Origin of the sequence: Bacillus timonensis, assembly GCF_000285535.1 — a bacterium.
Classification (GTDB): domain Bacteria; phylum Bacillota; class Bacilli; order Bacillales; family Bacillaceae_L; genus Ferdinandcohnia; species Ferdinandcohnia timonensis.
On record NZ_HE610985.1, the window covers coordinates 1,039,807 to 1,097,477 of the forward strand.

Consider the following 57,671-nt stretch of genomic DNA (forward strand, 5'->3'; position numbering starts at 1 on the left):
CCTTTTGAGAAACAGGCTTCCTTTTTAAATTGCCTTTACCATACCACCATCCACCAAATAGGCTTGCCCAGTCATATAGGTATTTGCGTCTGATACTAAAAATGTAACAAAATTTGCGAATTCTTCAGGTGTGCCATAGCGTTTTAACGGGATTGTTTCCTTAAACATTTCTTCAATTTCTTTAATCGGCTTACCAAGTTTGTCTGCATTTACGTTATCCAAGTGTGTCACCCGATCTGTAGCAATCCGACCAGGTGCAACTGTGTTTATTAGGATGTTATGTGGTGCCAATTCGTCGGCTAATGTTTTCGATAAACCGACAATGCCTAGACGAAATGTATTAGATAAGATTAATCCAGGAATCGGCACTTTGATTGAGGAAGAAGCAATATTGATGATTTTTCCACCGTTTTTTTGCATATATGGTAAAACACCACGAATCATTCGAATATAACTTAATAGATTTAATTCAAATGCATCCTGCCACGCTTCATCATCTAGCTGATTAAATGTACCCGCGGGAGGGCCCCCCGCATTGTTAACGAGAATATCAACGGTTCCAAACGTTTCGACTGTATGCTTGATTAAAGCCTCAATATCTTCTTTTTTGGTAATGTCCGTTTGCTGGTAAGAGACTCTCCCCTTGCCCTCTGCCTCAAGTTCTGTTTGAACTGCTTTTAATTTGTCTTCACTTCGGCTTGCGAGCATAACATTAGTACCTTCTTTTACAAGCTGAGTCGCAATTGCTTTTCCGAGGCCCTGACTCGACGCCACAACAATGGCTGTTTTTCCATTTAAATTTAAATCCATATGTACTCCACTCCTTATGATTAGGTTTATTCTTCGATTTTAACGTACTTTACTTTTCTATTTCGACACCGAAACCTCGACTTGCTTATCGACCCGAGGTTTTCGTACAAATAGTTCTGTACCTAGTAAAACTCCAATGACAATTAAAATGAAGCCAACTAACTGAATAAATTTGAATGCTTCATTTAAAAACAATACTGATCCCACTAATGAAAAGAATGGAGATAGGTTTAGGAAAATCGCCGTTTCACCAGCTCCAAGTTGCGAAATCGCAAAATTATAGCACAGGTTCCCGATTCCAGTTGAAATAATGGCAGATGCGGCGAAAATCAGCCAAATGTAGGGAGGAACTGCTCCGAATGTACCGATTGCTTGCCCCTCTATCGCAAAGCTTAACACAACCAAAAAACCTGCCCCCATTAACAGCGCGTAACAAGTGATTGTTTTCGTGTTAAGGGTATAAGAAGCTTTACGGATAAATATGAAGCTTAACGCTTGTGCGATTACTGACAAAAACACAAAAAAGTCACCGCTTGAAAGTTTCGTAAACGAGCCCCCGCCTAGGACCAAAATAAAGTAAATGCCAACCATCCCAAATAACACGCCACAAATTTTTAAAATCGTCATTTTCGCTTTTAGAAAAAGTACGGCTAAAATATTGGTTACTAGCGGTATTAAAGCTAAGATGGATGCCCCATTTGTGGCGCTTGTGTTAACCAAGCCGATGGAAAGTAGCGCTTGGTGGCCCAAGATTCCCGTTAACGCACTTAATGAAACGTACCCGAACTCATGCAGATTCATTTTTTGAAGATCCTTTTTCATATACAAAAAAACAAAGATCACAAGCCCTGCTGCAAGAATTCGTAAACCGGTAATGGTAAGAGGTGGAAAGTTTTGAACCAAAATTTTTATGGCAACGATATTTAACCCCCACGCAATCATTACAAACAATAATAAACTATATAAGTAAAGTTTCCGCACAATCACCCATCCATTCATTGTTGATGGATTCTATTATACTTTATTTCTTTTGAAAATAGGGTCGAAAAAAAGTCCGGCGGATAACACAGTGTGTCTCCTACCGGACAAGTCCTTTTTTCAAAAGTTCCATTTCTATTTTTAAGTTTTTCAATGCAACATCGCGTGGCATGTCATAGGCAAATGCTTGAATTAAATTACGAAGCATGACCGAAGTAACGATTTGTAGTGCGTGAAACAATTCCTCCTCATCAGAGACATTCAATTTACTGTTATCGATCCGCGAGCAAAACACTATAAAATTTTCATTCATCTCATGCTCACTTGTCATTCTGTCAAATGTCCGTTCAATTTTATGAGTCATATTTAGCAATGCATTTTTTACAAAAGTCATGTTCTCATCTTCATTTAAAAACAGCTCAAAAAAGTCAATAAATGTTCTAAACAAATCACCCTCATACTTTTCAAGCATGGATAGAAACGCTGCATTTTTTTCTTTGGCAAATTCACCCAATAAAAAGAAAAAAGCATCCTCTTTGTCTTCGAAATACTGATAAAAACTTCCACGTGAAATTCCTGCAGATTTTATAATATTTGAAATCGAGGCGTCAAATAATGGGACACTGGAAAATTCCTTTTTGGCTGCTTTAATTAGTGTTTGTTTTTTATCCTCAGGTAAATTAAAAAATGTAAGCTTTGGCATTTCCACATGCCCCCCTTTCACCTACTGTTTGACAAACGATAATAACTCGGCTGGAAGACGGAATGGTTCCTCATTTCTATAGAGATTTTCCGCTTTTGCTGATTCTTTCAGTTTGTTCATTTCGGTCTGAAGACTTTCCATTTTTTTATCTAATTGGGATGCTGTTACGGCTGCTTCTTTTAATTCGTCCTTCATATGCTGAGGAATCTCTTTATTGTATTTATAGTAAATTTTGTGCTCCAAACTCGCCCAGAAATCCATAGCAATCGTTCGAATCTGAATTTCAACAAAAACATGATCTTCACGGTCCGACATAAAGATTGGAATTTGTAGGATTAAATGCAAGCTTTGATATCCATTTGGCTTTGGATTTTTAATATAATCCTTACATTCAATTAGTGTCACATCTTTTTGTTGTTGTAACATTTCACTGATTTTATAAATATCGGAAATGTATGAACAAACGATGCGAATACCCGCAATATCACGGACATTTTTTTTGATTGATCCAATTGAAAAATCATATCCTTTGCGGTTGACTTTATTTAAGATACTTTCAGGTGACTTTAATCTCGATGATACATGTTCAATTGGGTTATAGTCGTGTATATAGTGGAACTCCTGCTTTAAGATATTAATTTTAGTCATCATTTCTTCTAGCGCAAACTTATAAGACATCATAAAACGAATAAGTTCCACCTTCATATCTTTTATCTGATCCATTCTAGTTCCTACAGACATCATACGTCTCCTTAATGTGAAATTAGTGGTTTCTTGATGATTGAAGCGTTGACACCTAGTTGTTGCAGTCTTTTTGCAAGCTTTCGTAATTTTAGTTTGTTTAGCTCATTTTTTGATTCAACTTCTAACATAACATTGTGTCACCTCACTATTTAAATTTTACATGACACGTTGTCACAAATCAACCAGAAATGACATATTGTCACATTGTGTTCACACAAAAGCCTTTCCCGAGTGAGAAAGGCCCTACCCATTTTTATAAAGCCGTGCTTGCTTTTTCCACAACAGACTTTTTCTCGTTTAATTCTGGGTGTGCTTTTCGGACAACACTTGGCCTAGCTAAGACTAACACTACTCCGATTAAAACTACAGCCGAAGTAATCAGAATGTATTGACCTGGTAGGACATCGTACAAATATCCGAATATAATCATCCCAAGTGGCATCAAGGCGACTGCCATTGATTCTAAAATTGAGAACACTCTTCCCTTGAAATCATCATCAATCATTTTTTGCATCATTACTTGAATTGGAGTATTTACAACAATAATCATGGAGCCAAATATAAACATGGCTATAAAGTAATACGTAAACACTGACCAATAGGATAAGGAAATTATTAACGGAACTGCCATACAGCCTAGAATTACCCCTAACCCTATGATTCCGCGTTTTGATACAAGGAATGGAAACTTCACTTCTTTTCGAATCGAAAAATAAATCGAGAATAATAGCATTCCTACCGCGAAAGCTCCCTGTGTGAATCCAAAATGCTGTGAAGCAAGCTTTAATTTTTCAATTAAAATGAAGGAGTAACCAACCTCAAATGAACCAAATAGGAAATTAATGATTAATGAAATCCAAATCATTGTCATAAGAACATGTTTTGTTTTTAAATAGTTTATACCTGCTTTCATACTTTGCCACATTGTTTCTGATTGTCCCTGTTCTTCTGCTGCCTTTCGTTTTGAAAAGAGGTTGAAATTCATGGTTGATTCAAGGAGTACAGCAATGACAGAAGCTACGATATACATTGCTAGAAACACTTCCATCGACACCGTCCCATATAATAGCCCACCAACTGCTGGACTTCCAATGGCTGCAAACGACATTGAAATTTGATTAAGAGACATCGCTCTTTGAATACGATTTTCATCAACCAACCCTGTTACAGATGACGTAAAGGTTACACCGGTAAAGGAAGTGGCGATGGAAAGTACAACTGTTGTTGTGTAAATCGCAATGAGAGACAATCCATACGTCATGCTCACAACTAATAGCCCGATAATTGCAAGCGTCGTCACAAGCTGTGATATGATGACGATTTTTTTACGTGAGTATTTATCAGCTGCATATCCGGCAAGTGGTGCTACAAGGGCTCTCGGCAATAGATTACAAATCAGATTTGTTGCAAAGCTTGTTGCAGATCCTGTTAGTTGAAGTATATAAAAGCTAATTGCAAATGCGTAAACTTGTGCGCCGAATGAGGAAATAATTTTACTAATTGTAAACGTAAATAAATGGTAAGTTGCTTTTTTAAGCTTTTGTTGTTCATTCATGTAAATTCCTCCAATAACGGAAAAGTTTAATTTAATTAAACAAATCATAACACCATTAAACTTTCTTTTCAACAAAAAGTTTAATATAATTAAACAAAATAACAAAAATAGGAGAGTGCCTATTTCACATGCTTGGTGAACGCATACGTAAATTACGCAAACAAAAGAAATTAACACTAGAAGAGCTCGCAGGAACAAAACTAACAAAAGGCATGCTCAGCCTTATTGAAAATAATAAAGCAAATCCCTCAATGGAGAGCTTAACCTATATTGCAGAGAGACTTGAAATTGACATGTCCCAGCTTTTAAATGAAATAAATTTCGATGAAATAAGAGAAGTATTGGATGAAGCCGAAAAATTATTTACGCTGGACTCTGATGAACACCCTAAAAAATACAATAAATTGTTTACTCTTATTGACCCATATGTTTCCCAATTAAATCAGGGCTACGAAGCTGCAAGATTGCTGGAGTTTTATGGATACAGTCTTTACTTTGAAAAGAAAGGTGACTGGAAACATCACCTTGATAAAGCAGCTAATTTGTACGACCAAATGAATATCACAACAAAAAGAGTGAGTATTGCTTCTTTTCGCTGCCTCTCTTATTTTATGGACCATGATTATGAAAAAGCATTGGAAACAATCTTACAGGAACGAAAAGAAATTGAGAAAAAATATGTATATATCGATCCCATTTCAAGATTAGACCTTGATTATAATGAAGCGATTATGTACTTTGCAGTCGGCGACATCGAGGCTGCAAAGCTTGTCATGGAGAATGCTATATCTTTTTCGCAAAAAAATAAAACATTTTATCGTATTGACGATTTATATCGGCTTGCTGCTGCTTATTCGATGATGGCCGAGGAATGGGAACAATATGATTATTACTTAACTAAATTGAATCAGTATGCGGAGTTTTCAGATGACCTAATGTCAAAAATCACTGCAAAGCTTTTTCAAATTGAATCACTAAATACTGTGAAACATGATTATCAAAAAGCCCTTTCGAAGGTTGATCAGTTTTTAGCTGACCCTGACTTTAATCAACAACAATTAAGGGAATGGTTTTATCTTGAAAAAGGAAAAGCTCTACAAGGATTAAAGCGATACGAGGAAGCCAATGGTTATTATGAAAAAGTGGTGATTCCTTCCTACCATCACCATCCTTTTGACTTATCACAATTTTATTTAAAGGAAACGTATCGAGCGCAATGTCTGGTTGAACTTGGCAAAATCGATAAAGCTTTATTGGCAGCGAAAAAAGCAGTTGAGTTGTTTGATCATTTGCCAGATTCTCCTTTTAAAAGATTTTGTTTCGATACCTATCAAAAAATCAGCTTAATAAAACGTGAAAATCTTGATTGATGTTCTTGTCCATCTTGAGCAATCAGATGAAAAAAGCTATCAGGAAATAAAAAGTACTTTAACACAAACCTCTATTTTTGATATTATACTTAGAGAAAAAAGCATTAATGAAATAGGTGAATAAATTGGAATTTCAAGTTTTACTTTATTACAAATATATTGAAATTGATGACCCAGAAGCTTTTAGAGCTGCGCATTTTGAATTATGTTCTTCCCTTGGGTTGAAAGGTAGAATTCTTGTCGCGTCTGAGGGTATCAATGGTACAGTTTCAGGTACTGTTGTGCAAACGGAAAAATATATGGAGTTCATGCGAAGTGACACACGTTTTTCGGACATGGTATTCAAAATTGAGAAAAACGAAGGACATGCTTTTAAAAAGCTAAAAGTAAAGGTGAAGCCAGAGATTGTCAATTTAAGTCTAGATGAGGACTTAAATCCGAATCAAATTACTGGGAAGCATTTAACTCCGAAAGAATTTTTTGAAACAATGAAGAGTGAGGATGTCATTATTCTTGACGCCCGTAATACGTACGAATACGATCTTGGCCATTTTAGAGGGGCGATTCGACCAGATATCGAAACCTTCCGTGAACTACCAAAATGGGTTGAGGAAAACTTAAGTGAGTATAAAGATAAGAAAATCCTAACTTATTGTACTGGTGGCATTCGTTGTGAAAAATTCTCAGGTTTCCTTGTGAAAGAAGGGTTCCAGGATGTTTCTCAGCTTGAAGGCGGCATTATCACATACGGATACGATCCTGAGGCCAAAGGAGCATTTTGGGACGGAAAATGCTATGTATTTGACGAACGAATTTCTGTACCAGTTAACCGAACTGGTGAGGAAACAGTCGTTGGAAAATGTTATCACTGTGGAAAACCAGAGGAACGCTATGTAAAATGCGGAAATCCCGAGTGTAATAAGCATTTGTTACTTTGTGAGGATTGTGAGCATGAGCATTATAGATCATGTAGTCAAGAATGCAAAGACCACCCTCACAATCGTTATGTAAAGGAACATCAGTTGATCTAAATAAAAACCTGCTCAGTAATTTCTGAGCAGGTTTTTCGTGCTATTGGACGCACTTATGTCTATGTGCGATATTTTCTGTTCTAGTACTTTTTCTCGACAAAAAGAGATAGTTTATTAGTGGAACTCATGATAAAATAGGAAATAAGTACCAATTTATTTTGGATTTTGCAGTTTTTTTCCAAAATTTTCACTTAAAATAAGCAAAGTAGTTTTATCTGTATTATAATAGAATCATATATTGTCGAACTATTTGATATATTTAAAAACATCACTACTAAATCATCGAAGGTGAAATATGGAAATTACACAGCACATTTTATTTAATCTGTCATTATTAATCATTCTTTCATTTATCGGTTTAATTTGGTTCGAACGAAAACGAAATCTCACCGTTTCAAAATGGGAAGCATACATAGGACTAGTTTTGCTTATTTTGGTTACCTTTTTATTCTCATATCAACCCACCCCTACTCATTATTTTGACCTTCGTCTTATACCGGTCTTAATAGGAGGTCTTTATCTTGGGATTGGTCCAATATTATGTCTGACTGTTATCATAATAAGGGGATTTTACGGTATCAACTTTGGTTTTTATGCGACATTCGTCCTGTATCTTCCACTTGCTCTACTTTTGTGGAAACTATATCCTTGGTTTTGGAAACAGATCTCGAATAAGCGTATATACATATCAGTACTTGTGACCTTTATCTTATCATTCTTTACAGCGGTTGCCCTGCAGATTTCAAACCCACCTATCAATACTTTTGATGCTTGGTTTGCATATCTTACCATTCCAGCGACTGGTTTAGGAATCATTTCGTATTTGACTGAATTTGTTCGAAATAATATCCAAATGCGTCAAACGATAGTAAAATCCGAGAAGCTTCATGCGGTTGAACAAATGGGTGCGGCAATTTCGCATGAAATAAGGAATCCATTAACAGCTGCAATGGGATTTGTCCAATTGTTGATGTCTAACAATCTACCTCGACATAAACAAAAAGAGTATTTAACAATCATTAAAGAAGAACTGAGTTCCGCCGAACAAGTCATTCGAGATTATCTAACATTCTCAAAGCCTGCATTAGAAACGGTCGAGATCCTTCAAATCAAACGCGAATTGCAGCAGGTTATTTCGATATTGAGGCCAACTGCGAATCAAAATTCTGTCGAAGTCATAACAAATTTTGCATTGATTGGCTCCATTGAAGGTGACCGACAGAAGTTTCACCAATGCTTTATTAACGTTATGAAAAATGCAATTGAGGCCATGCCTGGCGGTGGGAGATTATATGTTGAAACAGGTTTTGAACGTTCTAATGTAAGCATTATCATAAGGGACACAGGTATGGGTATGACGAAAGAGCAGATTGAACGGCTTGGAGAGCCCTATTACTCCACAAAAGGACCAAAAGGCACTGGTCTTGGCATGATGGTTGTCTATAGTATTGTAAAAGCAATGAATGGTACAATTCGGGTTACAAGTACAGTTGGAGATGGAACAGAATTCACCTTCCAATTTCCTTCCGTCCTCTCCATAGACGACCCCAACACCTAAACGTGGGGTCTTTTTTATGCAAATTCTAAAAACGCTTTTCCTCGTTTTTTCGCACGAATATTCCGTTTTATCGCTTCATAAATCTCGTTTTTCGTCCCTTTTATTTCTTGCTTATCCTCGGTAAGTAAGCAATATAGAAGCTTTAAATCTAATGCGGAAGCATCCTTCATCACCTTTGTTTTCGAGGCATCTTCAATATAGCCAATGATTTTCTCCACTGTTGTCAGTTTGGTATAATTTAATTTTGTTCCTTCCAACTCACTGTAGTTTCCCAGAAATAAAGAATCAACAAGATTTGAAAACGAGGGCTTTGCTCTTTTGCTTGAACGTTTTTCTGTACTAGTTTTTATCCCCATTTCCTCAACCAAGACATCACCATAACTTTGAAAAATCTCAATTACCTTTTCAATTTCTTTTATTTCTTTTTTTGGTAGTCCAAGTGTTTCATAGATTGTTTTCAATTTTTCTAAATAACTTGCAACATTTTGATAGGTTACTTTACTCATCTATTTCTTCCTCCACTTATAAAAGACTATTAAAGATATTTGGTTCGATACAAAATAAAATTTCATCTGTTAAGTCTGCATATTCCGAACGTTTTTTACCATCAGCTGTATCACGTGCAATCCCTTCAATATGTTTAATGACCGTCTTGAAAAAATAATTACCTTGTTCCAAATCTGATAAGATTGATTGAATTCCGGCGTCTTTTAAATCTGATTTTAGATTTTTAACAGCCTCAACATTATTGACATTTGCCTTTTTTAAGGTTTCAAAAATACCGATTAACTTTGGTTTAGGGCCAAATAATAATGTAGCAAGCTGCGCTTTTTCATGTTCCTTACAAATCGTCTTGTAGGTTTTTTCAACTGTTTTAATATAATGAACGACCCCACGAATGCTTATCGTTTGAATAATAGATGGAATTAAATAATAGTCTGAAAGAAGAAATGCGCCTTGCGTAATCACATTATTGCTTGGCGGACAATCAAATAATATATAATCATATTTACTTTCAAGTTCCGTTCTTTGGAAAAATTGTTGGAGCACAGTCAAGTCTTCGAAATTATCTCTTAATCTTGATGCAATTTGATCGAGCCCACCATTTGGATAAAAAATATTAGAAGGTATAAAGTGGATATGTTCTGGAGTTTGTTTGATTAAACTTGTAGTATCAATGGTATAGGTTAAATATGGGTATTGTTTCAATTGTTCCCACAAATCGTAGACATAATTGAGACTTTCATTGTCTTCAAGCTGTTCAAGATTTCTATCCATTCTCGTAAGACAAATTTCACTCAATGAACACTGTGGATCTAAATCAATTAAAAGCACCTTTTTTCGTGCATCTGCCAGGTGCAGGGCGATTTGATAAATGCTCGTTGTCTTGCCGACTCCCCCTTTGTAATTCCCAACAAAAATCTTTTTCCCTTCATCCACTTGCTGACCCCCTCAGAAGTATTCAATTAAATATATTAGGGGTATGGGAAAATATTCTTGTTTTGCTTGTTATAACCTTTCCTTATATCATTTTATAATTTATTCATAATTTTCTTATACTAAATATTACTATATGATAAAAGTAAACTATCGAAAACGGAGGATTTAAAATGGACATCAAATCAGACGTTAAAAAGCAGTTTGGTCGTAGTGCTGATTCCTATGTAACCAGTGAAGGACACAGAAAAGGTGGAGATTTACAAACATTGATTGCAATGGCAGACGCCACAGGAACAGAGATAGCTCTTGACATAGCTACAGGTGGCGGTCATACTGCAAACGCACTTGCTCCTCGTGTAGGAAAAGTTACAGCATTGGATTTAACTCCAGAAATGTTAGCGGTTGCGGAAAAATTTATTAAAGGAAATGGCCACGAGAACATAGAATTTGTTGAAGGTGATGCTGAGAATCTTCCATTCTCAGATAAATTATTCGATATCGTTTCGTGTCGCATTGCTCCTCATCATTTTCCAAACATTAAAAGCTTCGTAAGTGAAGTATCCCGAGTTTTAAAAACTGGCGGACAGTTCTTGTTAGATGATAATGTTGCACCAGAGAACAAAGAATTCGACGAGTTTTATAACACAGTCGAGAAGAAAAGAGATTATAGCCATTTCCGTGCTTGGACAAAGACAGAATGGTTCCAAATGCTAGAAGATGAAGGATTTGAAATCCAAGAACTCTATCGTTTTGATAAGACATTCGATTTTGAAAGTTGGTGTGACCGCATGCATGTGTCTGCTCAGGAGAAGTCTGAATTAAATGAGTATATGGTAAACTCCTCCGATAAAGTTAAACAAAAGTTTAGGATTCTAATCGAAAATAATAAAGTCATTGCCTTCCAAGGGGAAGCGGTTGTGTTAAAAGCTACAAAACTATAGGATAAAAGTGGGGATTCCTCCACTTTCTTTTCATTAGGAGGTGCTAGTTTTGTTTAATAATAAAGTTACCGAAATGTTAAAGATTGAACACCCAATTATTCAAGCTCCGATGGCTGGTGGTGTTACAACATCAGACTTAGTTGCTGCTGTTTCAAATTCTGGAGGTTTAGGAATGATTGGAGCAGGCTATATGACTCCTATCCAATTACGAGAACAAATCAGAGAGATTAAGCAACTAACCCAAAAGTCTTTTGGAATCAATCTATTTGTGCCGACCGAATTTAATGCTAGAGAAGATGAGGTTCAATCTGCTAATCAATTGCTTAATCCGATTCGTGAAAAATTGAATATACCTCCAAAAAGTGATGTTGAAATTCCTACATTTCACCATGCTCTTGAAAAATATACGAATCAAATCAAAGTTGTTATTGAAGAGAAAATCCCTATCTGTTCCTTTACATTTGGGCTTCCTTCCAATGAAGTAATAACGGAATTAAAACAACACTGTATCACCCTTATCGGAACAGCCACAACTGTTCAAGAAGCATTAGAAGTTGAAAAATCTGGTATGGACATTGTAGTGGTTCAAGGGAGCGAAGCTGGGGGACACCGGGGAAGCTTTATAAATACGAGCCACGAAAGTCCTGTTGGCCTAATGTCACTAATCCCACAGGTTGCTGACAATATAAGAATTCCGATAATAGCTGCTGGTGGAATCATGGACGCTAGAGGATTAATGGCCTCTATTTGCTTAGGTGCACAGGCTGTTCAGATGGGTACGGCCTTTTTAACCTGCTTTGAAAGTGGAGCAAATCAAGTACATAAAGACGCTATCCTGAATGCTTCTGAGGATGAAACGATAATAACCCGTTCATTTTCTGGAAAGTGGGCACGAGGACTAATCAACCCCTTTATTTTAAACATGCAGGTACACGAAAAAAATCTGCCAGACTTCCCGATTCAAAACACACTAACTCAGGATATTCGAAAAGCTTCAAGTTCTCAAAAAAATAAAGACTTCATGTCCCTTTGGTCTGGACAAAGTCCAAGGTTAGCTAAGAATCAAAGTGTTAAAACTTTAATAGATTCGATAATATCCGATGTAAAAAAACAGTGAATTTCCATTGAAATCCACTGTTTTTTTTTCATTTGATTTCTAAGGCATAACAATGATTGAGTGGTCCGCTTCCCTTCCCAAGGTCAAGGTCCGCTTCTAACGCTCCCGTAATATATCGTTTTGCTTCTTGTATACTAGATTTAATATCGAGCCCTTCTGCTAAATTACAAGCGATTGCTGATGAAAGTGTGCAGCCTGTACCATGAGTATTCGGATTATTGATACGCGCACCTGGGAACCATGTAAACTCCCCATCACTGTATAACAGATCATCCGCCGTATCCTCTAAATGACCTCCTTTGATTAAAATTGCACCCTTATACGTATCTGATAATTTTTTGGCAGCCACTTTCATGTCTTTTTTCGTATGAATCTCCATCTCACAAAGTGCCTCAGCCTCATGAATATTAGGAGTAATAATGGTAGCAAGTGGTATTAATCTCGTTATCAAAGCATCCATCGCCGTCTCACTCAAAAGTCTACTACCGCTTGTTGAAATCATAACCGGATCTACAACAATGTTAGAAGGCTGATATTCTTCTAGTTTCTCAACGATTTTATGAATAATTTCAGGTGAGGACACCATCCCTATTTTTACACTATCCGGAAAAATATCAGTCATGATGCTATCCAACTGCTTACCTACAAATTCGGGAGTAGAATCAAGAACCCCAAACACTCCAGTTGTATTTTGAGCAGTAAGAGCCGTGATTGCACTCATTGCATACATTTTATGGGCAGTGATTGTCTTAATATCTGCTTGTATTCCCGCTCCTCCACTACAATCAGAGCCAGCAATTGTCAATACTTTTTTCATGACCTATCACTCCTTACCATCTCCGTTGCAAGCTGTCGTAATTCTTTTGAGGCTGCCATGATATCAGACTGTGCGAAAATCGCTGATACGACAGCAACTCCGTCAACTCCACTTCCAGCTAACTCTATAATATTTTCTTTTTTATTCCACCAATTGCCACAATCGGAATTGAAACGCTTCTACAAATTTCCTGAACGGTTTCGAATGTCATCGGTTTTGCATCCTGCTTCGTGCTCGTTGGAAATACAGAACCAATACCAAGATAATCAGCTCCTGCTTTTTCTGCAGCAATCGCTTGCTCCACATTTTGAGCTGACACCCCAAGAATTTTATCAGGTCCAATCAACTCGCGGACTTTTTCAACCGGCATATCCTCTTGCCCAACATGCACGCCATCTGCATCACATGCAAGTGCAATTTCGACATTGTCGTTAATCACATAGGGAACTTGATAGAAAGTAGTTAACATCTTTAGTTCGATTGCTTCTTGTAAAAAGTCATCATACCCAAGCTTTTTTTCTCTCAGTTGTAGGAATGTAATTCCACCCTTTAGTGCTTGTTCCACTTGTTCAATTAAAGTTTGATTGCCTGTCCAGGCACGATCCGTAACAGCGTATAAAAGCATATCCTTTTTATCGACTTTCAATGTTCATCCCACCTTGTAGTTGTGTATAGTCTAGCTTGCTCATTGAATCAATCAAATACATTCGAAATGATGAAGTTCCACCGTTTAATTCCTCTATTTTTTGATAAGCCAATTCACCGCAATACCCCATCGCGCTCACTGCAGCAGCCGTGCTTTTTAAAATTTCCTGAGGATTCGCCCCACAAAAAGCAGCTACAACTGATGTAAGCATGCAACCTGTTCCTGTGATTTTTGACATCATTGGATGGCCATTTCTGATTACATAGGCTTCATCCTTATTTGCCACGATATCAATTGCACCCGTAATTGCGATAATAGCACGTGTTTGCTTACTTACCATTTTCGCAAATTTAACCATCTCATCAACATTTCCTTCATTGATGACATCTTCTGCGGCTGCATCCACACCTTTGGTATTCCCACTGCCAGCATGAACAGTTTTTATTTCGGATAGATTCCCTCGGATTACCGAGAACTGAACTTCATCTAAAAGACGATAAACCGTACTGGTTCGTAGACTTGATGCCCCCGCCCCAACTGGGTCTAAAATAACCGGGTTCCCTATTTTATTTGCAGCTTTTCCTGCTAAAATCATGGATTCAATCGTACGCTCGTTTAATGTTCCAATATTGATGACAAGGGCGTTACAAATGCGTGTAATATCTGCCACTTCTTTTGGATCATCCGCCATAATTGGTGAACCTCCACAAGCAAGGACGATATTTGCTACATCATTTACCGTCACATAGTTTGTAATATTATGTACAAGCGGTGTGTTTTGCCTAACATTTGCCAAAATCTCTTCAAACATCCTTCATCCTCCTATCCAAAATAAAAAGCGGTATACCTAAATTAGATATACCGCATGAATACACATACTTACATTCATTCCCTACGTTGGCATTATCCAAATCAGGTAAAGGGTCAAAGCTACATTTCGCTTACTCTCAGCCCACATGTGTGAGCTCCCCTACTCATATTTACTTGTCTTCATTATATCATACGATTGAAATCTGTCATTATTTAAAATGGGTAATTGCTTTCGGAACAATAATAGTGTACGATACATAGTATAAATTAAATACTGTATGACATATAGTATATAAAAAAATGAGGTGGGTGAATGAGTAACTTATTAAACTCATTAATGACCGAACTTAGAAGAGGAACATTGACATTAGCGGTTTTAAGTCAATTACGAACCCCTCAATATGGATATTCACTTGTACAATTATTAGAGGGTTCAGGTATTGCAATCGACCAAAGTACCTTATATCCCTTGCTTCGCCGCCTGGAAAAACAGGAGCTGGTAACAAGCAGTTGGGATACATCTGAAAGTAGACCACGTAAGTACTATGTTCTAAGTGATTACGGGCTTGAGATTTTTTTACAGTTAAAAAAAGAATGGATTCAAAAATCGAAAGAGCTATACAGCTTATTAGAGGGAGAGGAAGATTATGAATCTGATTGATGTCTATATTCAGGAAGTTACTCGAAGACTACCTGAGAAAATGCGTGACGATATAGCACTTGAACTACGGTCTACCATTGAGGATATGTTGCCTGATGACTACAATGAAGAAGACGCAAAAACAGTACTCCAGAAGTTAGGGAGTCCAGCAAAATTGGCAAGTAATTATCTAGATCGACCAATGTACTTGATTGGCCCACGATATTTTGATGTCTATGTTAATTTATTAAAAATGATTTTACCAATTGCTGCTGTTGTTTCGTTTATTTCAATGCTAGCTGAATATTTTATTGGTTATCAGGGTGAAGAAGCCATCCTAAATGTGGTTTTAGATCTTATCGGTATTGGAATTTGGAGAATTATTGAGGTCTCCATTCAAACTTTCTTTTGGTTTACAGTTGTGTTTGCCATTATTGAAAGAGTGGATAAAGGAAAAGACGACCAGCCGCTCACCACTAGTCTTCAAAAATGGACTCCAGATGATTTGAAAAACATCACTCATATCCCTAAGAAAAAGGCGATTTCTAAGTTTGAAGTATTTGGAGGTTTAATGTGGACCGCTATCTGGGCTACCCTTTACTTTTATGCGAATCAATTACTAGGTGTATACGAAAGTGGTAAAAATGGTCTTGAATTTGTGACTCCAGCCCTAAACCAAGAAATATTGCTACAGTTTTGGCCATTCGTTCTTTTCGTCATTGGTATAGAAATCGCTCTATCATTGTATAAACTGATTAAGGGGCAATGGACGAAAGCCATGGCAATCTGTAATATGGCTGTTGAAGTAATTGGAACAGCTGTTTTCATCGTCATATTCTCACAACCCAAAATCATGAACCTTGAATTCATCACCTATATGACCGAAGACTTATTTACCATGAATCCTGACACCTTCAAAATTAGAATAATCGCTATTGTCATTATCATCTTCATCATTTCCGCAGCAACCAATGTAGCTGATGGATTTCGAAAGGCCCGTATTCGCTGAACCACAGGGACGGTTCTCGTGGTTCACCCATTTTCACAGAACATCTATATGACTCGTGAGTATTAGTTGTCCTAATCTTTTTTCAGATTGCATATAGATTAATAGTAGATATGGGACAAAGGAGTTTGGTACCGTTGAATAAATTTTTGGCAGCGATTTGCATACTTTTTATCATATTTGTGACAGGTGTTATTGAAGCTGATGATGTTTTTGAATACAAAAATGCAATTTCCGTGTCAGGCATGTCTTCTGATGAGGAAGTAACAGCAAACCCGGAAGCAAAAAATCCTGATCAAGAGGTAGTACCTGTGTTGGAAATGGTACTCGTTGATACGGAGATTGTGAATGGAAATAAGGTCGAAACCTACCGAGAATATGAGGTTTACCGCAATGAAGCAAACGAAGTGATTAAAAAAGTACCCACCGATAACTATGAGTATTTAGAGTATTGGAGATAAGGAAAAGGAGTTAAAGCCTGCTTAAGGATTTAACTCCTTTTCCTCTTAACAACTTTCTACAAATCTAGAAAAAATACGCTTTGCAATCTCATCTCCATTGACTGCCAAACCCTCGGGGTGCCATTGAACGCCTAGCACAAACGAGTGTCCCGTACTTTCGATTGCCTCAATGATTCCATCTGAAGCAACGCCGGACACTTCAAGTGGGTATGGCACATGGCGAACAGCCTGATGATGATACGTGTTCACCTTAAATTCAGTAGTTCCGGCAATTGCGGCTAGTAAACTACCTTCAGTTGCTTTTACAATATGAGCAAGATGATATCTTGTAGCCTTCTGAGAATGTTGAAGGAGTTTGGTTTCGTGTTGATCATATATATCCTGATACATATCCCCGCCAAGCGCAATATTTAGGATTTGAATGCCACGGCAAATCGCCAAAATTGGTTTATCTGCTTCGAGCATCTCTCTAATCATCGCGGGCTCAAAAGAATCCCTTCCAGGTGAAATTGTACCAAGTTTCGGATGTGGTTCCTCACCAAATAAAGTCGGGTCAATATCTCCTCCTCCTGTTAAAAGGAGTCCATCTAGTTTTCTAGCAAGCTGTGAAACATCATTATCAATCCCAATTGGTAAAACAACCGGAATTCCTCCTGCCTGAATGACAGCCTGAATATAATCATTTGACAATGTATGTTTATAATCCAATTCAACATGTGAGGTAATACCTATAATCGGTTTATTCACGTAGTTTCCCCCTCATTTCGATAATAGTTCATCGATAAATTCAACTAATGAATAGAGTGTGTTACCATTACGGCCTGTTGTCGTTTTTGCTGTAACTAACGACTGTAAAATGGCTTCCTCTGTTGCATCTGCTGTTGCTAGGAAGGCTTGATCTAGATCATCTTCGTGGACTACATTAAAGGTAAGCAAATTAGCCTTGTTTTCGTGACTTATTCTTGTTGCAGTTGAAAATCCAATAAAAATATCACCACTTCCGTTTCCGATAAATGAACCAGTTCTGCTTAGCCCCACTGAAGAACGCTTTATAATTCGCTTCAATTGGCGTGAGGTGACAGGTAAATCAGTAGCGATAATAATCATAATCGAACCTTTATCACCAGTTTCGCTTTTTTTCGGAAGCTTAGCTTTTATGATTGGACCCACATAAATTCCATTTAGCCGAAACTGATCAATTTCCCCAAAATTGGATAGCACTAATACACCGATTGTGTACGTCCCATGCGGGTATGTAAGAATCCTTGAAGATGAGCCTATCCCCCCTTTTAGCCCAAAGCACTTCATTCCAGTTCCGGCACCAACACCACCCTCTTCAAAATCGATATTGGCGGTTTCTAAGGCTTCTCGGACATGTTTTTTGGTTACGGACTGTTTACGGATGTTATTTAAAAACATATCATTACACTCACCAACGACAGGGTTTACAGTCCCAGTTGTATCCCCGATTTCTTTATTTTGAGTTAAACTGTAACTAATGAGGTGATTCGCGACTTCGCCCGCGCTCAATGTGTTTGTCAGTAGAATCGGCGTTTCAATGGTGCCTAGTTCATCAATTTGCAGAGTCCCCATCGTCTTTCCGAACCCATTCATAGCATATGAGGCAGCAATCACTTTATTGTTAAAAATATTTTCGTCATGCGGGATAATCGCTGTCACCCCTGTTTGAATATCACCGTTTGCTATCGTAGAATGGCCAACTTTGACTCCTTTCACATCTGTAATTTTATTTAAAGGTCCTGTTGGTAATGTTCCGATTTGAATTCCATATTCTCGTACTCTTTTTTGCATGTTTACAAACCCTTTCCGATAAGTGTTTATATTAGTATAGGCTAGTTTTTTAGGGATGAGAATCCGTATGAAGGAAAATTTTGAAGGTTGCTTTTTTGATGGTATGACACCCTTAGTTGCTTCAATGCACGAGAGTGACTTCTCCACGTACTGGATTAATGTCCAAACCAACTTATTGAAACTTTCAGTAGATTTCTATTAAAATAGAACTATCGTTTCAACAATTGAGGAGGGGAAAATATGAAAGCGTTTGTACATCACAAAATACCAGGAATTGAAGGTACATCCTATTCAGATATCGAAGAAATTGAACCAAAACAAGGAGAAGTAAAGGTCAATCTAAAAAGTGCAGGCCTTAATCACCGCGATTTATTTGTTTTACATAGACATAAAGATACAGATCCCCCACTAGTGATTGGTTCTGACGGAGCTGGGATTGTTGAGGCTGTTGGTCCAGGTGTTAACGGCGTTAAGGTTGGTGATGAAGTTATTATTAATCCATCATTAGGTTGGAACGAAAAGAGTGATGCACCACCTGAAGGCCACGAGATTCTTGGCTTGCCTGACCATGGAACCTTTGCTGAAAAAATCACGATTTCAGCAAACAATGTCGGACCAAAGCCAGCCCATTTGTCTTGGGATGAAGCTGGTGTATTGTCACTTGCGGCCATGACTGCATATCGCGCATTATTCACTCGAGCGCAAGTAAAACCAACCGATACTATCCTTTTACCAGGAATCGGTAGTGGCGCTGTTACATTCCTTTTACTTTTTGCGAAAGCTGTTGGAGCAAGGGTTATCGTAACTTCGCGTTCTGAAATAAAACGAAACCACGCTCTTGAATTAGGTGCAGATGTTGCGATTGATAGCCATTGCGACTGGAATGAGTCGTTAAATGGTGAAACAGTTGATATTGTGGTCGAAACAGTTGGAGCAGCAACCTTCCATAAATCCCTTGGTCAGTTGCGAAAAGGTGGAAAAATGGTGACTTTCGGTGCATCTGCAGGTGATACTGTTGACTTTAATCTTCGTGAATTTTTCTATGGCCAGTATACATTGCTAGGCTCCACTATGGCTAGTACAGAAGAGTTCAATGAAATGCTTCAGTTTGTGAATGAACATAAAATTAAGCCTGTACTTGATAAAGTGTTTCCTCTTACTGAAGCTAGAAAAGCGTTGCAACGCATTGATGAAGCTGAACAATTCGGAAAAATAGCGATTAAAATTGATGATTAACAAAAAACTGCACCCACCACCCAGGTGCAGTTTTATTATCTAAAATAACCCGCTAATTTTTTCTTCATTTGCTCTTTGTTCTCGGCAAATTGTCGGTGTCGGTGGCCATTTCCACCTGATGTATGTGGAAATCCATAAAGGATAGAATCAGGTGATACATAATCATTTTCTGCAAGTTCGTCTAACACTGCTGTTACATTTACCCCTAACGGAATGATGAAAGGATTTTGAAGAATCTCAACTTCCTTCGTAAAACTTTCCATTATATGTTTCTTTAATAGCTCATTTCTTACCATATTTGGTGTAGAACCACTATAGTTTTTTCCCTTATAAAAGACGGGATACCTAATCACTGAAGCTGTTTGGACAAGGTGGCTTGCTGATGTAAATAGCTTACTTGTCGAATTGATTTCTAAATAGGAGTGTAAACCAAGCTCGTCCAACATTCGAATCAGATTTTTCCTCATTGGGCCTTCAAAGCTTGAGTTGTTCTTGACCTGATGAAGAAGTTCTTCATCTGATAGATACTTATTTTTCGGGTCTAGAATTGTTGAAAAGGATCGTTTCATTTGGTGCATCCCCGGGGTAATACCTACAATCATAACCTTTGCAGCTTCATTCACATATTCAAATGGTGCATAGTAAATTTCTAGGTGTTTTTTCTCATCTTTTTCTAATAAAAACGTCTCGCTTTTTATATCATCTTCTTCATAGTCGATTGGCAAGGATAATATTTTATCCTTATATGTATCGAACTTTGAAGAGGGTACGATTGCCACATGTATTCCTCCTTCTCTTGAAAAAAGGTATACCAAATCAGGTATACCTCAGGCCACTACGTCACGTTCATTTTTATATTTTTCGTATTGCTTTTCTTCCATTATCGTTTTTAACATTTGAACAACATTCCATACGTCTTCGAAGGAATTATAGAGCGCTACCGGTGCAAGTCGAATCATATTTGGAGCACGGAAGTCTGGAATCACTCCATTTTCTTTTAATGCTTTGCAAATTCGTGCTGCCTCTTTATGCTCAAGTCCGACATGCCCACCTCTAACAGCCTCTTCACGTGGCGTACCAATCGTAAATCCCATTCCTGCTAGTTCAGTATCGATTAGTTGTATGAATAAATTCGTCATCGATAAAGACTTGCTACGAATCGTATCAATCCCGGCCTCTGCAAACATTTCAAGTGAGCCAATTAAAGGAGCCAAGCTTAGCACATGTGGCGTCCCGATTTGAAAGGCTCCTGCATTTCCGGCAGACATAAATGTATGCTCCATATCAAATTGCTTTTGTTTATCTGATCCAAACCATCCAGCCAGGCCAGGTAACACTCCAAAATGTTTACGATTCACATATAACCCAGCAACAGCTCCAGGACCTCCGTTTAGATGCTTATAATTACACCAAAAAGCAAAGTCCACATCCCATTCAGAAAAAGAATGAGGGATTGAGCCAACTGAATGACATCCATCAAATCCGATTAAAATACCTCGTTTATGTGCTTCGGCTGTTACATACTTCATATCCAAAATTTGACCACTGCGATACAAAATCGATGGTAAAATGACTAACGCTACTTCGTCAGTCATTGCCTCAACGATGTCGTCCTCAGCTAAATATCGACCATCATGACTTTTAACCCGAACAAGATGTTCTTCTGGATTAAACCCGTGGATACGGAGTTGGCTTTGCAGAGCATAAATATCTGATGGAAAATTCAATTCATCTGCGACAATTTTGGTACGTTTCCCTTTTGGATGATAAAAAGTCGCTACTACCTGATGTAAATTCACAGTCGTTGAGCCTGTTACTATCACTTCCTCAGGTGACGCACCAACAAGTGGAGCAAGCTGTTCACTTGCCTTTTCAGACATATAAAACCACGGCTGCCTTCCTTGTGTCCAACCGTCAATGCCAAACTCCTTCCAATCCTCCAATGTGTGAAGCAATGTCCGCTCTGCCCTTTTTGACAAAAGACCTAGCGAGTTCCCGTCCATATAAATCGTGTTTGGCTGCAGATAAAATTCCTCTCGAAATTTTGCTAACGGATCTTCCCTATCTAGTTTTCTTGTATACTCTAAAAAATCCATGATCGTTTCCTCCTTAAAAAAAGTCGTACATATACCCTGGACGATTTGGGATTATTTTTTCAAAAGCTTCAATGTCACTGTCAGTACCTGAAATCATGCCAGCAGCAAACAATTCGGTCGGACGTTGGTGCCCAAAGAGAGCCGTTGATAAGGCAGTGATAGAAAGATTTAATCCACCATCAGAAACATCAGTAATGCTAACCTCCCCGTTGTTTACGAGAAAAGTTTTTTCATTCCAAGGCGCAAATGGGTCTTTGACCTGGAGCCTCACTGTTTCGTTTCCTGCAAATTGATATTTTTGTAAAAATGACTCAACATCTACAATTCGCACCATAAAATATGGTAAAACCTCACGTTTTACTGTTTTTTGTTTCTTCAAGGCGAAAAATAACGGTTCTTTTTCATAGGTTGTCATTACGAGTTCCGATATCATTGAATCGTGTTGACATATAAAGTTCCATAACCCTCGACGTGCTTCAACATTAACCGGAACAAATTCTTCAACTGACATTTTGTTTTCCTTTGTTTCATACAAAATATATCCGGTTGGTTTATGTGCAGCATCGTAATAAATTGCAATCGTAAGGTCCTCGATTACGCTTTTCCACCACTCATCTCCACGAACAACCATCCCTGCGAACTGTGATGCGTACTGTTCATAAACTTGGTTTAATTCATTCAATTGAACATTTGCAACGAGAAACCGTTTTACGTAGCCATTAGCTGGTTCAAGCATAACTAAATCAGCACGATGATGAACCGTTTTTAAGCGATTGCTAAATAACTCCCAACCATACTTCCGATAAAACGAAACATCAAACGGATGCAGCATTGAAACTGTAAAGCCTCTTGCCTTCATTGTTTCAAGAACATTTGTCAGCAATTCCTTCACATAGCCCTTCCTTCGGTATTCCGGATATGTCGCGACACCTGCAATTCCACCCATTTTAAAAGTTTGCTTTCCTATATATGTAGTAAGTGGAATAAGATGAAGCTTAGCAGCTAACATATTATTTTCATAGATTCCATAAATTTGATGCTTTTTCATATTGCTTATGTTTGCTTCCAACCGTTCTTCGGGCACTTTATATTGAAATGCATATTCTGATAAACGTATGGAATCTAAAAATCGTTCTTCTGTAATCGTCTCTATCTCCATAGATTCAACAACCCCTAATTCAGGATATTCATATTTACTCACAATTAACCTCATGTAGACTAAAGATATGTTTTTCTTTAAACACAACCGTTCCACCATTCTCCATACAAGCCTCTGCTATCTGTATATTTAATTTGTGGTTATCCCTTATTTCTAGTATTCTAACACCCCCATAAATTACAATTACAAGACTAAAAATGATTGCAATGAGGAGATTTCGCCTACTTTTACTCATATCTTCACCCCTTCTTTAGGGTAACATATTTACCACATTTTTCAATTTTTTATATGAATTTTCGCAATTTTTGTAAAAAAGTTTTGGTGGATTTTTGATTTTATCCGGTGTATGATAGTAACATTAACAATGGGGAGATGGTAAAAAATGAGGAAAAGTTTAGTCTTTGCCATCGTCATGTTTGTAGCAATCATGTCCTTCTCAGCCACAAACTTACACTCCCATACATTTAAATCATCAGACATCCAAGAAAACACAGTAACTATTAGTGGTGTATCATACGACAATCTTTTGTTAACTGATGATGGTAAACTAAAAATTTCTTGGGTGCTTTTTTCAATCACATCGATATTTCTCGTTCTTCAGGGAATTTTTAAGAACATTGATGTGAACGAACCCAACCGAAAATTTTGGTGGATAACGCCCATTTTTTATCAATCGAATTATGTGGGGAAAGCTCTTTGATTTTTTAGATTTTAAAAATCAAGGAGGCAAAAGACTATGTGGTTTCGATTTATTATGATTGGGTTATGTTCCTTAACTGTGACTAGTTTGTTCATTTTTCAAGGAATTGAGATTACGCAAGCATTTAAAGACTTTTTCACTCATAAATAGTACGAAAAAAACGAATGTAGGATTATTTTCTACATTCGTTTTTTGGTTTTGATTACTCCTGTGTTAAAAGTTTGTTTTGGACTTTCATCGAATCATCCTCCTTAATGGTTAAATAGAGGCCACATACGGTAGATTATGCGCTTTGGCTACTCCTTCACAAACAATTTTCCCAGCAATTATATTTAGCCCTTTTTGTAAAGAGCTATTTTCTGCAAAGGCACGCTCGTAGCCTTTGTTCGCGATTTGTAGGATATAAGGTACTGTCACATTAGTGAGTGCTATTGTTGATGTTCTAGGCACGGCACCAGGCATATTTCCTACTGCATAATGAACGACACCATGTTTCGTATATGTGGGGTTTGCATGTGTTGTAACATGGGTAGCACTTTCAAAGATTCCTCCTTGATCAATGGCGACATCAACAATAACAGAACCTTCCTCCATTAAACAAACCATTTCGGTTGTCACTAGCTTTGGTGCTTTAGCACCTGGAATCAATACAGCACCAATTACAAGGTCTGATTCAGCCACCGCTTGTCCAATTGTATATGGATTCGACATCAAGGTTGTGATGGAATTTCCAAAAATATCATCTAACTCTCGTAATCTTGTAGGATTAACATCCAAAAGTGATACGTGCGCTCCAAGACCCACTGCTATTTTTGCTGCGTTCATTCCAACAACACCACCGCCAACGATGGTTACTTTCCCTCGACTTACCCCAGGGACACCACCAAGAAGAACTCCTTTTCCTCCTTTTGTTTTTTCAAGAAATGTAGCACCAATTTGAGTGGCCATTCTTCCAGCAACTTCACTCATTGGTGTGAGTAAAGGAAGACTTCTATCCTCTAATTGCACTGTTTCATAGGCAATTGCAACTACGTTTTTTTGCATCAGATTTTGCGTTAATTCACGATCAGCTGCTAGATGCAAATATGTAAATAAGATTAATCCATCATAAAAGTACTGATATTCCTCTTGAATTGGTTCTTTTACTTTTATCACCATATCACAAGCCCAAACATCAGCAGCCGATTGCACAACGGTTGCACCAGCTTCCAGGTAAAGCTCATCAAAAAAACCTGAATTACTACCTGCACCAGTTTCAATAAAAACCTGGTGATTATGTTGAACCAGTTGTAAGACACCAGCAGGAGTCAGCGCCACACGATTTTCATTATTTTTTATTTCCTTTGGTACCCCGATTCTCATCCCCATCACCTTTCGAATTAGAAATTTCTTGGAAAAAACACCCGAAATCCCTTTCATTTGAAATAGATTCCGAGTGTTGGATGTTAACTCATTACAAAGCGTTAATTTCTTCAATCAAAGTTCTTTGGACAAATTGTAAGTCTTCATCAGATATTGACAGAGGTGGAGCTAGGGTTAACACATTATTGTATCCTGCCACTGTAGCCCCGTTTTTCCCAATAATAAGACCCTTTTGCAAACAACCAGCTATGACTTTATTTACCTTACTAGCATCAAGTGGCGCTTTCGTATCTTTATCATTGACTAGTTCAATCCCAATCAGTAAACCTTTTCCTCTAATGTCACCAACATATGGATGGTCAACTAATGCAACTGAAAGACCTTCTTTCAATCTTTTACCAAGGTCTTGTGAACGGTCAAATAGATTTTCCTGCTCCATAATTTCGAGGTTTTTCAGTGCCAAGGCACAAGCTGCAGGGTTTCCACCGAACGTGTTCACATGGCGGAAGTAATCATATTCTTCAGAGCCTTTAAATGCTTCATAAATTTCTTTTCTAACGGCCGTAGCTGATAATGGCAGATATGCACTTGTAATCCCCTTGGCCATTGTAATGATATCTGGTTTCACTCCATAATTCATAAATCCAAATGGTTTGCCAGTACGTCCGAATCCACAAATTACTTCATCAACAATTAACAGTGCACCATGTTTTTCACATACTTCCTTGACCCCGGCCATGTATTGATCTGGAGGAACAATAACGCCACCACCAGTAATGATTGGCTCCATAATCACGCCTGCAATCGTCTCACTAAGCTCCCAAGTCATTACGCGGTCAATATCTTTAACAGATTGTAAGTCTGACGCTTTAGTATCCACTTTTTCATCTGTCCGATAAAGATCGGGTGGTGCAACATGAAGAAAGCCGGGTGCAAGTGGCTCATATTTATATTTTCGTTGTGCTTGACCTGTTGCAGCAAGAGACCCCATTGAATTTCCATGGTAGGCTCGATATCGTGAAATAAATTTATAACGGGTGTGTTCCCCATTTTGTTGATGGTACTGCCTTACTAGTTTAAATGCCGTTTCATTCGCTTCCGAACCGCTATTTGAGAAGAATATAACATACTCGTCGCCTAGCATTTCATTCAATTTTTCAGCAAGTTTAATTGCCGGTTCATGGCTTTGTGTTAATGGAAAATATGCCATCTCTTTAAGCTGGTCATGAGCAGCATCTGCTAATTCTTTTCTTCCGTACCCCACATTTACACACCATAGCCCAGACATAGCGTCGAGATATCGCTTCCCATTATGATCGGTTACCCATGACCCTTCTGCTTTCTTAATGACTAACGTCGCATTTGGATTATAAGGCTTCATTGAATGCCATACATAATCTTTATCTTTTGATAGCAGGTCGTCAACTTGCTTAACTTTCGTCATTCCCGCCTTCCCCCCTCAAAATTAACTTTTTCCTTATTAATAATCAAAACGGGATGTAATCATTTTCTTACGTGTATAAAAATTCACACCATCTTTTCCATTCACATGAAGGTCACCGTAAAATGAATCCTTCCATCCTGAGAATGGGAAAAAGGCCATTGTTGCTGGTACTCCAACATTAATACCAAGCATTCCTGCTTCTGCTTCTTCTCTGAATTGTCTAGCCGCTCTTGCGTCTTTTGTATAGATAGTGGCACCATTCCCAAAGCGTGACTTTCGAATATAATCAAGTCCCTCATCTAAATCCTTTGCACGTAGCAGGCTTAATACAGGTGCAAAGATTTCCTCTTTTGCAATTGTCATATCAGGGGTTACATGGTCAAAAATCGTCGGGCCTAAAAAGTTCCCTTCTGGCATTTCATCCATTTCTTTTCTTCCATCTCTAATAAGTGTTGCTCCTTCTTCAAGCCCCTTCTTTACATAGCCAAGCACTTTATTTAAATGGGATTCACGAATAACAGGTGTTAAAAGCACCTCATCATCCATTCCATTCCCAATCGTTAAATTATCGGCAGCATCCTTTAAAGCAGATACAAACTTTTCATTATCCCCAACTACTACAACTGCACTACAAGCCATACAGCGTTGTCCTGCACTTCCAAATGTAGAGCTAATGATATTCGCGACAGCCTTTTCCATATCCGCATCCGGCATAATAATATGATGGTTTTTTGCACCTGATAAAGCTTGAACCCGTTTCCCTTGTTGTGCTGCCCGCTCGTATACATATTTCGCAACAGGTTGTGAACCTACAAACGATATGGCACTTACATTTGGATGATCCAACAAGCCATTTACAACATCATGTGCACCATGGACAACATTTAAAACACCTTTTGGTGCACCCGCTTCTGTAAATAAACGTGCAAGTTCATTTGCTAGCATAGGTGTGCGTTCCGATGGCTTTAAAACGAAAGTATTTCCACAAGCTACTGCTAATGGGAACATCCACATTGGGACCATCATTGGAAAGTTAAAAGGAGTAATTCCACCTACCACACCTAATGGGTAGCGGAACATTTCAGAATCAATATCCTCTGCAATATTTGATAATGTCTCCCCCATCATTAAGGTCGGAGCACCTGCAGCAAATTCCACACATTCAATCCCTCTTAGTACTTCACCATGTGCCTCTTTGTATGCTTTTCCATTTTCTTGAACAACAAGTCTTGCCAACTTTTCATGATTTTCTGTTAGTAAATAGTGATACTTGTATAAAATCCTCGCTCGCTTTGGAACAGGGGTATTTTTCCAAACTTTAAATGCTTCTCTAGCAGCTTTTACAGCAAGGTCAACATCTTCTTTCGAAGAAAGCGGCACTCGTATTAATGTCTCTTTTGTTGCAGGATTTGGAACCTCTAATGTTTCAGTTCCTTGCGCATTCACCCATTCTCCATTTATATAGTTTTTTAGTACAACTGTTTCATTTTTTACTAATGCCATAATTGTACAGCCTCCTTTTCGTACTCGTAATATTCGAAACTCTTAACTCATATGTAAATTATCTCTTAAAGCGAAAATGCTTTCATTAGACATTCTGTAAAATAACTGCTTGTAATTTTTCCACATTTTGATTACTAAAAAACCCACTAGCAGATAGTGGGCTACAAAACTTCCTTCTTCTCTTTTAATTGTTTGGATGAAACTAAAAAATCGTATGATAAAATCATGAACTCAATGGCCAGTCGTTTTTCGTGGCTCATAAAGTCTGGGCCTAATAGTTTTTCTAGCTTTTGGATACGATGATATAATGTTTGCCTTACAACAAATAAGCGTTTCGCTGTTTCTTGCTTGGAGCCATTACATGATAAATAGGTTTTAAGAGTTTCCATTAACTTTCCATTGTATTTTTTATCATAGGCGATGACAGGCTCTAAATACTCTAGAACAACCTCCTGCAAATCGATATGTCTATGTAGTAAAGATATGAGCCGGAATATATGTAGATCATCATAAAAATGACTTTGTACAGGAATTGATAGACGATGTTGAATACGAATGGTTTCTAAAGCAGTTTGATAACTTTTATGTACATCTATCAGCTCCTCTACAAATTTCCCAATACCAAATAATGGTTGGACTTTGCCCTTTCCACGCCGTATATCCGAGTCTATCAACCTCTGAATGCCCTCTTGAACTCTCGGTTTCCATGTCGTAATACTTCGTTCATTAAGAAGAATGAACACGATTGTGTTTCTTTTTTCAGCGATGAAAAGTGTAAAGCCCTGCTGATCAAAAATGGCACGTACAAACATTTTAAAATATGTTACATCACTTGTTGTATACTCATCGATTGTGTCCATTTTACAAATACAAACAACGGCCCCTTTTGGTTTTCGAGTCAATGTAAGTGCTAAATACTCATTGATTGCCTCTTCATTTTGCTCACCATCTAACCAATCATTAATCCATTCAGTAGCTTCCATCCTTTGCTTTTCCTCAACATAAAGATTACGAAGAAACAATTGAGCAAGAGCCGTTGCTGTGCGATCTAAAATAAGGTGGTCAAATTCGGTTAATTCTCGTTCCTCAGAGATAATGGCCAATTCTGCATAACTTTCTCCTAAAAGATGAATTGGAATTTTTGCTATATAAGTAGAGTCTTCTGATTGAAATTTCATTTTTTCAAGTTGCTTGATTCGTTTATGTTCGGGAACTTCTGGGATAAATTGAGTTTCATTGTTATTAAAGAGGATGATTACTTGAACCTGGAGGTAGCTTCTAATAAATTTTAGAATTTCAATATAATGATCGATTGACAATAATCTCTTGTTTAATGCTTGTGAGTAATTCTCAAGATTCGTTATCATTTGATATTGGCGGTTAATAAGGAGACCATGGATGTCTTGTGTAATTTCAACAAAGGGTACTTCTTTTAAAAAGAGAATAATTGGAAACTGGTACTTGTTTGCGATATCTATAATTTCAGGTGGAATCGATGAGGTGTATATTCCCAGTTCAATACAGATTCCTACTGCATGCGAATCAATTAATTGCTGTATGACTGAGATAAATTTCTCCTTGTTATCCCTCCAAGCAACACCTGTTGAAAGAATTAATTCATTTCCATTTAAGAGATTGCGAATATTAATAACTTCAACAACATGGACCCATTTTACTTGTCGCCCGAGTCCCTCTTTTCCTGCAACTACTTTTATGTTTTCAAAGTGCTTTCGACCTAAAATATCTTCAACGGTAATATATGATTTCAATCGACAACTCCCCTATATTGAATTTTCTGATTAATCCCATTATACGCTATAACTTGTCTATATAGGAGAGATTTTCCAAATATTTATTTTTTAGTGTAATCACAAAGAATGCCGGTACCCACGGAAATTCGGATACCGGCACGAGATAGAAGCTCAGACTCTCAGAAAACTGTTAAGCACCTTCCTTTTGCTGCTTGATGAGCATCACTGTAAAATATTTTCGCCCTTCTGGTGTTACAATATGGAGAGTTTCTTTTTTATCATTTTTCTCGAAATCTACAAACGCCCCACTTAAATTTTCGGTAATATTCGTCATTTTATAGCCTTTTTGAAGGAGAAAATCTATTTTATCTCTTTCTTGTAAAAAAATTTGATATTCTGACATGAATGAACACTCCTTTTGATCTACATTTTTCCTACAGTGAAGTCTTTTTTTTATCTAACTCAACCTCAAACATATTGGTATTTTCATCGACTGTACCACCAGGTAAAGCCCAATTGAGAAGCACACCCAAAATAGCTGACAGTGCCATCCCATGAATTTCAAAGTTAGCTGTAAATTTCATGATTGCACCACCGATTCCAACAACTAAAATGACCGATGAAATAATAAGGTTACGCTTATCGTCCAAATCTACTTTACTATCGACCAGCATCCGCAATCCAGAAGCTGCGATGATTCCGAATAATAAAAGGGAAATTCCACCCATTACTGCTGTTGGGATTGAACTAATTAGTGCGGTAATTTTACCGATAAATCCAAACAGTATTGCAAATACTGCAGCTCCTCCGATAACAAAAACACTAAATACTCTCGTGATGGCTAATACACCGATATTTTCGCCGTACGTTGTATTCGGAGGGCCGCCCATTAACGCCGCTAGCATCGTGGCAATACCGTCACCCATTATCGAACGATGTAAACCTGGTCTTTGAAGTAGGTCTTTATGAACGACTTTACTTAAAACCATTTGATGTCCAATATGTTCGGATAATGTAACGATAGATACAGGTACCATTAAGGCAATAATACTTAGGGTTACAGTGGGGGAATAATGTACAAATGGAAAAAGAAAATCAGGTACTTCAAAGATTTTTGCAGCCTTGACACCAGAGAGATCAACTAACCCTACAATGGCTGCATAAATATATCCTCCTACAATTCCAATTAATACTGGAATTAAATTCAAAAAGCCCTTAAGAAAGATGGAGCTAATGATAACAATCATCAAGGTTACCAAAGCAACTGTAAAGTGGAGAAGGCTATATTCACCTGCAGAATCATTCATTGCCATTCCTACTGCTGTTGGTGCAAGGCTAAGTCCGATGACAATGATAACTGGTCCTACAACTACTGGTGGAAGTAGTTTTACAAGCCATTTATGACCTGTTGCTTTAATGATTAACGCAACAATTCCGTAAACAAGACCTGCTAAAAAACTTCCAATCATTGCGGCACCAGGTCCATCTGCAGCAGTTGCAGCGATAATCGGAGCAATAAATGCAAATGAAGAACCAACATAAGCCGGAACTTGACCCTTCGTTATAATCAGAAATGTAATGGTACCGACTCCACTCGAAATAAGGGCTACTCCCGGACTTAAGCCGACTAGGTATGGAACTAAGATGGTTGCGCCAAACATTGCAAACAAATGCTGTATACTTAAAACCAAAAACTTACCTGGTGGAGGGGACTCATTAATCCCCAAAACAACCTTCGTATCTTTACCGCTCATATTCCAATCCCCCTTTACCTCTAACGCTAAAATGGTTTACCAAAATTGTGTGGATTCACACTTTCGGAAAATCTACATTTTTGAATCAACAGTGGTTTCTGCTACATTCACATGTTGATTTTCGGAGATTTCCCAGTCACGCCCCACAGTTATTCCCAAATATTTCTCATCATCTGGGTCAACAATTTCTGCCTGCGTAAACTTATTAAAATACCAATATTTAGCTAAAACATAATAAATAACAGCTCCTACCCCAAATCCAACAAAGAAAGAATACGCAGAGAAGAAATACGCGGCAGTCCCTCCAACGATCCAAGCAATCATGCCTGCCCAGTTGACTCCATTTGAATATCTATACTGCCCCTCACTTTCATAAAGCTCAGGAACGTTAACCCTTCTTTTTCTTAGGAGGTAGTAATCCGTAAATAAAATTCCGACTATGGCTGATAGAATTCCCCCAATAATAAGAAGAGCTGGAATGATGACTCCAAATAATTTCCAAGGTTGAACAAGTAAACCTATTATCCCTGCTGTAATGACACCTGCCCAAAATGGAAATCTTGGTCCTCCCACGTTTGAGAAGATGGTTGCGGCAGGTACTACGTTGGCAGCAGTGTTTGTTGACCATTGTGCGAGTACAATCATTAATAAAAGGACGACCAATATGAATCCTCCTGCTGCTTCCTGTAATGCAACAACAGGGTCATAATTTAAAACAGCCACATATGCAACCGCACCAATGATAATCATTAATAAGTTAACAAGTGGCATAACGACGACATTTCCTGCAATTTGAGCCTTGTTTCGTTTCAACCAATTCCTCTCATACTTCGGAGCTTTAAAGAATCTAGATAACGAAGGCATATCAGCAGCAAGTGTTGCCCAAAAGCCCATGTTTGCCATCACAACAACCATAAATGCTGTTACGGCAGCGCCTCCATGAACTGGACTTTCCACCCATGTCCAAATATCTCGACCTTCGTCAGCGGCTTTTCCTGAAAGGGAAATGAACATCCAAAACGAGATGAGTAAAATGATTGGAGCAGCTAAATCTGCAAATCTCTCAATTGCTTTCATTCCAAGTGCGGTGTTCACTAATTGGGCTGCGGCAAATAGTAAAAAACAAATAAACCAGTTATCAAATCCAACAAGAATGTTTAAGATCGCATTCATAGCGGTTGCACCGAAATAGGTATTAATCCCAAACCAACAAGAAGCTGTAACACCACGCACGACTGAGGGTATGTGAGTTCCAATTGTTCCGAAGGGAGCCCGCATATAGACCGGAAACGAAAGTCCATGTTCGACTCCGATATCACCGATAAACGTCATGAAAAGCCCTATTAACACAGAGCCTACGATAGTTGCTACAATAACCCATCCAAGTGGTAAATGCCTAATGCCATCTCCACCGATTGCGAAAGCCGCAAGTACAATCGCCATACCTACCCAGATTAAGGAGAAACCAAACGCACTTATCTTCCTTACTCCATGCCCGATTGGAAACAAATCCGGAGATTTCAAAGAATTACTGTTTTTTTTCATGACAACGCCCTTTCTTTTAATTTTTTTAAATATTCAGAATTTAAATGTTGTACCTTTCCCCTCCTTTCCTAAATGAAGGAAGGAGTTTTTACTTACTCCCTCCCTCCTTCCATCCACTACTTCATTACATTGTTGCTGTTTTGTCCTTAACATTTTGATAATTTTGCCCGTATTTTGCACGTTTAATAAATTGACCTGCTCCAATTTTTCCAACAAACTGTTTATCACGGACAACAAATTCTCCTCTGGACAGAACGGATACTGGTTCCCCGGTGAATTTCATTCCTTCAAATGGACTATAATCAACAGCCATATGGTGGGTTTCAGCTGAAATGGTTCGCTCGATATTAGGATCAAAAATCACAATATCAGCATCAGCTCCAACAGCTATTGTCCCTTTTTTTGGATACAATCCGAACAGCTTTGCTACTTTTGTAGATGTTAGATCCACAAATTGATTCAACGTAATTCTTCCTTTTTTGACGCCTTCTGAGAAAAGAACTGTTAAGCGGTCTTCAATCATTGGACCACCATTTGGAATTTTCGAGAAATCACCTAAACCTAGCTCTTTTTGTCCTTTAAAGTCAAACGAACATTGATCAGAACCAAATGTTTGAAGCCGCCCAGTTCGTAATGCATTCCATAACACATCTTGATTCCATTTTTCACGTAACGGTGGTGACCAGACGTATTTAGCTCCTTCAAAATTCGGCTTTTCTAGATAAGATTGATCGAGAACTAAATATTGTGGACATGTTTCCCCCCACACATCAATTCCCTTTTCTCTCGCTTCCGTAATTGCTTTTACAGCATCCGCACAAGAAACATGGACAACATAGAGTTGCGAATTCGCTAGACCTGTAAAAGTTGCAGCCCGCTCTGTCGCCTCACCTTCTATTTCTTGTGGCCGAGTTAATGCATGATAGATTGGATCGGTCTTTCCTTCACTTAACGCCTTTTTTACGAGGTAGTCGATGACATCTCCATTTTCTGCGTGAACCATGACCAGTGCACCTAATTCCTTAGCCGCAACCAGTGTTTTAAATAGTGTTTCATCATCTGCCTGTAGTACATTTTTATAGGCCATGAATACTTTAAAAGATGTGATTCCTTCATTTTCAATAACAGATGGAAGTTCGTTCAATACTGCATCTGTTACCTCACCAATTGATAGGTGAAAACCGTAGTCGATCACTGCTTTACCCATGGACTTGCCATGCCATGTATTTATGGCATCTTTTAAGGGCTCTCCTTTATTTGATAAGCAAAAATCAATAACCGTCGTTGTGCCCCCAAAGGCAGCCGCAATTGTCCCCGTTTCAAAATCATCCTTTGTAACAGTACCTCCAAAAGGCATTTCTAGATGGGTATGTGGATCAATTCCACCTGGAAAAACATAGCAGTTACTTGCATCAACGACTTCTGCACCTTCGGTCGGAAGATTCCTCCCAATTTGACTAATCACACCATTTTCCACAAGAATTTCTGCTCGATAGGTATCTGTTGCTGTTACAATTGTTCCATTCTTGATCACTTTTTTCATCCATAGTTCCTCCCCTAAAAGAAATACGATTGTTTTATTTTATTGAGTCTACTTTACAGCTAGCTGCACCAAGAGCTGCCTGACGCTCATTCCATGTCATCGGTGGTAACCCGCTTGGGACTTCTACCATATCAATCGCTCCATCGACCGGACATACGATTGAACATAAATTACAGCCAACGCAATCTTCTTCTCTGACTTTTAATATGTTGTAGCCATTTCCGTCCTTAAGCATATCAATACATTGATGTGAGGTATCTTCACATGCAATATGACACTTATTACAATTTATACAAACATCATTATTGATTCTGGCAACAATTTTATAGTTTAGGTCAAGGTCACCCCAATCTGAATACTTTGGAACTGTTTTCCCAACGATATCCATAACTGACGCAATTCCTTTTTGATCTAAATAGTTATCTAACCCTTCAATCATGTCCTCAACTATCCTAAAGCCATGATGCATAGCTGCTGTACATACCTGGACACCAGATGCTCCCATTAGCATAAATTCAACCGCATCCTGCCAGGTTGAAATTCCCCCTATGCCAGAAATCGGAACATTGATATGAGGACTTCTAGCACATTCAGCAACCATATTTAGCGCAATCGGCTTTACAGCAGGGCCACAATATCCACCATGTGCACCTTTACCTCCGACATGCGGAATGGTGTTCCATGTATCAAGATCGACCCCTGCTAAACTATTAATTGTATTAATCATGCTGATTGCATCTGCTCCCCCTCTAGTGGCAGCTTCTGCAGTAGCCGTAATATCTGTAATATTGGGAGTAAGTTTCACAATAACTGGCGTTTGTGCTACTTCCTTTACCCAATAGGTTTGTTGCTCAACCAGTGAAGGCACCTGGCCAGATGCGGAGCCCATTCCTCTCTCAGCCATACCGTGCGGACAGCCAAAATTGAGCTCTAATCCATCAACACCCACATCTTCCACTCTTTTCACAATTTCATGCCATTTTTCTTGTTTTGGTTCAACCATTAATGAGGCTATGATTGTATGATTTGGGAAAAGCTTCTTTGTTTCTTTGATTTCTTTTAAGTTTACTTCTATTGGACGGTCTGAGATTAATTCAATATTATTAAAGCCAGCTACTCGCTGCCCATTAAAACTAACTGCTCCAAATCGTGATGTTACATTCAATATGGGATCACCTAGTGTCTTCCATACTGCCCCACCCCATCCTGCATCAAATGCACGTTGGACCTGATAGCCAGAATTTGTTGGAGGGGCTGAAGCTAACCAAAACGGATTTGGGGATTCTATACCTGCTAGATTAATTCGTAAATCTGCCATAGATAAGCCTCCTTTTTACCTGTTCTTTGTTTATGCAAATTCGGAAACTGCACCAACCATGATTTTATGAATGGCATACGCAGTGTCCTTTCCCTGCTGTGCCGCTGAAACAACCATTGCTTCCCCTTGACCTTTGCCAAAAATCACATCACCACATGCAAATACTTTTTTATTGGAAGTTTGGAGTGTTTCTTTATCAATTTTTACAACACCACCATGATGTTCCAGACCAAATTGTTCAATGAGATCTATATATCTTGTTTGGCCAATTGCCTTAATAACTGCATCTACCTCTAACGTGAAATCAGAGCCTTCTATTGGAACAGGGCGTCTTCTGCCATCTTCACCTGGTTCACCAAGCTCCATTTTGACACATTCAATGGCTCTAACACGTCCGTTTTCATCACCTATAATTCTTTTTGGAGCAGTTAGCCATCTAAATTCAACACCATCTTGCTTAGCGAATTCATACTCAAAATCATAAGCCGTCATTTCTTCAATTGTTCTTCTGTAGAGGATTTTTACATTTTCAGCACCTAATCTAACTGAACAAGTCGCTCCATCAATTGCGGTGTTACCTGCACCAATTACAACAACCTTTTTACCTACGAAACGGTTTGAAATTGGCTTTGTTTTTGTTTCTTTTACAAAATCTATCGCATCATAAACGCCCTCTAACTGTTCACCTTCTATACCCAATGAAGGAACCTTTGACATTCCAACTGCTAGAATGACAGCATCGTAGTTTTCAATGATTTCTTCTACTGAAATATCCGTTCCAACTCTAGTATTTGTTCGTATTTTTACATCTACACTCTCCACCTGCTTAACCTCCCAGAATGATATTTCCTGTGGAAGTCTAAAGGAAACAATACCATATGTGTTCAGTCCCCCAGCCTTATCCTCTGCTTCAAAAATCGTGACATCATAGCCGAGTAAACCAAGTTCCCTTGCAGCTGAGAGTCCAGCAGGCCCTCCTCCGACAACGGCAACTTTTTTTCCGTTTTTTCTACCTGGTTCAAAAAGCACCTGTTCATTTCGTATTGCCCAGTCCGTAGCATATCTTTGTAAATCACCAATCATAATCGGTTTTGTGGAACGATTTAGAACGCACGCTCCTTCACAGAGTTCCTCTGTTGGGCAAACACGTGCACAGCTTGCTCCGATAGGGTTGGATGTCATAATTGTTTTTGCTGATCCTTTTAGGTTTCCAGAAGCGATTTTTTTAATAAAGGTAGGAATATCTATTCCAGTAGGGCATGCAGTAATACAGGGGGCATCGTAACAATAAAGGCAGCGGTTGGATTCTTCAATAGCTTCACGATTCGTTAGTCCAGGGTTTACTTCATCGAAGTTTCGTTTCAAGTCCTCATATGAAATTCTTGTGTTTGAATGACTCATAGAGTTACCTCCTTCATATAGTAAGAAGTTGCAAGTTTAATAACCTATTAAAATTGCAACTAAATAAACCTATAAATTAGAAAGCGTTTACATAAATCATTACTGTCCTCTACTCTTTTTTGTTGTAGTTACAATTAGTTGTCCGAAAAATACGAACTTTATTTCTATTTTACTTATTATCTGATTTGATTGCATTATACAAAATGTGAAAAGATATAAGCTATTTTCCACTCATAACGTAAAACATAAAAAAGAGCCAAGGACTTTGAACCATATTCACAAATGACTCAAAATTTTCGCTCTTTTATTTTTATATCAGAATCTCTTTAATTATTTTTGCTGGATTTCCACCTACAACAACATTGTCAGGAACATCTTTTGTAACAACCGCACCAGAGGCGACAACGACATTGTTTCCGATTTTTACACCTGGATTGATGACAGCTCTACCGCCGATCCATACATTGTCACCAATTGTAACAGGCTTGCCTAATTCATTTCCTGACACTCTTTCTTCAGGATGTAATGGATGTGTTGCTGTATAAATGTGAACACCAGGTGCAATGAAGCAATTATAGCCAATCCGAATCTCACATACATCTAAAAATACACAATCAAAATTCGCATAGAAGTTTTCACCGACATGAATGTTGTAACCGTAATCACATCGAAAGGTTGGTTCGACATATAGATTTTCCCCGATAGTCCCAAACAGTTCCTTTAATAGCCTTTTTCGTTCTTCATTGTCTGTTTCAATTGTTTGGTTATATAGCCTTGTTAGACGTCTTGCACGTATTCTATCCTTTACTAATTCAGGGTCGGTTGGATTATATAGCCCACCGTCAAGCATTTTTTCTTTTTCTGTTTTCATTGCAGTGGTACACCTACTTTTGTGTTGAATCCTTATAGATTAATTTATTTACTGTTACACTATACTTGTCAAAAAAATCACTTTTGAAAGCTTCCCACTCGCCTAGAGAATCATAATATTTAGCCATGGTATTTTTCTTACCTACCTTTTTTCCTCTTACTATAAAATCCTTTGAAGGATAGTGATGAACCTCTCCATTTTTGTTCATTTTTAAAGGAATGATAACGGAAAAATCAATACCCAATTTTTTATCACGTACAACCATCTTCTTGGTAACATTGTTTTCGTTCCTCTTGATCACCTGTGTCAAACATAGAGCACGCTCATTTTCGAATGAAAATCTGTTAACACCGTTTCGTTTTACAGTAGTCATTTATCCGTCCTCCTAACTATGTATTACTTCCATCTTAACACAATGAATAAAATATGCTAATTTATGAGAGATAAGGACCTTCAAACAATCTTACAAAAAAGCAACAAATTTTGCGAAAACTGCCTAAATAAAAAGTAGGATGAAATCAAGTTGATCTCATCCTCTAAAAAAATAGTCCGTTACTTTATATTTTAGTTTTTTCCGTGGCCATTACCTTGTCCGTTTCCATTGCCTTGACCATTGCCATTGCCGTTGTTACCATGGCCCTGGCCATTGTTTTTACCGGCATTGTTATTTTGTTTATGTTCTTTTACCTGTTGCTGTTTTTCAGCTTTTTTCTCTTTTGCTTGTTGTTGCTTCTCTTGTGCTTTTTGCTGTGCCATTTCACGCTTTTCGTTTATTTTTTCTTGTTTCTTCTCAACTACAGGAGCAGCTACTACTGGTTCTTCCTCTGTTTCAGTTGTTTCTGTTTCTTTGGCTACATGTTCAGTTGCAACTTCTTCAACTACTACTTCTTGCTCTACAACTGGTTCTTCCGTAGTTTCTTCAATCATTTTTTCTTCATGTTTAGCTGCAAATTTTGCTGCTTTATTCTCACGTTTTGTAAGCTTTTTATCCAATTTGGCAAAAGACTTCTGAATGTTTTTCATTAATGCTTGTTGGGCTGTTGGATTTTTCACCTTAGCTAGTGCTGCGGTTAATGCATCGATGTTTTGTGCCAACTTCACTTCAACTTCTGTTTCTTTTTCATTCTCGGCAACAACTTCTTCTACTGTTTCATCTTCGGCAACAGCTGTTTCTTCTTCATCGGTTACTATTTCTTCGCTTACAACCTCTTCAGAATCGGGTAAATTGTCAGTTGCCGATTCTTGTGTTTCAATAGCTTTTTGAAGTAGTTCTTCCGCTTCTTCAGTTTTACCATCGGCTAGTAGAGCATTTGCTTCAGCTATACGCTCAGCGGCAATGTCAGCTAGTAATTTTGCTTCTTTGTAATCATCCACAGTTACAGCAAGACGTACTTTTTCAATCATAAGTTTGACGAAGTAAAAGAAATCTCCAGGTACTAGGGATGGTTCTTCTTCAGCTTGAACCTCTTCATCTGTAACTTCTTTTGTTTCATTTGATACGACATCTTCAGTTTCTTCTTTTTCAGCAACTTCTTCGGTTTCATCTGATACTTCTTCTTCATTTGTTTCTTTCTCTGTAATTTCTTCGCTTTCGACTACATTCTCAGCAGTAACTTCACTTACATTTTCTTTTGCTACTTCTTCAACAACTGGCTCTTCAGCAGTACCATAGTTAACCGGTATTTCTTCAACTACTGGTTCTTGAGTTCCTTCTTCATTTGCAAAAACAGCTGGTGTTGCTAATGAAAAAACAAGTGCTGATGCTACTGTTCCACTAATAATAGTTTTCTTGAACTTGCGTTTAGCCATACATTAGTTCCCCCTAATTATAAATTACGATAAAATATTCGACGAAAGCTGACAAGTATTTGTCCGTTACTCATAAAAAGAATCATATATGATTCTTTAGTCCAATGAAATGCTAAAAAATTGCCAAAAAACCTAGTGCGTATAGTACTAGGTTTTAGGTACTTTTTCATGAATTTGTTGGGGTTCTTACAATTTTTTCGGCAATAAATTTTTCTATTAATTTTGTCGCTTCCTCTACCTTTTTAACGTGAAGTACCGTACTACGGTCTTCTGCTATTTGTTCTGCTGTATAATGGTATCTCGGGTCATAATAATATTCCAATAGTAATTTCACAGCCGTGTTGTAGTCTCCAGATTCAAGACCTTGCTCAATCTGCGTTGCAACTGGGGTATGAATTCTTTTTTTAATACGTTGAAAGGCTGACATACATTCGCTCGGGTATTCCCAAGGACGGTAATCCTCTAAAATGTTGAGCACCCGTTCTTCAATTGGCAGGTCAACAAAAATATAATATCCTTGTTCTTTTATGTTCAGTAAAAAGTCTGGTAATGTCACTCTACCAACCCGCTTGCTTTCTGCCTCTAACAAGACATACGGTGAATCTTTTAGCTGAAGAGCGCGCTCCACAAACATTAGATCAAATACCTTTTGATTGTGTGGCTTTTTTCCAATCATTCCAAACACCGATCCACGATGATTCGCCATGCCTTCTAAATCAATAACTGGATACCCTTTTTCCTGAAGCTCCGTTAAAATTTTTGTTTTTCCCGAACCTGTATACCCATTTATCACTAATGCCTTAGGCTTGAATTCTGTCGCAAGCTCGTCCAATTGCTCAACTACCCAGGTGCGATATCCACGGATTCCACCGATTAGTCGTTTTGCATTCATTCCCATTAAATCAATGAGGGTTGCAGATGTTTTGCTTCGCATTCCTCCACGCCAGCAATAAACAACCTTCTCGTCCTCTGGAAGCTTTCCAAATTCTCTTATAAAATTCGGTAGCTTGGCCGATACAATTTCAAGACCCTTTTCCTTAGCTGCGTCAGGACTGACCTGCTTATAAACTGTGCCTATTTCTGCTCGTTCCTCATTGGTAAAAATTGGAATATTTACACTTCCAGGTATATTCGACTCTGCAAACTCAGAAGGTGAGCGCACATCAACAATTGCGATTTGTTTTTCCTTTTGTAATTTCCGGAATTCATCAACTGATATATCTTCAAACATCTATTTTCTTCCCTTCAAGAGAGTGTCTATCTACACTATAACCACATTATCTACTACCTATTATAAAACAGAATAACTTCTTAAGCTTAAAAAATGCAATTACAACATTATTCTGAAATGATAGAATTGATAATATCGATTTGATCGGGGGTTTTTTATATGTTAATACCATCACTTGCTAAAAAAATTATCAATGAAGTCCGGAGATTAATTGATGAGGATATTATTATTGTCGATGTTTCGGGTAAAATTATTGCAAGCACTGATACGAGTCGAATCGGAAACTTTCATGAAGGTGCGCTCCTTGCAAGTCGAGACCAAAAGAAAATGATCATTACTAATGAAATGTCCACAAGATTAAAAGGTGTAAAGGCTGGAATCAATTTGCCTATTCTATTTAAGCAAAAAGTGGTTGGTGTTATAGGAATTACTGGAGATCCTGAAAACGTATCAGCATATGGAGAGCTTTTGAAAAAAATGACGGAGTTGTTAATTCAAGAGAGCTACTATGCTGAACAAATGGAGTTAGAGTCCCGTGCTCTAGAAACATTTGTTTTTGACTGGCTTCAAGATATGGACGAGTCGGATGAATTTATAAAGCGCGCCGAGCATCTGAGTATTGAAATGAATATAAAACGCCAGGTTGTAATTGGTTCTATTAAAAGTGACCCAGATGTACCACTTCGGGACATTTCTAATCGCCTGCAGCACCACTCTTTATTAGATGAGAACGAGATTTTTGTAAGATGGGGCAATGAGCGGTTTCTCCTCCTTTTAACCAATCGTTCGAAAGAACAAATTCAACAAATGCTTTTAAAACTAAAAAAGGAATTAGAAAATACCTTTTCCTTACAAGTTTCATTTGGTATCGGTAGTGAGGATTATTCGATAAGAAAGTCATTTGATGAAGCTGACCGCGCCCTTCAGGTTGCAAAACGAACAGACTCGATCCAATTTGATGATGATTTGAAATTGGAGATGCTCATTCATGGAACAAGCAGCAAAGTGCAAGTAGAATATGTGAGACGTACAATTGTTAAACTCATTGATGATTCTACTTTAGTAAAAACTTTACTTGAATACATAAAACAAAATCAATCCATCAAAGAAACGGCGGATGCTCTTCATATTCATGTTAATACTCTTTCATACCGATTAAATAAAATCGAGGAGTATACTGGTTTACACCCTAAAAATTTTGAAGATTTAGTAACACTGTATCTTGGCATTTTATTTTTGGATAAAACGATAAAAGTAAATTAGTTACAGCTAAAATTTTTGTAGGTTTCTACATAGCGGAATTTTCCGTTTTTTTTATGCTTATTAATAAGTTGATTTATTGGAGGCGTTCACATGATTGATACGAAAGCAAAACGGCAGTTTTTAAAAATTGTCGGTCCGGAAAACTATGATGATTCAAGTGCTGGCCGACTTGTGTATTCGTATGATGCTACCCCACAGTTCCAGTCAATGCCAGATGCAGTAATTTCTCCTCGGAACAAAGAGGAAATATCAGCAATCGTCAAAGTTTGTAATGAATATAAAATTCCAATTGTCCCCCGAGGATCTGGAACAAATCTTTGTGCAGGAACTTGTCCAACTGAGGGTGGCGTAGTTCTTCTTTTTAAACATTTAAACAAGATTTTAGAAATCGATGAAGAAAATTTAACCATAACTGTTCAACCAGGAGTGATTACTCAGGAAGTAACAAATGCAGTTGAAGCAAAGGGCTTATTTTATCCACCAGACCCTGGCTCTATGAAAATATCAACAATCGGCGGCAATATTAATGAAAATTCCGGCGGTTTACGTGGGCTTAAATATGGTGTGACACGGGATTATGTAATGGGCCTGGAGGTTGTATTAGCAAATGGCGAAATCATTAAAACGGGTGGAAAACTAGCAAAGGATGTTGCGGGATATGACCTTACTCGCCTTTTTGTTGGTTCTGAAGGAACACTTGGAATTATTACAGAAGCAATACTCAAGCTCATTCCAATGCCCGAAACAAAGGAGACAATCCTTGCACTTTATCAAGATTTGGATTCAGCTGCAAAATCCGTTTCAAAAATTATTGCAAGTAAAATCATTCCGATTACCCTTGAATTTCTTGACCAACCAACTCTAGAGGCAGTTGAAGCCTTTGCGAAAATAGGACTTCCAACAGATGCTAAAGCCGTGCTTTTGATTGAACAGGATGGTCCTGCAGAAATTGTCAAACGGGATATTGAGAGAATTATAAAGATTTGTAAGGAAGAGAATGCCGTTTCGGTTAAATCTGCAGAATCTGAAGAAGAGGCAGAAAGTTTAAGAACAGCAAGACGTGCAGCACTTTCCGCTCTTGCACGAATGAAACCAACCACCATTTTAGAGGATGCGACCGTCCCTCGTTCTGAAATTGCAAACATGGTAAAAGCGATTGGTGAAATTGCCCAAAAATATGACTTAAACATTTGTACCTTTGGCCACGCAGGTGATGGAAACTTACACCCAACTTGCTTAACAGATGTCCGGAACACTGACGAAATTGAGCGAGTCGAAAAAGCATTCGAAGAAATTTTTGAAAAGGCAATAGAGCTTGGAGGAACGATTACTGGTGAGCATGGTGTTGGCGTGATGAAGGCTCCATATCTTGAGATGAAGCTTGGAGCTGCTGGAATTGCTGCAATGCAGGCTATCAAAACCGGATTAGATCCAAATAATATTATGAATCCAGGAAAAATGTTCGCAAAGGATTCGAGAAAACGTGTGGTGGTTTCAAAATGACAACATCACCCGAACAGCAAAAAATAAAAGAAGAATTTCAATCACGGATGGATCAGAATGAGCTATTAAATTGTATGCGTTGTGGGTTCTGTCTTCCCACCTGCCCAACTTATATTGAATCAGGCTATCAGGAATCTCACTCACCTCGCGGAAGAATAGCGTTAATGAAGGCTGTCGTCGATGGCCTTATTGAACCTGATGAGGACTTTGAAAAATCACTAAATATGTGTTTAGGCTGTCGAGCTTGTGAACCAGTTTGTCCATCTGGCGTGAATTACGGACATCTATTAGAAGAAGCAAGGGATATTGTCCATCAAAACAAAAAGCATTCATTACCAACAAAGGCTGTGAGAAAGACAGTTTTTAGTGGTCTATTTCCCCATCAGAACCGCATGCGTACACTAACGGGGTTGCTTGGTGTTTACCAACGTTCTGGCATACAAAAAGTGGTTCAAAAAAGTGGTCTTATGAAATTTTTACCTGATAGTTTGGCGACAATGGAACGTGTTCTTCCAGAAGTTCCAACTTTAAAGGAATTAAAAAGTCGCCCATATCATCTCGAGCCCATTGGTGTACATAGGAAAAAGGTTGCCTTCTTTACGGGCTGCTTAATGGACACCATGTTTATGAAAACAAATGACGCCACAATGAAACTGCTTCAATTGGCTGGTTGTGAGATTGTGATTCCAAAAACACAGGCTTGTTGTGGGGCTTTACATGGTCATAGTGGTGAAAAAAATAAAGCGAAAGAGCTTGCGAAACAAAATATTGCAGCTTTTGAAGAAATGGAAGCGGATTATATTATTACAAACGCAGGTGGCTGTGGTGCTTTTTTAACCGATTATGCTCATCTTCTGAAAGATGATCCCCAGTGGACAAAACGTGCGAAAGCATTTTCGAAAAAGCTTAAGGATATTTCTTCTGTTTTAGTAGAATTAGAGTTTCATAAAAAAGAGCTCTCCCTTCCTGGACAGGTGATTACCTATCAAGACTCCTGCCATTTGCGTAATGTGATGAAGACGACTTCAGAACCGAGAAGGCTACTTCAAGCGATTAAAGGGGCCACGTATCTAGAGATGAAAAATGCGGATAGTTGCTGTGGATCTGCTGGCATTTATAACATTGTAGAGTCTGAGATGTCGATGAAAATCCTAGATTCAAAAATGAAAAACGTCTTGGATACTCAAGCGAAAACGATTGTAACAGCAAACCCAGGATGCTTATTACAAATGAAGCTTGGCATCGAACGCGAAGGTTTAACAAATAAAATGCGTGCCGTGCATATTGTTGATTTATTACTTGAGGCTATGGAAAATAAAAAATAAAAATAAACAAGAATCGTCTTGGTCTACAAGACGATTCTCCTAATTACTTTGTTTTAACTGAGTTCGGAACAGCATTTCAGATACAGTAACAAATTCATATCCTTCTTTTTTTAGCACTGTGAGTATGTGGTCTAATGCTTGAATGGTTTGCGTCCGATTCCCACCTGAATCATGGAAGAGAATAATGTTTCCTGGTTTCACACCAGATATTACCCTATTGGTAATCCGATTAACTCCTGGATTTTTCCAATCCTTCGTATCTTGATGCCATGACCATAAAACAACATGGTATCCATTTTCTGCAGCAGTATTAATGATAACGTTATTATAACTCCCCCCAACTGGACGAAATAAAGAAGGGCTAAATCCTGTTATTTCTTTAAGAGTGTCGGTGGTTATATCGATTTCATTCTCAAGTTTTTTGGAATCTCGTACAATACTTGAATGATTAAAGGTATGATTTGCGATTTCATGACCCTCCAATACTTCTCGACGTATAATTTCGGGGTGTTTAATCGCATGCTTTCCAACAACAAAAAAAGTGGCTTTTGCTTTATGCTTCGCTAAGATGTCTAAAATCTGAGGTGTGTAAACTGGGCTTGGACCATCATCAAAGGTGATAGATACCATCTTCTCATCTGTCTTCACTTCCCACGTAACCTTACCCGATTTTTCAAATTCAAAGCGTTCCGTTGCCTGTGCATGAATATGATTAAAAAATAGGAAAAGAACAATCATTAACAAACAACTTCTCACAAATGTTCCCCCTTATATCATCAAGCGTTATTGGGTAGTTTATGGATTTTATTTAATAATTATTACGGTAGTCAATAGGTTCAGTTTACATAAAAAAATGGCAAGTTTAGCTCTTCGCCATTTAAAAAGTATGATTTTTTTATTTACGTAAATATTTTTCTATATAATATTTCGTTACCGATAAATATTCGCGACTATATGATTTCAGCAATGTGATTTGTGGTGTTTTTGCTGGCAGACCCTCCACTTCTAAACCAGCGTCTCTCGCAATTTGAATGGATCGATAAAGATGGTAGTCATTGGTAACGATAATCCCCAGTTTGGCATCCTCAGGAATAAATTCCTTTGAGAATTTAATGTTTTCATATGTACTCGTTGATTGGTCTTCAAGGAAGATTCTTGATTCTGAAATCCCTTTGTCCACAAGTTCTCGTCTCATTGCTTCTGCTTCCGAGATTTCCTCCCCTGGCCCCTGACCGCCTGATGTAATCAGAATTGTGTTCTCATTCTCTTTTGCATACTTTGCAGCCGTATCAATTCTATTTTGCAATGACAACGACGGAATTTCGCCATTCACTTTTGCACCAAGAATAATTAAATAATCTGCATCTTGTGGCGGTACAGCATTCACATACTGTGAAATTTTATAATGAATTCTTCCGAAATAAATAACAGCAATAATAAGTAAAATTCCAATAATAAGTAGCATCATTTTCCTCTTTTTCAAAAAGTAACAACCCCTTTAGGGTTATTCTATCATTATATCAAATGGGTAAAAAAGGAATTTTAAACATTTCAATAAAAAACGTACCATATTTAAAATGAAAGCTGATGAAGGACATTTGTCCCTCATCAGTACTTTTCTTAAACAGCAATAATTTTATTTGGTGTGACAAAGTAAAGGTGTTTATCAATAACTTTTTCTCCTGTAATTCTTTCCCAAATCTGCTGGTACAGCTCGATTTGATTTCGATAGTATTTCGTAAGTTCCGGAAGATTTGCGATGTCTTTAGGGCGGTCGGTTTTGTAATCAACAATCTTCCATGTGTCATTCAGTTTGTACACGAGGTCAATAATTCCATTTACAAAAATGGTATCTGCTTGGGTCCCAGTTTGCACTTGCACATACAGAGGGTCATTGGCTTCGATTTTTATTGAAAAAGGAACCTCTGTTAAAACGATGTCTGCAATTTGAAGCTCTGCCCAAATCATCGATTGCTTAAAACGGTGGACCGCTTGTTCAACCTCGTCTAATCTACCTAAAGAAATTTCGTTTGTTTTTAAAGTGGGTAAAATGACTTGTTCCATTTCTTCGCCTTTAACTACCTTTTCAAACACCTCATGGATGGCAGTTCCCCAAGTTTGTCCACCACCCTCTTCACGTTCAATCTGAAGCCTAAAGATATCTTGTTTAGCTTCAGTCGGACTATAAGTGGAAAATGAAGATATTTTTCGGTCATCGATCCACTCAAGCAACCCACGAGTTTCTTCTTGATATTCATTTTTAGTAATCGTTATTCCTGTTGTAAATGGTTTGTCCATGCTATGTTCAGTAATTTCCATACCACCAACCTCTGGTAATCCCTCAAGAAGAAGATTCCACGGATTTTTATCATTTTTTGATTCAAATGTACTGATAATCAATGCCTTCTCTGCCCTTGTGGCAGCAACATAAAGTATCCTGATTTCCTCAGCAAGTAAATAAGCTTCCTCTGAAGTAAGGTAGTCCTCCCAATGGAGAGGCTGAGCTACAGGTTTCGTTGTCGTGCCATGTTTTCTGCCGAACATAAAATACCCAGTTGAAGATTCTTCTTCACGTCTAATATGGGACCATATATGTTTTCGGATTTCTGTTTTTTTGCCAGGAAATGCTAAGAAAACAATCGATGATTCTAAGCCTTTTGCTTTATGGACATTCATAATACGTACCGCGTTTTCGTCTTCCTCAAGATTGATTACCTTTGTTTTTTCCTCAATTTGTTGTTTGACAAACTCAACTGCTTGAGTGAAAGTTGTTGCCTCCTCTTCCTCTTTAATCCGTAATGCTTCAAAAATTTGCAGGAGATTTGTCATTTCCCTTATACCGTAACGTTTAGCCGCAAATAATGGATACAAGCTGATATCTTCAATTATTTTTTTAATTGCCACTAATGGAGAGAATGATGCTTTCCATTTGACATATTGCTGTAGCTTGGAAAGTGCATCCTGAAAGTGAAGTTTCGTCTCTTCATCCAAATCCTGAGGAATTTGCGCATAAAGAGAGAATGCCCCACCAGCCTGTCTCCATTGGAATAATTCCTCATCACTCATGCCGAACCAGACACTTCGAAGTGCTGCGACAAAAGAGATTTGATTGGTCGTATCCACAATTGCATCGAGAAGGAGAATGAGGTCTTGGAATTCTTGTATTGTTCCAATCTCTATTTCACCACTGACACTAACAGGTATTCCCGCTTCTTCTAGGTTAGTAGCATACACGTCGATGCCCTCTTTTTGCCTCGTTAAAATCATGAATTCTCGTGGCTCATGGCCGTCGTTCATTAACTGTTTGATAGAAGCAGTTATACTCTTAGCATCTTCGTCAAGAGTTGTTGATTTGTTTTTAGCATACTCATCCGATAAAACAAGTCTTTTGATGCCAGCTAAACTAGAACCCTCATCTTCTTTAAAGGAATAAAGCGGACGGTAGGCGGCCTGAAATACAGTCTCTTTTTCAGGTAAATGCTCATGAAATATTTGATTAAGTATGCTTGTGACTGTATCAACTGTTCTAAAATTCATAATGAGTTGAAGGACTTCTCCCCCATGGACTTCAATCAAGTCCTTCACCAAATTGTAAATATCGATATCGGCTCGTCGAAACCGGTAAATAGCTTGCTTCGGGTCCCCCACAACAAAAAGCGACCCCGATCGTGGCTTACACTTTGTCCAATCCTCTTCTGTCACATCCTCACCTGTTAAATAAAACATGATTTTTGCTTGAAGCGGATCGGTATCTTGAAATTCGTCCACAAGCAATCTTTGATATTTACGCTGAAAATACAAGCGTACTTCTGAATTACTTTTTAAAAGAGCTGCGGTTCTCATTAATAAATCCTGAAAATTCATTAATGACCGTTCTTGTTTGATTTTTTCGTATTCCTTCATGGCTCCTTGAAATAAATCTATTACAAAGGGGTAACAATATTCACTCCAACTTACAAGTAAAGGCTGGATATGCGCTTCGAAAAAGTCCGAAATTCTCGCTTGATATTCCTTCGCGTCCTCTTTGGATGACCATTTATATTGAGTTACAGACAATTTTTTATCAAATAACCGAAAAATGTATATCATCAATGAATCTGTTCGGTCATTGTATCTTGATTGACGTAGCGCTTTCTCAATTGCTTCTTGGAGTGTGTCTAGCCCCTTTGGATGATCCTTTGGAATGCAACGACTCGCTTCTTTTAATAGCGATAGAAAACGATGGAACACATCTTCTAAATTTGGTTTTTCAACATCATCACTTACCCACTCCACATCAGGGTAGTTTTTCATTTTACAAAAACGGTTCGTCAGTTCTTTATCGTCAAGCCCTAAATCCTTTATTATTTTCGCCTTTTGTGGATTATCCTGTTCGAGGTTTTGCATGAAAACATACCAAGCAACCTCTGCGATGTTATCATCTTCGGCGTCCTCTAGCTCTGAAAAATTGACATCTAACCCACCTTCAACAGGACGCTCTCGTAGCAAACGCGCACAAAACGAATGGACCGTTCCGATAAATGATTGTTCAATATTTTGGAGGGCATCTTCCAAACGTATTTTTATATCTACGTCCTTTTCTTCTTTGCCTCTTTTTTCGAGAGCTGTTAAAAATCGCATTTTAAGTTCATCGGCAGCTTTTTTCGTAAAGGTGATGGCGACGATTTCATTAATGTTTGCTGCCCCTGTATAAATAAGGTTTACCATACGGTCAACAAGACTAGTGGTCTTACCTGAACCAGCTCCTGCCTCAACCAAAAAATTTTGATTTAGCACAGTCGAAATTTTATCTCTCGCTACTTGATCAACAATCCCTTTAGTCATAAGCTCGCACCCCCTTAAAACTTTTTAGCCCTGTTGCTAACTCGTCTTGTGCTTTTTGTTTTAATGCATCTTTATCATAAGTAGCGCGTCTGCAAATATTTTTAAACTCACAAAATTTGCATTCATTCTCATCATCTGTCATCGTAAAATGACCATGTTCCACTATTGAAAGAAGCTTTTCTAAAATATCTTTTCCATTTGTACGTGTCGTTTCATCCTGCTCACGTATAAATCGTTCTCCCGCTCCTCTGCTGGTTGGAAATAGGTAGGAGCTTTTTTTCACTGCCCCAGCATCAATTCCTAAATGAGCCTCGATTGCAAGAGTGTAGAGAAGATGTTGTAGCTGTCTGCCTCCTTTAAAAAATTCCTTCGTTTTATAGCCATAACTACTTCCCGTTTTATAATCGATGATATGGTAGGAACCATCAGGTAGCTGGTCGACTCGGTCAATGATTCCTCTCACGTGAACAGTTCCAGAAGGAAGCTCAATAATTGCTGGTGAGTCTTCCCCAAAAGAATATTCAAAATACAAAGGTTCGCCTACCTCACTGCTTTCCTCTTCAATTCGCAAAAAGGTTTCACAAGACTCGATTATTTCTTCAGACTCAAGTCTCTCCGTTCGAGCGTTCGGTGATGGAACAATCTTTTTAACGTAATTTAGTCTTTCTTTCGCAATTTTAGTTAGAAGCTCAATATGCTTTACATAGGAGGGCTTTTCCCTACGAGTTTTAAGCTCCTTATAAAATTTCTCGAAAATCTCATGCAGGAGTGTTCCTCTCGTTTTTGCATCCAACCATTTGGTTGGGTCATAAATAACGTCATCGTTTACCCTAAGCCGTAAAACATTTTCTAAAAAATAGGCATATGGACATTTTGCAATTTTTTCAAGTTTCCCAGCTGAAATCGTAATATCTTGATTTTTACGAGGGTCAAACCCTGTCGTGTCACTTTCAATTTTCCCTTCGTACACTGTAAACGCAGGATCAAGCCTCATTTTTTCAGCATGAAGCCCTCTTACAATATGGGTGAATTCCGCTAAAAACGTATCTTCAAGCTGGATGGTTTGTGAGTTTGTCATTTTACTTGTCCACCAATCATCCCCATCTAATATGTGGTTTCGATCCGCAATCAGCACTTTCTTTGGTAAGGATTTAAAATCGGCAGATATGTCACCTGTCTGGATTCGGTAGCATTGTAAAAACAAATGCGTAGGTGATATCGTCCGATTTTCATTTATATCAAATCTACAGTAACTGACGGTTATCTCATTCTCACATGAAGAGGCAAGCAGCTGCAGCATTGTAAATAGATTTCGTTTCGATTTTTCCTTTTCTAATAAAAGCAACCGACCTAATTTTTCCCTTTCATTATCAAGTAGTAATGGATCCTCAGCCGATTTTCCTGGAAACCGTTGGTTGTCCAAACCAATAATAAACAAATGCTTACGATTCATATAGATACCATTTTTATAGGATGAGATATGCAAATGACCGGTCTTTGGGCGTGACTGACCAATTCGAATCGATAAAAAATCTTCCTCAAACTTTTGGTACACTTCAGGTAGGATTTCATCTGCGTATGGTAGAAGTTCATTGATTCGTTCCAGTAATGCCTCTTTTGCCGCTTGGTCATATCCTGATGAAACTCTACAATAGTTTTGTAAAATATAGCTGATTGAAAGAAGTAGGTCATGATAATTGATGCTGTTCCCATTATCTCGCGATGTTGGTGTATGTTTAAAGAAAGTCGAAAACCATTTTAATAGCCATTGATAATGATGAACTTGTCCATCTGTTTCTTTTTGTTCATCAATTTTTGTTTGAATTTGTGATAGATAACGGTCTTGTCCCCAACCGATATTCGCATCGCGTAATAGGTTTGCAATTCGCGCTTTTGATGGCGCGTCTTCACCTAAATCAATCAAATTCTCCTGAAGCAGTTTTAAAAAAACTTGTACACTATAAAAATCTTTCATCCAATTCAGAATACCTGCCACTACTTTACCAGGACGTGTAAAGCCGATGGGTATGCCCTCCCCATAGGTCACAGGAACTTGAAGCCGTTGGGCTAAATGATACATCGAGGTTACATAGTTTGAACTTGATGTGTAAAATATAGCTGCCTCATCAAATTGAATTCCTTTTTCTTTAATCCTAACGAATACTTCCTTCAATTCCATTTCTACCGTTTTGGCAGAAAAAAACGAGAGTGACGGAACCGATGTTGGTATATTTTCAACATCATAAAGGTAACTTAATGGCGTTTCGCCTCCAAAAACGACCTTTGAAAATGATGAACTCTCAGGTGCCGGAATACCACGTACTGCTTCCATCTGTAAATGAAAGCAAGTAGCCGGTACGGCACTTCTTAAAAATTCAGCTTGTATGTACGTTACTCGTAGATTACTTTGAAATATGAACACTTGGTTATTAGAATTATATTTTCCTAGAGCTTTTCGATAAAGGTCAGCGTCATCAATCATGTTATTTTTTTGAAGAAGTTTTTCGTATGATTCTAAAATAAAAATCATATCTTCACCTTTTGTTGGCGAAACAAAATGTTCTCTTTTAAGGGATTTACTTGTATACCCGGCAAGTCGAAGTCGCTTTACTGTTTGATTCATGCTCTGACTTACGGATGGTGTGATTTCTACTTTATGAATATAGCGAAGGTCTGCCTTACGTTCAGTTAACAAGGAATACATCAAATGGGCGCCAAGACCATCAGCGATAAGCTGTTTTTGTTCAATTGAGCCCGTATCCAGCGCAAGGTCTCTAATGGTTTTTATTTTTATATTTACGACATGATTGTTTTTTTGTGTGAATTGCCTTACAATTTGCTCACCAATCATATAGGAATCTACAAGTAGTATTTTTTCAGTTAAAAAATGCTGTTTGCATATGGTTTCAAGATGTTTCATAAGAACTTCCATTGGTTTCACTCTCCATTTCATTGAATGTGGACATTATCGCTATAGCGTTTTATGTCTATCTGTTTTCTTTTCATGCTGTCGATTTTATTTAGATATATCGACATTAGAGCATTTATTATCGATTTTAGCCATTTTCCACAAAAATAAAAGGACGTCCAAATCTAAATTCAGACATCCTTGTTGTATTAGTTAATTAATTCTCTTATCGTTTTTATAGTATTCCCATTTATTGGTTCACTAAACTTCCCATTAACGCGAACAGCTGATCCGAAATGATATTCGGTTGCTTTAAGTTTTTGGTGAAGCTCTACAATGTTGTTATGAGAAAGGCCGGAACCTGGCATAATCACCGGTGATGGCTTTTCATGAGAGAGTGCTAGCATTGCCTTGAGATTTTCTATACCATCCAATGCCTTCGGCTCCCCTCCAGATGTTAATACGGTATGAATCGAATCACTGTATTTTTGTAGGATTTTATAGGCCTCTATTATATCCTTCGCTTCATCAATCGCCCGGTGGAAGGTAATCTTCATTCCGTCGGATGTTTCAATGACTTTTTTAAGAAATGTTTCATCTATTTCTCCATTTTCAGTTAAAGAACCAAACACAATTCCTGCTGCACCTAGTTCCTTACATACTTTTATATCCTCTAAGATAACACGCTTATCATCTTCAGAATATGTAAAAGAATACCCATGAGGACGGACCATTACATGAACAGGGATAGAGACCGCTCGGACAACATCCTTTATCACACCGTACGAAGGTGTTAATCCTCCTTCAGTCATCGCCATCACAAGCTCCAACCGATTCGCACCAAATTCTTCCGCCACCTTCGCATCCTCCGCGCCCTGCACAATAACCTCAATCAACATACTAACCTACCTACTTTCAGGAACCAAGGGGACGGTTCTTGTGGTCCCAAATCGGGACCAACAGAACCGTCCCTCTGGTTACTTTTTATTTCTTACGTAATTTAATCATCTTGTAAATATAATAACCCATTGTTCCAAAAATAGACACGAGCAGGCCAATCAAGTACCACATGCCTAGTCCTTCATTCCCTTGGGCAACATTTGCCATTTCCCAAGCGCCAATCGCCAAAAAGAACGTAAGAAAGAAATTTATGGTAATGAGCATTTTTCTGGAGATTCTGTATATGCTTTCCGCGTTTTCAGGTGTCACTTCAATTGGGTAGTTATGAATATGTGGAAATTTACTTAAAATAAACATCGTTTTGAATAAAAAAGTTGCGATAATCGGTAGGATGAGAATACTCCCTTTTCCACCCCAACTATCCGGCTCTCCGGCAAAGTTAAAATGAGTTGGTACTCGATCTGGTATCTCGCTCCAATTCACAATGATATATCCATATATTCCAAGTAAAATGACGATTGAAAGTGTTTCTAGTATTTTCTCAGACAATGTTTTCGGTAGTTTTATTACCGGTCTCTCGGACATAAAAACCACTCCTTCTTCATACTTGATATACGAGCAAGGAGTGGTTATGGTTTCATTTTAAGACAATAATTTCAGGAACCACGGGGACGGTTCCTGCGGTTCCCTTTTTTCAAAATTTTCACTTTAAAGGAACCAGAAGAACCGTCCCTCTGGTACATAATTTTTGAAAATAAATATTTCGCCGAGCTAATTGTTTCTGTTACACTAGAGTGGAAGTCATACTATTGTGTTAAGTTTTACACTATATAAAGGAGATTACATATGGCTATGTTCGAACAAATGCTTGAAAAGTATGCTGATTTAGCTGTTCGTGTTGGAGTGAATGTTCAAAAAGGGCAAAACCTCCTAATTAATGCGCCTATTTCAGCGGTAGAATATGTGAGAAAAGTTGTAAAAAAGGCCTACGAGGCAGGTGCAAGAAATGTTTATATCGAGTGGAATGATGACGAAATTACACGCACACGTTTTGACCTTGCACCTGATGAAGCGTTTCTTGATTACCCAATGTGGAAGGCAAAAGGAATGGAAGAGCTCGCAGAAAACGGCGCTGCCTTTTTATCCATTGTTTCTTCAAATCCAGATTTGTTAAAAGGTGTTAATCCTGAGCGCATTTCAAATGCCAATAAAACAGCAGGTAAAGCATTGGAAAAATACCGAAATTATTCCCAGGCTGATAAAGTAAGCTGGTCAATTATTGCCGTTCCATCAGAAAGCTGGGCTGCAAAAGTCTTCCCTGACCTTTCTTCAGAGGAACAAATGGAGAAATTATGGGAATCGATTTTTCAGGCAACTCGTGTGGATGTAGCAGATCCTGTTCAAGCATGGAAAGAACATAATGCAGCATTACATGAGAAGGTTGAATACTTAAACAAGAAAAAATACAAGAAATTACATTACAAAGCACCGGGAACTGATTTAGTAGTGGAACTACCCGAAGCTCACGTGTGGATTGGCGGCGGTGGTGAGAATGAACAACATATTGAATTCGTAGCCAATATGCCAACTGAAGAGGTATTTACCGTACCAGCAAAAGAAGGTGTAAACGGATTTGTTAGCAGCACGAAGCCTCTGAATTATGGTGGAAGTTTAATTGACAAGTTTACCCTTACCTTCAAAAATGGAAGAATTGTTGATGTAAAGGCTGAAACCGGTGAAGATACGTTAAAACGTTTAGTGGAAACGGATGAAGGCAGTCACTATTTAGGCGAGGTTGCACTCGTTCCACATAATTCACCTATTTCACAATCAAAAATTCTATTTTACAACACACTTTTTGATGAAAATGCTTCGAATCATTTCGCTATTGGAAATGCATATGCATTCTGTATTGAAGGTGGCAAAACGATGTCGCGTGAAGAACTTGTGAAAAAAGGAGCAAATTCTAGTATCACACATGTTGACTTTATGGTTGGTTCAGATGAAATGGATATTGACGGTATAACAGAAGATGGAACCGTGGAACCTGTCTTCCGTAATGGAAACTGGGCATTTTAAAAACAAATGGCACCACCTGGGCTTATTTCGCCCCAGTGGTGCCTTGCTTTTACGGGTGATTTATCCCAATAACTCTCTTTTCTTGTTCATAAGTATTACCAATTTTTTATCTAACTCATCGTATTTTGGGTCTTCTCTTGTCAATATAGATAATTGACCAATTACCGCGCTTATCTCAAGATCAATTAAAAGTTTTTCTTCTTCTACGTTTTCAACATTCACAGTTTTTTGCTGATCTCTTCTCCGGTATTCTTCTAGCCCCATTTCAACCCTTTTAATTTCTTGATTTTCAAACACGAGTAGTTTGTTACACATTTTCTCAAGAAAATAGTAATCGTGGGAAACAGTTAGAATCGTACCTTCAAAAGATTGCAGCATTTTTTCTAACGATTCACGACTTGCCAAATCGAGATGATTTGTTGGTTCGTCTAAAATAAGTAAATCGACCTCATTTAGTAAAAGTTTAACGAGTTTAACCCTAGTCCGTTCACCTAAACTTAATGAAGAAATAGGCTGATTGATTTTGTCGGCCTTAAAGCCAATGTTTGCAAAAATCGTTCTCGCTTCACTTATTTCATCTTTAACCGTAAGCCCAAGGTATTCGATGATTGTTTTTGTTTCATCCAAGTCTGCTACATCCTGGGAAAGATAACCGATTTTCAAGGAATGGCTTTTCCACAACTCCCCATTTGAAAACCCTAATTCCCCCATTATGACACGAAGTAAAGTCGTCTTCCCACAGCCATTTTCACCAAGAATACCAATTTTTTCACCGAACATCATATAAAAATGGCTGTTCTGAAATAAAATTCGTTCACCAAATCTCATTCCTCCATTTTTTACTTCAACAATACGTTTGCCTCTCTTATTGTTCTGTTTAAAATGAAATTGGATTTCCTCCTTTTCCTTCGGTTTTTCAACATTATTTTTCTCAAGTTCCCTTTCAAGTCGCTTCAATTTCGACTTGATTTGTTTATCCATTTTTTTCGCCTTAACACGATAAAATTCCTTAAATCCCTCTTGTTTCGTTGATTGCCGGTGAGCTTTATCAGACCAATTTTGCAAGTTACTCATTTGCGTATCAATTTTTTCTTTATACCTTTGCTGCATGTCAAAATGATGCAGCTGGCTTTGATACAGCCTTTCCTTTTCCACTTGATAATCCGTATAATTGCCTTGAAAAACAGACGATTCTCCATCCTCAATTTCGATAATCTGACGTACAGTTTGATCTAGAAAATATCGGTCATGGGAAATAACAATGATTGCACCAGCAAAAGATTTCATTTTTTCAATCAGCCATTCAACCCCTTTTAAATCAAGGTGATTTGTCGGTTCATCGAGCAATAATATATCATACTTTGATGCCCATACTTTGGCTAACGATAGCTTTGTTTTCTCGCCTCCACTTAATTGTGACCTTCTTTCTTTGTCCCAGGTCTGTACTTTCTTTAATCCAAGCAGACTAGTCTGCTCCAACAAACTACCGGATATAGCTGTTTCATCTAGGTCAGTTAGAGTCTCTTTTGCAGCCTGTTCAACATAACCAATTGAAATCGGTCCAGCTGGCTTATCGATTGTTCCTTGATCATGGTCAATTTTCCCAGTCAATATATTGGCTACTGTCGTTTTCCCGGCTCCATTATTCCCAACAATTCCAATCCGGTCTCTTTTTTGAACAATCAATTCAATATTTTTTAAAATCAC

General features: G+C 38.0%; 51 protein-coding genes and 1 riboswitch (1 of these 52 running past the window's edge). Of the genes, 14 read left to right on the forward strand and 37 right to left on the reverse strand.

The window, feature by feature from the left end; all coding sequences use genetic code 11:
• Positions 1-24: 24 nt before the first annotated feature.
• The 5 genes from BTHG_RS05435 to BTHG_RS05460 form a co-directional block, all read right to left on the reverse strand.
• A complete protein-coding gene (locus BTHG_RS05435; RefSeq protein ID WP_010283171.1) occupies positions 25-810 on the reverse strand; it encodes an SDR family oxidoreductase in 786 nt (261 codons plus the stop codon).
• A 57-nt stretch (positions 811-867) separates the two neighbouring features.
• Positions 868-1,791 (reverse strand): DMT family transporter, encoded by a 924-nt coding sequence (locus BTHG_RS05440; protein ID WP_010283172.1) that lies wholly within the window; start codon positions 1,789-1,791, stop codon positions 868-870.
• A gap of 97 nt (positions 1,792-1,888) precedes the next feature.
• A complete protein-coding gene (locus tag BTHG_RS05445; RefSeq protein WP_010283173.1) occupies positions 1,889-2,491 on the reverse strand; it encodes a TetR/AcrR family transcriptional regulator in 603 nt (200 codons plus the stop codon).
• A gap of 21 nt (positions 2,492-2,512) precedes the next feature.
• Positions 2,513-3,232 carry a GTP pyrophosphokinase gene (locus BTHG_RS05450; RefSeq protein WP_010283174.1) on the reverse strand — a complete coding sequence of 240 codons (720 nt, stop codon included), beginning with the start codon at positions 3,230-3,232 and terminating at the stop codon, positions 2,513-2,515.
• Between the two features lie 256 nt (positions 3,233-3,488).
• The gene (locus BTHG_RS05460) at positions 3,489-4,790 is read right to left on the reverse strand and encodes an MFS transporter (RefSeq protein ID WP_010283175.1); all 1,302 of its coding nucleotides are present in this window, start codon (positions 4,788-4,790) and stop codon (positions 3,489-3,491) included.
• Between the two features lie 128 nt (positions 4,791-4,918).
• Here BTHG_RS05460 and BTHG_RS05465 point away from each other — a divergent pair, with 128 nt between their 5' ends.
• From BTHG_RS05465 to BTHG_RS05480, 3 genes are all read left to right on the forward strand, one after another.
• Entirely contained in the window at positions 4,919-6,160 is a 1,242-nt protein-coding gene (locus BTHG_RS05465; RefSeq protein ID WP_010283176.1) for a helix-turn-helix domain-containing protein, read from the forward strand.
• Between the two features lie 125 nt (positions 6,161-6,285).
• Positions 6,286-7,191 (forward strand): oxygen-dependent tRNA uridine(34) hydroxylase TrhO, encoded by a 906-nt coding sequence (gene trhO / locus BTHG_RS05475; RefSeq protein WP_010283177.1) that lies wholly within the window; start codon positions 6,286-6,288, stop codon positions 7,189-7,191.
• A 295-nt stretch (positions 7,192-7,486) separates the two neighbouring features.
• Positions 7,487-8,749 carry a sensor histidine kinase gene (locus BTHG_RS05480; protein WP_010283178.1) on the forward strand — a complete coding sequence of 421 codons (1,263 nt, stop codon included), beginning with the start codon at positions 7,487-7,489 and terminating at the stop codon, positions 8,747-8,749.
• 14 nt (positions 8,750-8,763) lie between these two features.
• Here the strand turns inward: BTHG_RS05480 and BTHG_RS05485 are convergent, their stop codons facing one another.
• Together BTHG_RS05485 and BTHG_RS25695 are read right to left on the reverse strand one after the other, a co-directional pair.
• Positions 8,764-9,255 (reverse strand): hypothetical protein, encoded by a 492-nt coding sequence (locus tag BTHG_RS05485; protein WP_010283179.1) that lies wholly within the window; start codon positions 9,253-9,255, stop codon positions 8,764-8,766.
• Between the two features lie 16 nt (positions 9,256-9,271).
• On the reverse strand, positions 9,272-10,189 hold the full coding sequence (locus tag BTHG_RS25695) for a ParA family protein (protein WP_010283180.1): 918 nt from the start codon (positions 10,187-10,189) through the stop codon (positions 9,272-9,274).
• Between the two features lie 170 nt (positions 10,190-10,359).
• Between BTHG_RS25695 and BTHG_RS05495 the strand changes: the two genes are divergently transcribed.
• Both BTHG_RS05495 and BTHG_RS05500 read left to right on the forward strand, forming a co-directional pair.
• Positions 10,360-11,130, forward strand: a complete 771-nt coding sequence (locus BTHG_RS05495; protein ID WP_010283181.1) for a class I SAM-dependent methyltransferase — start codon at positions 10,360-10,362, stop codon at positions 11,128-11,130.
• 49 nt (positions 11,131-11,179) lie between these two features.
• Positions 11,180-12,247 (forward strand): NAD(P)H-dependent flavin oxidoreductase, encoded by a 1,068-nt coding sequence (locus BTHG_RS05500; RefSeq protein ID WP_010283182.1) that lies wholly within the window; start codon positions 11,180-11,182, stop codon positions 12,245-12,247.
• Between the two features lie 28 nt (positions 12,248-12,275).
• Here the strand turns inward: BTHG_RS05500 and thiD are convergent, their stop codons facing one another.
• From thiD to thiM, 3 genes are all read right to left on the reverse strand, one after another.
• A complete protein-coding gene (gene thiD / locus BTHG_RS05505) occupies positions 12,276-13,064 on the reverse strand; it encodes a bifunctional hydroxymethylpyrimidine kinase/phosphomethylpyrimidine kinase (RefSeq protein WP_010283183.1) in 789 nt (262 codons plus the stop codon).
• Between the two features lie 124 nt (positions 13,065-13,188).
• On the reverse strand, positions 13,189-13,710 hold the full coding sequence (gene thiE, locus BTHG_RS24310) for a thiamine phosphate synthase (protein ID WP_010283184.1): 522 nt from the start codon (positions 13,708-13,710) through the stop codon (positions 13,189-13,191).
• Positions 13,697-14,521 (reverse strand): hydroxyethylthiazole kinase, encoded by an 825-nt coding sequence (gene thiM, locus BTHG_RS05515; RefSeq protein ID WP_010283185.1) that lies wholly within the window; start codon positions 14,519-14,521, stop codon positions 13,697-13,699. The genes thiE and thiM overlap by 14 nt, the downstream gene beginning before the upstream one ends.
• A gap of 61 nt (positions 14,522-14,582) precedes the next feature.
• A riboswitch (TPP riboswitch) is annotated at positions 14,583-14,692 on the reverse strand.
• A 141-nt stretch (positions 14,693-14,833) separates the two neighbouring features.
• Here thiM and BTHG_RS05520 point away from each other — a divergent pair.
• The 3 genes from BTHG_RS05520 to BTHG_RS05530 all read left to right on the forward strand — a co-directional run bounded on the left by BTHG_RS05520 (position 14,834) and on the right by BTHG_RS05530 (position 16,627).
• Positions 14,834-15,181, forward strand: a complete 348-nt coding sequence (locus tag BTHG_RS05520) for a PadR family transcriptional regulator (protein ID WP_010283186.1) — start codon at positions 14,834-14,836, stop codon at positions 15,179-15,181.
• On the forward strand, positions 15,168-16,169 hold the full coding sequence (locus BTHG_RS05525) for an HAAS signaling domain-containing protein (protein ID WP_010283187.1): 1,002 nt from the start codon (positions 15,168-15,170) through the stop codon (positions 16,167-16,169). The genes BTHG_RS05520 and BTHG_RS05525 overlap by 14 nt, the downstream gene beginning before the upstream one ends.
• 134 nt (positions 16,170-16,303) lie before the next feature.
• A complete protein-coding gene (locus tag BTHG_RS05530) occupies positions 16,304-16,627 on the forward strand; it encodes a hypothetical protein (protein WP_010283188.1) in 324 nt (107 codons plus the stop codon).
• Between the two features lie 45 nt (positions 16,628-16,672).
• Here the strand turns inward: BTHG_RS05530 and BTHG_RS05535 are convergent, their stop codons facing one another.
• Positions 16,673-17,374 carry a gamma-glutamyl-gamma-aminobutyrate hydrolase family protein gene (locus tag BTHG_RS05535; RefSeq protein WP_010283189.1) on the reverse strand — a complete coding sequence of 234 codons (702 nt, stop codon included), beginning with the start codon at positions 17,372-17,374 and terminating at the stop codon, positions 16,673-16,675.
• Positions 17,375-17,386: 12 nt separating this feature from the next.
• On the reverse strand, positions 17,387-18,439 hold the full coding sequence (locus BTHG_RS05540; protein ID WP_010283190.1) for a DmpA family aminopeptidase: 1,053 nt from the start codon (positions 18,437-18,439) through the stop codon (positions 17,387-17,389).
• 240 nt (positions 18,440-18,679) lie between these two features.
• On the opposite strand from BTHG_RS05540, the gene BTHG_RS05545 reads away from it, so the two are divergent.
• Entirely contained in the window at positions 18,680-19,675 is a 996-nt protein-coding gene (locus BTHG_RS05545) for a zinc-binding dehydrogenase (RefSeq protein ID WP_010283191.1), read from the forward strand.
• 35 nt (positions 19,676-19,710) lie between these two features.
• Here BTHG_RS05545 and BTHG_RS05550 read toward each other — a convergent pair whose 3' ends face one another.
• From BTHG_RS05550 to BTHG_RS05565, 4 genes are read right to left on the reverse strand one after another with little or no spacing between them, the layout of a single operon-like run.
• Positions 19,711-20,454, reverse strand: coding sequence for a hypothetical protein (locus BTHG_RS05550; protein ID WP_010283192.1), 744 nt, complete (start codon positions 20,452-20,454; stop codon positions 19,711-19,713).
• Between the two features lie 48 nt (positions 20,455-20,502).
• Positions 20,503-21,771 (reverse strand): kynureninase, encoded by a 1,269-nt coding sequence (gene kynU, locus BTHG_RS05555; protein WP_010283193.1) that lies wholly within the window; start codon positions 21,769-21,771, stop codon positions 20,503-20,505.
• 13 nt (positions 21,772-21,784) lie between these two features.
• A complete protein-coding gene (locus BTHG_RS05560; protein ID WP_026021707.1) occupies positions 21,785-22,930 on the reverse strand; it encodes a GNAT family N-acetyltransferase in 1,146 nt (381 codons plus the stop codon).
• 34 nt (positions 22,931-22,964) lie between these two features.
• Positions 22,965-23,165, reverse strand: coding sequence for a hypothetical protein (locus BTHG_RS05565; RefSeq protein ID WP_010283195.1), 201 nt, complete (start codon positions 23,163-23,165; stop codon positions 22,965-22,967).
• Positions 23,166-23,312: 147 nt separating this feature from the next.
• Between BTHG_RS05565 and BTHG_RS05570 the strand changes: the two genes are divergently transcribed.
• Entirely contained in the window at positions 23,313-23,630 is a 318-nt protein-coding gene (locus BTHG_RS05570) for a hypothetical protein (protein ID WP_010283196.1), read from the forward strand.
• Positions 23,631-23,888: 258 nt separating this feature from the next.
• Here the strand turns inward: BTHG_RS05570 and ald are convergent, their stop codons facing one another.
• The 14 genes from ald to mnmH all read right to left on the reverse strand — a co-directional run bounded on the left by ald (position 23,889) and on the right by mnmH (position 41,162).
• The gene (gene ald / locus BTHG_RS05580; protein WP_010283197.1) at positions 23,889-24,992 is read right to left on the reverse strand and encodes an alanine dehydrogenase; all 1,104 of its coding nucleotides are present in this window, start codon (positions 24,990-24,992) and stop codon (positions 23,889-23,891) included.
• A gap of 91 nt (positions 24,993-25,083) precedes the next feature.
• On the reverse strand, positions 25,084-26,436 hold the full coding sequence (locus BTHG_RS05585) for an aspartate aminotransferase family protein (RefSeq protein ID WP_010283198.1): 1,353 nt from the start codon (positions 26,434-26,436) through the stop codon (positions 25,084-25,086).
• A gap of 36 nt (positions 26,437-26,472) precedes the next feature.
• On the reverse strand, positions 26,473-27,939 hold the full coding sequence (locus BTHG_RS05590) for a CoA-acylating methylmalonate-semialdehyde dehydrogenase (RefSeq protein WP_010283199.1): 1,467 nt from the start codon (positions 27,937-27,939) through the stop codon (positions 26,473-26,475).
• Between the two features lie 161 nt (positions 27,940-28,100).
• The gene (locus BTHG_RS05595; protein WP_010283200.1) at positions 28,101-29,708 is read right to left on the reverse strand and encodes a PucR family transcriptional regulator; all 1,608 of its coding nucleotides are present in this window, start codon (positions 29,706-29,708) and stop codon (positions 28,101-28,103) included.
• 172 nt (positions 29,709-29,880) lie between these two features.
• Complete coding sequence (locus BTHG_RS05600; protein ID WP_010283201.1) at positions 29,881-30,093, reverse strand: hypothetical protein; 213 nt, start codon at positions 30,091-30,093, stop codon at positions 29,881-29,883.
• Positions 30,094-30,124: 31 nt separating this feature from the next.
• Positions 30,125-31,444 carry a solute carrier family 23 protein gene (locus tag BTHG_RS05605; protein WP_010283202.1) on the reverse strand — a complete coding sequence of 440 codons (1,320 nt, stop codon included), beginning with the start codon at positions 31,442-31,444 and terminating at the stop codon, positions 30,125-30,127.
• A 72-nt stretch (positions 31,445-31,516) separates the two neighbouring features.
• A complete protein-coding gene (locus tag BTHG_RS05610; RefSeq protein WP_010283203.1) occupies positions 31,517-32,989 on the reverse strand; it encodes an NCS1 family transporter in 1,473 nt (490 codons plus the stop codon).
• A 124-nt stretch (positions 32,990-33,113) separates the two neighbouring features.
• The gene (gene hydA, locus BTHG_RS05615; RefSeq protein ID WP_010283204.1) at positions 33,114-34,532 is read right to left on the reverse strand and encodes a dihydropyrimidinase; all 1,419 of its coding nucleotides are present in this window, start codon (positions 34,530-34,532) and stop codon (positions 33,114-33,116) included.
• A 34-nt stretch (positions 34,533-34,566) separates the two neighbouring features.
• Entirely contained in the window at positions 34,567-35,850 is a 1,284-nt protein-coding gene (preA, locus tag BTHG_RS05620) for an NAD-dependent dihydropyrimidine dehydrogenase subunit PreA (protein WP_010283205.1), read from the reverse strand.
• 30 nt (positions 35,851-35,880) lie between these two features.
• Positions 35,881-37,251, reverse strand: a complete 1,371-nt coding sequence (locus BTHG_RS05625; protein WP_010283206.1) for an NAD(P)-dependent oxidoreductase — start codon at positions 37,249-37,251, stop codon at positions 35,881-35,883.
• A gap of 310 nt (positions 37,252-37,561) precedes the next feature.
• The gene (locus tag BTHG_RS05630) at positions 37,562-38,122 is read right to left on the reverse strand and encodes a maltose acetyltransferase domain-containing protein (RefSeq protein ID WP_010283207.1); all 561 of its coding nucleotides are present in this window, start codon (positions 38,120-38,122) and stop codon (positions 37,562-37,564) included.
• Between the two features lie 13 nt (positions 38,123-38,135).
• Positions 38,136-38,495 carry a hypothetical protein gene (locus BTHG_RS05635; RefSeq protein WP_010283208.1) on the reverse strand — a complete coding sequence of 120 codons (360 nt, stop codon included), beginning with the start codon at positions 38,493-38,495 and terminating at the stop codon, positions 38,136-38,138.
• 191 nt (positions 38,496-38,686) lie between these two features.
• Entirely contained in the window at positions 38,687-39,931 is a 1,245-nt protein-coding gene (locus tag BTHG_RS05640; protein ID WP_010283209.1) for a DUF5667 domain-containing protein, read from the reverse strand.
• A 166-nt stretch (positions 39,932-40,097) separates the two neighbouring features.
• Positions 40,098-41,162 carry a tRNA 2-selenouridine(34) synthase MnmH gene (gene mnmH / locus BTHG_RS05645; protein ID WP_010283210.1) on the reverse strand — a complete coding sequence of 355 codons (1,065 nt, stop codon included), beginning with the start codon at positions 41,160-41,162 and terminating at the stop codon, positions 40,098-40,100.
• Positions 41,163-41,321: 159 nt separating this feature from the next.
• Here mnmH and BTHG_RS05650 point away from each other — a divergent pair, with 159 nt between their 5' ends.
• From BTHG_RS05650 to BTHG_RS05660, 3 genes are all read left to right on the forward strand, one after another.
• Positions 41,322-42,425, forward strand: coding sequence for a CdaR family transcriptional regulator (locus BTHG_RS05650; protein WP_010283211.1), 1,104 nt, complete (start codon positions 41,322-41,324; stop codon positions 42,423-42,425).
• Between the two features lie 90 nt (positions 42,426-42,515).
• Positions 42,516-43,928, forward strand: coding sequence for a glycolate oxidase subunit GlcD (gene glcD, locus BTHG_RS05655; RefSeq protein ID WP_010283212.1), 1,413 nt, complete (start codon positions 42,516-42,518; stop codon positions 43,926-43,928).
• On the forward strand, positions 43,925-45,253 hold the full coding sequence (locus BTHG_RS05660; RefSeq protein ID WP_010283213.1) for a (Fe-S)-binding protein: 1,329 nt from the start codon (positions 43,925-43,927) through the stop codon (positions 45,251-45,253). Before glcD ends, BTHG_RS05660 begins: the two co-directional genes overlap by 4 nt.
• A gap of 39 nt (positions 45,254-45,292) precedes the next feature.
• Here BTHG_RS05660 and BTHG_RS05665 read toward each other — a convergent pair whose 3' ends face one another.
• From BTHG_RS05665 to BTHG_RS05690, 6 genes are all read right to left on the reverse strand, one after another.
• The gene (locus tag BTHG_RS05665; RefSeq protein WP_010283214.1) at positions 45,293-46,009 is read right to left on the reverse strand and encodes a polysaccharide deacetylase family protein; all 717 of its coding nucleotides are present in this window, start codon (positions 46,007-46,009) and stop codon (positions 45,293-45,295) included.
• Positions 46,010-46,148: 139 nt separating this feature from the next.
• Positions 46,149-46,736 (reverse strand): YdcF family protein, encoded by a 588-nt coding sequence (locus BTHG_RS05670; RefSeq protein ID WP_010283215.1) that lies wholly within the window; start codon positions 46,734-46,736, stop codon positions 46,149-46,151.
• Between the two features lie 137 nt (positions 46,737-46,873).
• Entirely contained in the window at positions 46,874-50,077 is a 3,204-nt protein-coding gene (locus BTHG_RS05675; protein ID WP_010283216.1) for a UvrD-helicase domain-containing protein, read from the reverse strand.
• A complete protein-coding gene (locus tag BTHG_RS05680; RefSeq protein WP_010283217.1) occupies positions 50,070-53,009 on the reverse strand; it encodes a PD-(D/E)XK nuclease family protein in 2,940 nt (979 codons plus the stop codon). The genes BTHG_RS05675 and BTHG_RS05680 overlap by 8 nt, the downstream gene beginning before the upstream one ends.
• 185 nt (positions 53,010-53,194) lie before the next feature.
• On the reverse strand, positions 53,195-53,884 hold the full coding sequence (locus tag BTHG_RS05685; RefSeq protein ID WP_010283218.1) for a copper homeostasis protein CutC: 690 nt from the start codon (positions 53,882-53,884) through the stop codon (positions 53,195-53,197).
• A gap of 85 nt (positions 53,885-53,969) precedes the next feature.
• Positions 53,970-54,470, reverse strand: a complete 501-nt coding sequence (locus BTHG_RS05690; protein WP_010283219.1) for a DUF1648 domain-containing protein — start codon at positions 54,468-54,470, stop codon at positions 53,970-53,972.
• 261 nt (positions 54,471-54,731) lie between these two features.
• Here BTHG_RS05690 and BTHG_RS05695 point away from each other — a divergent pair, with 261 nt between their 5' ends.
• Complete coding sequence (locus BTHG_RS05695; protein ID WP_010283220.1) at positions 54,732-55,964, forward strand: aminopeptidase; 1,233 nt, start codon at positions 54,732-54,734, stop codon at positions 55,962-55,964.
• Between the two features lie 60 nt (positions 55,965-56,024).
• Here the strand turns inward: BTHG_RS05695 and abc-f are convergent, their stop codons facing one another.
• Positions 56,025-57,671, reverse strand: partial view of a ribosomal protection-like ABC-F family protein gene (gene abc-f, locus BTHG_RS05700; RefSeq protein ID WP_010283221.1) — the 3' portion only. 45 nt of this gene lie beyond the right edge of the window; 1,647 of the gene's 1,692 nt are visible here — the last part of the coding sequence; its start codon lies beyond the right edge, outside the window — the gene reads right to left on this strand; its stop codon occupies positions 56,025-56,027.

What these genes read in the sequence shown, in the direction of transcription:
- BTHG_RS05435 (WP_010283171.1), bottom strand. Translation starts at nt 810, where the DNA reads ATGGATTTAAATTTAAATGGAAAAACAGCCATTGTTGTGGCGTCGAGT.
- BTHG_RS05445 (WP_010283173.1), bottom strand. Translation starts at nt 2,491, where the DNA reads ATGCCAAAGCTTACATTTTTTAATTTACCTGAGGATAAAAAACAAACA.
- BTHG_RS05450 (WP_010283174.1), bottom strand. Translation starts at nt 3,232, where the DNA reads ATGTCTGTAGGAACTAGAATGGATCAGATAAAAGATATGAAGGTGGAA.
- BTHG_RS05460 (WP_010283175.1), bottom strand. Translation starts at nt 4,790, where the DNA reads ATGAATGAACAACAAAAGCTTAAAAAAGCAACTTACCATTTATTTACG.
- BTHG_RS05465 (WP_010283176.1), top strand. Translation starts at nt 4,919, where the DNA reads ATGCTTGGTGAACGCATACGTAAATTACGCAAACAAAAGAAATTAACA.
- BTHG_RS05480 (WP_010283178.1), top strand. Translation starts at nt 7,487, where the DNA reads ATGGAAATTACACAGCACATTTTATTTAATCTGTCATTATTAATCATT.
- BTHG_RS05485 (WP_010283179.1), bottom strand. Translation starts at nt 9,255, where the DNA reads ATGAGTAAAGTAACCTATCAAAATGTTGCAAGTTATTTAGAAAAATTG.
- BTHG_RS05495 (WP_010283181.1), top strand. Translation starts at nt 10,360, where the DNA reads ATGGACATCAAATCAGACGTTAAAAAGCAGTTTGGTCGTAGTGCTGAT.
- thiD (WP_010283183.1), bottom strand. Translation starts at nt 13,064, where the DNA reads ATGAAAAAAGTATTGACAATTGCTGGCTCTGATTGTAGTGGAGGAGCG.
- thiM (WP_010283185.1), bottom strand. Translation starts at nt 14,521, where the DNA reads ATGTTTGAAGAGATTTTGGCAAATGTTAGGCAAAACACACCGCTTGTA.
- BTHG_RS05520 (WP_010283186.1), top strand. Translation starts at nt 14,834, where the DNA reads ATGAGTAACTTATTAAACTCATTAATGACCGAACTTAGAAGAGGAACA.
- BTHG_RS05525 (WP_010283187.1), top strand. Translation starts at nt 15,168, where the DNA reads ATGAATCTGATTGATGTCTATATTCAGGAAGTTACTCGAAGACTACCT.
- BTHG_RS05540 (WP_010283190.1), bottom strand. Translation starts at nt 18,439, where the DNA reads ATGCAAAAAAGAGTACGAGAATATGGAATTCAAATCGGAACATTACCA.
- BTHG_RS05545 (WP_010283191.1), top strand. Translation starts at nt 18,680, where the DNA reads ATGAAAGCGTTTGTACATCACAAAATACCAGGAATTGAAGGTACATCC.
- kynU (WP_010283193.1), bottom strand. Translation starts at nt 21,771, where the DNA reads ATGGATTTTTTAGAGTATACAAGAAAACTAGATAGGGAAGATCCGTTA.
- BTHG_RS05560 (WP_026021707.1), bottom strand. Translation starts at nt 22,930, where the DNA reads ATGGAGATAGAGACGATTACAGAAGAACGATTTTTAGATTCCATACGT.
- BTHG_RS05565 (WP_010283195.1), bottom strand. Translation starts at nt 23,165, where the DNA reads ATGAGTAAAAGTAGGCGAAATCTCCTCATTGCAATCATTTTTAGTCTT.
- BTHG_RS05570 (WP_010283196.1), top strand. Translation starts at nt 23,313, where the DNA reads ATGAGGAAAAGTTTAGTCTTTGCCATCGTCATGTTTGTAGCAATCATG.
- ald (WP_010283197.1), bottom strand. Translation starts at nt 24,992, where the DNA reads ATGAGAATCGGGGTACCAAAGGAAATAAAAAATAATGAAAATCGTGTG.
- BTHG_RS05585 (WP_010283198.1), bottom strand. Translation starts at nt 26,436, where the DNA reads ATGACGAAAGTTAAGCAAGTTGACGACCTGCTATCAAAAGATAAAGAT.
- BTHG_RS05590 (WP_010283199.1), bottom strand. Translation starts at nt 27,939, where the DNA reads ATGGCATTAGTAAAAAATGAAACAGTTGTACTAAAAAACTATATAAAT.
- BTHG_RS05600 (WP_010283201.1), bottom strand. Translation starts at nt 30,093, where the DNA reads ATGTCAGAATATCAAATTTTTTTACAAGAAAGAGATAAAATAGATTTT.
- BTHG_RS05605 (WP_010283202.1), bottom strand. Translation starts at nt 31,444, where the DNA reads ATGAGCGGTAAAGATACGAAGGTTGTTTTGGGGATTAATGAGTCCCCT.
- BTHG_RS05610 (WP_010283203.1), bottom strand. Translation starts at nt 32,989, where the DNA reads ATGAAAAAAAACAGTAATTCTTTGAAATCTCCGGATTTGTTTCCAATC.
- hydA (WP_010283204.1), bottom strand. Translation starts at nt 34,532, where the DNA reads ATGAAAAAAGTGATCAAGAATGGAACAATTGTAACAGCAACAGATACC.
- preA (WP_010283205.1), bottom strand. Translation starts at nt 35,850, where the DNA reads ATGGCAGATTTACGAATTAATCTAGCAGGTATAGAATCCCCAAATCCG.
- BTHG_RS05625 (WP_010283206.1), bottom strand. Translation starts at nt 37,251, where the DNA reads ATGAGTCATTCAAACACAAGAATTTCATATGAGGACTTGAAACGAAAC.
- BTHG_RS05630 (WP_010283207.1), bottom strand. Translation starts at nt 38,122, where the DNA reads ATGAAAACAGAAAAAGAAAAAATGCTTGACGGTGGGCTATATAATCCA.
- BTHG_RS05635 (WP_010283208.1), bottom strand. Translation starts at nt 38,495, where the DNA reads ATGACTACTGTAAAACGAAACGGTGTTAACAGATTTTCATTCGAAAAT.
- BTHG_RS05640 (WP_010283209.1), bottom strand. Translation starts at nt 39,931, where the DNA reads ATGGCTAAACGCAAGTTCAAGAAAACTATTATTAGTGGAACAGTAGCA.
- mnmH (WP_010283210.1), bottom strand. Translation starts at nt 41,162, where the DNA reads ATGTTTGAAGATATATCAGTTGATGAATTCCGGAAATTACAAAAGGAA.
- BTHG_RS05650 (WP_010283211.1), top strand. Translation starts at nt 41,322, where the DNA reads ATGTTAATACCATCACTTGCTAAAAAAATTATCAATGAAGTCCGGAGA.
- glcD (WP_010283212.1), top strand. Translation starts at nt 42,516, where the DNA reads ATGATTGATACGAAAGCAAAACGGCAGTTTTTAAAAATTGTCGGTCCG.
- BTHG_RS05660 (WP_010283213.1), top strand. Translation starts at nt 43,925, where the DNA reads ATGACAACATCACCCGAACAGCAAAAAATAAAAGAAGAATTTCAATCA.
- BTHG_RS05675 (WP_010283216.1), bottom strand. Translation starts at nt 50,077, where the DNA reads ATGACTAAAGGGATTGTTGATCAAGTAGCGAGAGATAAAATTTCGACT.
- BTHG_RS05680 (WP_010283217.1), bottom strand. Translation starts at nt 53,009, where the DNA reads ATGGAAGTTCTTATGAAACATCTTGAAACCATATGCAAACAGCATTTT.
- BTHG_RS05685 (WP_010283218.1), bottom strand. Translation starts at nt 53,884, where the DNA reads ATGTTGATTGAGGTTATTGTGCAGGGCGCGGAGGATGCGAAGGTGGCG.
- BTHG_RS05690 (WP_010283219.1), bottom strand. Translation starts at nt 54,470, where the DNA reads ATGTCCGAGAGACCGGTAATAAAACTACCGAAAACATTGTCTGAGAAA.
- BTHG_RS05695 (WP_010283220.1), top strand. Translation starts at nt 54,732, where the DNA reads ATGGCTATGTTCGAACAAATGCTTGAAAAGTATGCTGATTTAGCTGTT.